The 50,178-nt window shown below is 63.0% G+C and carries 46 protein-coding genes, 3 pseudogenes and 1 riboswitch; of the genes and pseudogenes, 18 read left to right on the plus strand and 31 right to left on the minus strand.

Translation table 11 applies throughout. From position 1 onward, the window contains the following. Positions 1–54 precede the first annotated feature (54 nt). Complete coding sequence (locus tag AC0L3O_RS27140; RefSeq protein ID WP_473535489.1) at positions 55–744, plus strand: iron-containing redox enzyme family protein; 690 nt, start codon at positions 55–57, stop codon at positions 742–744. Positions 745–989: 245 nt separating this feature from the next. Here AC0L3O_RS27140 and AC0L3O_RS27145 read toward each other — a convergent pair whose 3' ends face one another. From AC0L3O_RS27145 to AC0L3O_RS27155, 3 genes and pseudogenes are all read right to left on the minus strand, one after another. Continuing rightward, complete coding sequence (locus tag AC0L3O_RS27145; protein ID WP_473535490.1) at positions 990–1,466, minus strand: ferredoxin reductase domain-containing protein; 477 nt, start codon at positions 1,464–1,466, stop codon at positions 990–992. Between the two features lie 242 nt (positions 1,467–1,708). Next, positions 1,709–1,961, minus strand: a pseudogene (locus AC0L3O_RS27150) (patatin-like phospholipase family protein); the annotation flags it as partial. 14 nt (positions 1,962–1,975) lie between these two features. Beyond that, the gene (locus tag AC0L3O_RS27155; protein WP_473535491.1) at positions 1,976–2,875 is read right to left on the minus strand and encodes an HNH endonuclease; all 900 of its coding nucleotides are present in this window, start codon (positions 2,873–2,875) and stop codon (positions 1,976–1,978) included. Positions 2,876–3,073: 198 nt separating this feature from the next. Between AC0L3O_RS27155 and AC0L3O_RS27160 the strand changes: the two genes are divergently transcribed. After that, a complete protein-coding gene (locus tag AC0L3O_RS27160; RefSeq protein WP_473480392.1) occupies positions 3,074–3,616 on the plus strand; it encodes a dihydrofolate reductase family protein in 543 nt (180 codons plus the stop codon). A gap of 243 nt (positions 3,617–3,859) precedes the next feature. Next, positions 3,860–3,965 (plus strand): annotated as a pseudogene (locus AC0L3O_RS27165) (GntR family transcriptional regulator); the annotation flags it as partial. A 130-nt stretch (positions 3,966–4,095) separates the two neighbouring features. Here the strand turns inward: AC0L3O_RS27165 and AC0L3O_RS27170 are convergent. The 7 genes from AC0L3O_RS27170 to AC0L3O_RS27200 all read right to left on the minus strand — a co-directional run bounded on the left by AC0L3O_RS27170 (position 4,096) and on the right by AC0L3O_RS27200 (position 11,996). Beyond that, positions 4,096–4,809 (minus strand): ABC transporter ATP-binding protein, encoded by a 714-nt coding sequence (locus AC0L3O_RS27170; protein ID WP_027156099.1) that lies wholly within the window; start codon positions 4,807–4,809, stop codon positions 4,096–4,098. Then, positions 4,806–5,546: an ABC transporter ATP-binding protein gene (locus tag AC0L3O_RS27175; protein WP_473480489.1), complete on the minus strand. Its 741-nt coding sequence runs from the start codon at positions 5,544–5,546 to the stop codon at positions 4,806–4,808. Before AC0L3O_RS27175 ends, AC0L3O_RS27170 begins: the two co-directional genes overlap by 4 nt. Positions 5,547–5,548: 2 nt before the next feature. Further along, positions 5,549–6,535, minus strand: coding sequence for a branched-chain amino acid ABC transporter permease (locus AC0L3O_RS27180; protein ID WP_128248390.1), 987 nt, complete (start codon positions 6,533–6,535; stop codon positions 5,549–5,551). 13 nt (positions 6,536–6,548) lie between these two features. Continuing rightward, positions 6,549–7,421 carry a branched-chain amino acid ABC transporter permease gene (locus tag AC0L3O_RS27185; protein WP_128176818.1) on the minus strand — a complete coding sequence of 291 codons (873 nt, stop codon included), beginning with the start codon at positions 7,419–7,421 and terminating at the stop codon, positions 6,549–6,551. Between the two features lie 181 nt (positions 7,422–7,602). Beyond that, positions 7,603–8,874 carry an amino acid ABC transporter substrate-binding protein gene (locus AC0L3O_RS27190; protein WP_128248389.1) on the minus strand — a complete coding sequence of 424 codons (1,272 nt, stop codon included), beginning with the start codon at positions 8,872–8,874 and terminating at the stop codon, positions 7,603–7,605. A 456-nt stretch (positions 8,875–9,330) separates the two neighbouring features. Continuing rightward, positions 9,331–10,689, minus strand: a complete 1,359-nt coding sequence (locus AC0L3O_RS27195) for a phosphatase PAP2 family protein (RefSeq protein WP_473535493.1) — start codon at positions 10,687–10,689, stop codon at positions 9,331–9,333. Positions 10,690–11,087: 398 nt separating this feature from the next. Next, positions 11,088–11,996 (minus strand): LysR family transcriptional regulator, encoded by a 909-nt coding sequence (locus AC0L3O_RS27200; RefSeq protein ID WP_473535494.1) that lies wholly within the window; start codon positions 11,994–11,996, stop codon positions 11,088–11,090. 166 nt (positions 11,997–12,162) lie between these two features. Here AC0L3O_RS27200 and AC0L3O_RS27205 point away from each other — a divergent pair, with 166 nt between their 5' ends. Together AC0L3O_RS27205 and AC0L3O_RS27210 are read left to right on the plus strand one after the other, a co-directional pair. After that, on the plus strand, positions 12,163–13,059 hold the full coding sequence (locus tag AC0L3O_RS27205; protein WP_288142302.1) for an MBL fold metallo-hydrolase: 897 nt from the start codon (positions 12,163–12,165) through the stop codon (positions 13,057–13,059). 261 nt (positions 13,060–13,320) lie between these two features. Further along, positions 13,321–14,466 (plus strand): CapA family protein, encoded by a 1,146-nt coding sequence (locus AC0L3O_RS27210; protein WP_473535495.1) that lies wholly within the window; start codon positions 13,321–13,323, stop codon positions 14,464–14,466. Positions 14,467–14,498: 32 nt separating this feature from the next. Here the strand turns inward: AC0L3O_RS27210 and AC0L3O_RS27215 are convergent, their stop codons facing one another. Both AC0L3O_RS27215 and AC0L3O_RS27220 read right to left on the minus strand, forming a co-directional pair. Then, positions 14,499–14,924, minus strand: coding sequence for a c-type cytochrome (locus AC0L3O_RS27215; protein ID WP_023802275.1), 426 nt, complete (start codon positions 14,922–14,924; stop codon positions 14,499–14,501). A gap of 65 nt (positions 14,925–14,989) precedes the next feature. Beyond that, a complete protein-coding gene (locus tag AC0L3O_RS27220; RefSeq protein ID WP_023802274.1) occupies positions 14,990–15,349 on the minus strand; it encodes a hypothetical protein in 360 nt (119 codons plus the stop codon). A 358-nt stretch (positions 15,350–15,707) separates the two neighbouring features. Between AC0L3O_RS27220 and AC0L3O_RS27225 the strand changes: the two genes are divergently transcribed. Continuing rightward, positions 15,708–16,859 carry a helix-turn-helix transcriptional regulator gene (locus tag AC0L3O_RS27225; protein WP_023802273.1) on the plus strand — a complete coding sequence of 384 codons (1,152 nt, stop codon included), beginning with the start codon at positions 15,708–15,710 and terminating at the stop codon, positions 16,857–16,859. A gap of 128 nt (positions 16,860–16,987) precedes the next feature. Here AC0L3O_RS27225 and AC0L3O_RS27230 read toward each other — a convergent pair whose 3' ends face one another. The 5 genes from AC0L3O_RS27230 to AC0L3O_RS27250 all read right to left on the minus strand — a co-directional run bounded on the left by AC0L3O_RS27230 (position 16,988) and on the right by AC0L3O_RS27250 (position 23,624). After that, complete coding sequence (locus AC0L3O_RS27230) at positions 16,988–17,872, minus strand: patatin-like phospholipase family protein (RefSeq protein ID WP_023802272.1); 885 nt, start codon at positions 17,870–17,872, stop codon at positions 16,988–16,990. A gap of 20 nt (positions 17,873–17,892) precedes the next feature. Further along, positions 17,893–19,233, minus strand: coding sequence for a M16 family metallopeptidase (locus AC0L3O_RS27235; protein WP_473617142.1), 1,341 nt, complete (start codon positions 19,231–19,233; stop codon positions 17,893–17,895). A gap of 262 nt (positions 19,234–19,495) precedes the next feature. Further along, the gene (locus AC0L3O_RS27240; protein WP_023802270.1) at positions 19,496–20,860 is read right to left on the minus strand and encodes a M16 family metallopeptidase; all 1,365 of its coding nucleotides are present in this window, start codon (positions 20,858–20,860) and stop codon (positions 19,496–19,498) included. A gap of 93 nt (positions 20,861–20,953) precedes the next feature. After that, a complete protein-coding gene (gene rsmD, locus AC0L3O_RS27245) occupies positions 20,954–21,508 on the minus strand; it encodes a 16S rRNA (guanine(966)-N(2))-methyltransferase RsmD (RefSeq protein WP_023802269.1) in 555 nt (184 codons plus the stop codon). Further along, on the minus strand, positions 21,489–23,624 hold the full coding sequence (locus AC0L3O_RS27250) for a pseudouridine synthase (protein WP_473617127.1): 2,136 nt from the start codon (positions 23,622–23,624) through the stop codon (positions 21,489–21,491). The genes rsmD and AC0L3O_RS27250 overlap by 20 nt, the downstream gene beginning before the upstream one ends. A 176-nt stretch (positions 23,625–23,800) precedes the next feature. On the opposite strand from AC0L3O_RS27250, the gene AC0L3O_RS27255 reads away from it, so the two are divergent. Next, a complete protein-coding gene (locus tag AC0L3O_RS27255; RefSeq protein ID WP_023802268.1) occupies positions 23,801–24,253 on the plus strand; it encodes a nucleoside deaminase in 453 nt (150 codons plus the stop codon). Between the two features lie 28 nt (positions 24,254–24,281). Here AC0L3O_RS27255 and AC0L3O_RS27260 read toward each other — a convergent pair whose 3' ends face one another. Together AC0L3O_RS27260 and ileS are read right to left on the minus strand one after the other, a co-directional pair. Beyond that, positions 24,282–24,956, minus strand: coding sequence for a hypothetical protein (locus AC0L3O_RS27260; RefSeq protein WP_023802267.1), 675 nt, complete (start codon positions 24,954–24,956; stop codon positions 24,282–24,284). A gap of 272 nt (positions 24,957–25,228) precedes the next feature. Beyond that, positions 25,229–28,213 carry an isoleucine--tRNA ligase gene (gene ileS / locus AC0L3O_RS27265; RefSeq protein WP_473480375.1) on the minus strand — a complete coding sequence of 995 codons (2,985 nt, stop codon included), beginning with the start codon at positions 28,211–28,213 and terminating at the stop codon, positions 25,229–25,231. A 54-nt stretch (positions 28,214–28,267) separates the two neighbouring features. On the opposite strand from ileS, the gene AC0L3O_RS27270 reads away from it, so the two are divergent. Together AC0L3O_RS27270 and AC0L3O_RS27275 are read left to right on the plus strand one after the other, a co-directional pair. After that, a complete protein-coding gene (locus AC0L3O_RS27270) occupies positions 28,268–28,453 on the plus strand; it encodes a hypothetical protein (RefSeq protein WP_023802265.1) in 186 nt (61 codons plus the stop codon). 37 nt (positions 28,454–28,490) lie between these two features. Next, entirely contained in the window at positions 28,491–28,784 is a 294-nt protein-coding gene (locus tag AC0L3O_RS27275) for an antitoxin Xre/MbcA/ParS toxin-binding domain-containing protein (RefSeq protein WP_280811185.1), read from the plus strand. A gap of 35 nt (positions 28,785–28,819) precedes the next feature. Here the strand turns inward: AC0L3O_RS27275 and AC0L3O_RS27280 are convergent, their stop codons facing one another. The 3 genes from AC0L3O_RS27280 to AC0L3O_RS27290 all read right to left on the minus strand — a co-directional run bounded on the left by AC0L3O_RS27280 (position 28,820) and on the right by AC0L3O_RS27290 (position 31,751). Then, a complete protein-coding gene (locus tag AC0L3O_RS27280; RefSeq protein ID WP_287241839.1) occupies positions 28,820–29,632 on the minus strand; it encodes a MipA/OmpV family protein in 813 nt (270 codons plus the stop codon). A 231-nt stretch (positions 29,633–29,863) separates the two neighbouring features. Then, complete coding sequence (locus AC0L3O_RS27285) at positions 29,864–30,847, minus strand: bifunctional riboflavin kinase/FAD synthetase (RefSeq protein ID WP_473617129.1); 984 nt, start codon at positions 30,845–30,847, stop codon at positions 29,864–29,866. A gap of 43 nt (positions 30,848–30,890) precedes the next feature. Then, entirely contained in the window at positions 30,891–31,751 is an 861-nt protein-coding gene (locus AC0L3O_RS27290) for a TIGR01459 family HAD-type hydrolase (protein ID WP_023802261.1), read from the minus strand. A 370-nt stretch (positions 31,752–32,121) separates the two neighbouring features. Between AC0L3O_RS27290 and AC0L3O_RS27295 the strand changes: the two genes are divergently transcribed. The 3 genes from AC0L3O_RS27295 to AC0L3O_RS27305 are packed head-to-tail and all read left to right on the plus strand — an operon-like array spanning position 32,122 to position 34,083. Next, positions 32,122–32,598: a TadE/TadG family type IV pilus assembly protein gene (locus AC0L3O_RS27295; RefSeq protein WP_473617130.1), complete on the plus strand. Its 477-nt coding sequence runs from the start codon at positions 32,122–32,124 to the stop codon at positions 32,596–32,598. Beyond that, positions 32,574–33,137: a hypothetical protein gene (locus tag AC0L3O_RS27300; RefSeq protein WP_473617132.1), complete on the plus strand. Its 564-nt coding sequence runs from the start codon at positions 32,574–32,576 to the stop codon at positions 33,135–33,137. Before AC0L3O_RS27295 ends, AC0L3O_RS27300 begins: the two co-directional genes overlap by 25 nt. Beyond that, a complete protein-coding gene (locus AC0L3O_RS27305; protein WP_287241836.1) occupies positions 33,112–34,083 on the plus strand; it encodes a vWA domain-containing protein in 972 nt (323 codons plus the stop codon). The genes AC0L3O_RS27300 and AC0L3O_RS27305 overlap by 26 nt, the downstream gene beginning before the upstream one ends. 276 nt (positions 34,084–34,359) lie before the next feature. Here the strand turns inward: AC0L3O_RS27305 and AC0L3O_RS27310 are convergent, their stop codons facing one another. After that, the gene (locus AC0L3O_RS27310) at positions 34,360–35,187 is read right to left on the minus strand and encodes a DUF2189 domain-containing protein (protein WP_128248347.1); all 828 of its coding nucleotides are present in this window, start codon (positions 35,185–35,187) and stop codon (positions 34,360–34,362) included. Positions 35,188–35,355: 168 nt separating this feature from the next. Then, entirely contained in the window at positions 35,356–36,060 is a 705-nt protein-coding gene (locus tag AC0L3O_RS27315; protein ID WP_128248346.1) for a glutathione S-transferase family protein, read from the minus strand. Between the two features lie 106 nt (positions 36,061–36,166). Here AC0L3O_RS27315 and AC0L3O_RS27320 point away from each other — a divergent pair, with 106 nt between their 5' ends. Beyond that, a complete protein-coding gene (locus tag AC0L3O_RS27320) occupies positions 36,167–36,526 on the plus strand; it encodes a winged helix-turn-helix transcriptional regulator (protein WP_128248345.1) in 360 nt (119 codons plus the stop codon). A 427-nt stretch (positions 36,527–36,953) separates the two neighbouring features. Next, on the plus strand, positions 36,954–37,373 hold the full coding sequence (locus AC0L3O_RS27325; RefSeq protein WP_473617133.1) for a hypothetical protein: 420 nt from the start codon (positions 36,954–36,956) through the stop codon (positions 37,371–37,373). A gap of 545 nt (positions 37,374–37,918) precedes the next feature. On the opposite strand, the gene AC0L3O_RS27330 is transcribed toward AC0L3O_RS27325, so the two are convergent. Together AC0L3O_RS27330 and AC0L3O_RS27335 are read right to left on the minus strand one after the other, a co-directional pair. Further along, complete coding sequence (locus AC0L3O_RS27330) at positions 37,919–39,013, minus strand: alkene reductase (protein ID WP_128248343.1); 1,095 nt, start codon at positions 39,011–39,013, stop codon at positions 37,919–37,921. Positions 39,014–39,073: 60 nt separating this feature from the next. Beyond that, positions 39,074–39,895 (minus strand): SDR family NAD(P)-dependent oxidoreductase, encoded by an 822-nt coding sequence (locus tag AC0L3O_RS27335; protein ID WP_287260902.1) that lies wholly within the window; start codon positions 39,893–39,895, stop codon positions 39,074–39,076. 74 nt (positions 39,896–39,969) lie between these two features. Between AC0L3O_RS27335 and AC0L3O_RS27340 the strand changes: the two genes are divergently transcribed. Then, complete coding sequence (locus AC0L3O_RS27340) at positions 39,970–40,533, plus strand: TetR/AcrR family transcriptional regulator (RefSeq protein ID WP_023802251.1); 564 nt, start codon at positions 39,970–39,972, stop codon at positions 40,531–40,533. Positions 40,534–40,760: 227 nt separating this feature from the next. After that, positions 40,761–41,246 (plus strand): CAP domain-containing protein, encoded by a 486-nt coding sequence (locus tag AC0L3O_RS27345; protein WP_128169800.1) that lies wholly within the window; start codon positions 40,761–40,763, stop codon positions 41,244–41,246. A 69-nt stretch (positions 41,247–41,315) separates the two neighbouring features. On the opposite strand, the gene AC0L3O_RS27350 is transcribed toward AC0L3O_RS27345, so the two are convergent. The 4 genes from AC0L3O_RS27350 to AC0L3O_RS27365 all read right to left on the minus strand — a co-directional run bounded on the left by AC0L3O_RS27350 (position 41,316) and on the right by AC0L3O_RS27365 (position 47,253). Then, positions 41,316–44,003 (minus strand): EAL domain-containing protein, encoded by a 2,688-nt coding sequence (locus tag AC0L3O_RS27350; RefSeq protein ID WP_128169751.1) that lies wholly within the window; start codon positions 44,001–44,003, stop codon positions 41,316–41,318. A gap of 447 nt (positions 44,004–44,450) precedes the next feature. Continuing rightward, entirely contained in the window at positions 44,451–45,467 is a 1,017-nt protein-coding gene (locus AC0L3O_RS27355; RefSeq protein ID WP_473617135.1) for a FecCD family ABC transporter permease, read from the minus strand. Positions 45,468–45,496: 29 nt separating this feature from the next. Further along, positions 45,497–46,444 carry an ABC transporter substrate-binding protein gene (locus tag AC0L3O_RS27360; protein WP_473617136.1) on the minus strand — a complete coding sequence of 316 codons (948 nt, stop codon included), beginning with the start codon at positions 46,442–46,444 and terminating at the stop codon, positions 45,497–45,499. Further along, positions 46,441–47,253: an ABC transporter ATP-binding protein gene (locus tag AC0L3O_RS27365; protein WP_473617138.1), complete on the minus strand. Its 813-nt coding sequence runs from the start codon at positions 47,251–47,253 to the stop codon at positions 46,441–46,443. The genes AC0L3O_RS27360 and AC0L3O_RS27365 overlap by 4 nt, the downstream gene beginning before the upstream one ends. 87 nt (positions 47,254–47,340) lie before the next feature. After that, positions 47,341–47,545, minus strand: a riboswitch (cobalamin riboswitch). Positions 47,546–47,809: 264 nt separating this feature from the next. On the opposite strand from AC0L3O_RS27365, the pseudogene AC0L3O_RS27370 reads away from it, so the two are divergent. Then, positions 47,810–48,642: pseudogene (locus tag AC0L3O_RS27370) on the plus strand (AraC family transcriptional regulator). A gap of 99 nt (positions 48,643–48,741) precedes the next feature. Here AC0L3O_RS27370 and AC0L3O_RS27375 read toward each other — a convergent pair. Further along, entirely contained in the window at positions 48,742–49,677 is a 936-nt protein-coding gene (locus AC0L3O_RS27375; RefSeq protein ID WP_473617139.1) for a bifunctional helix-turn-helix transcriptional regulator/GNAT family N-acetyltransferase, read from the minus strand. Between the two features lie 250 nt (positions 49,678–49,927). On the opposite strand from AC0L3O_RS27375, the gene AC0L3O_RS27380 reads away from it, so the two are divergent. Then, the coding region (locus tag AC0L3O_RS27380; RefSeq protein ID WP_473512915.1) for a co-chaperone GroES at positions 49,928–50,178 on the plus strand (251 nt) is incomplete at its 3' end.

The following is a 50,178-nucleotide window of genomic DNA, read 5'->3' on the forward strand; positions in this document are numbered from 1 at the left end:
CCCCTCGGCTCATGAGCGCTCAGCTCGTTATGTCCTCTCATGAAGGTTGTAGGTATGTCCATCGCCAACAGTGAAAGCGTCAGGACCAAAGTCGCTCTCTGTATCGGCCCGCTCGAGGCTGCGTTCGAGAAGCTGTGGGGCCACGATCCGCTGGAACAGGTCGTCCCACCCTACCTTGTCTTGCTTCACCAGCTGATGCGGGCCTCAGTCCCGTTGATGGGCCGTGGGGCTGAAGTCTGTGAAAAGCTGGCGGCAACGGATCCTTTGGCGAGAAGGTTGGGTGCTTATTATCTCGGCCATATCGAAGATGAGCGGGACCACGATGCTTGGGCGCTCGAGGATCTTGCTTCAGCAGGTTACGATGTGGACTGTGCGCTTTCGATTGTGCCCTCGCCCCAGTTGGCCAATCTCGTTGGCTCGCAATATTACTGGCTGAACCATCACCACCCGATCATGCTGATGGGATACATCACAGTTCTCGAAGCATTTCCTCCTTCCAAGCAGCGTGTCGATGAAATCCGAGATCGGTCGGGCGTTCCTGAAGCGGCATTCAGGACATTGAGAATTCATGGAGAGCTTGATCCGACACATAGTGCCGAGATCGACGACACATTGAATGAACTCCCGCTGGGCAAAACCCATCTCGAAATGATTGGCGTGAGCGTCCTTCATACTTGCGAGTGGCTCTCCAGGAGCGTCCAATCCTTGAGACCCGTCGAGTCTTTGGCGAGAAGGGTTCGCTGACATACAGCAACCGCGTTCGACAGATCGCATAGCCGACCTGCTCGTTCGCTGTGTGCAAGGTGTAGCCAGCTCACCGTCTGCACAATTTGGTGATGTAGAGGTGACAATTGTGCGCCGCATCGAGCAGGATCTCTCCGGGCGCACAAAGATGCTCCACGCCAGACCTGGCGAAGCGGACGCGCGTTGGGCCAGCGACAGCCGATTGCGGAGGCATGGAATTGCCCACCGCGCCCCCGAAACTTTCCTCATGATACTGCGAGAGTGCGTGCCGATCTCCGCGAAGCAGGCCCGAACCGTCTGCATAAACGGCTCGGGGCCGCAAACGTAAGACGTGCGTGGTGAAGGTCCGGAACCAGCCGCAAGAGCATGGGGCCGTCGATCCGACCCTTAGGGCCCTGCCACGCCGAACCTTCCTGGCTGCAGATGAAACTTACATCGACATTGGAGAATCGCGCGGCGAGCGCCTCCAACTCGGAGCGGAAGGCGATGTCGTCCGCCGTCCGAGCGCAGTGAATGAAACGGATGTCATGGCCAGATGCCCGGTCGGTTAGCGCCCGCAGCATCGACATAACGGGAGTGATGCCGCTGCCGCCCGAAAGGAAAAGCGGCTTCTCGCATGGTAGATCGTCGAAGTTGAAACCTCCGACAGGCCCTTCTATTTCAATGTCGTGGCCTGCCCGGAGATTATCGTGGAGCCAGTTTGAAACGAGGCCGCCCTTCACTCGCGTCGACGCGTGGGAGGATCACCCAAGCTTGGTAGCAACGGCTGGCTTCGGTAGCTCCAGCCGTAGCTCGAATGTCTGCAACGGAGAAGCCTGATCAACGTCCGGAATTGGCGCAACTACGATGTCCAGAGTAATCGCCGGCAACGTCTGCTATCGGGCAACAGCAAAGATCACCTCAATGGCCGACATTGGGCGCGTTGCTGCCATTCGCAACGCCGAGAATGAAGGTCTCGAACGGGTCAAAAGCGACAGTTCCAACTCTCCCCTTCGCGAGGCGCACCCCTGCACCGACCACCTTCCCGCTTTAGCTCGTCCATAATGTCAGCCGTTTCGGCCAGCAAGGCATCGATCTTCATGAAATGGAGCAAGCGGTATTTCGACACCGCCGGGCGGATCAAGATGATCGAGCTGACACTGCCTCACCTTGTTGGCAATGATCGACCGCATCATCAGTTGCGCGGCGCCGAACATCGGGTCGACTGAGGTCGGGTGTCCGGCGACGCGCCTCACTGCTTGAAGCAGTGGTCGCGGTGCCATTGCAGGAAATGAGCATGCGGGCGTTCAAACTGTCGGCGAGGCGGAAGCGCGCGACGGGCCTTGTTTATGAATGCCTGCACGCTGTCGAGGTCGTTGACCTGTCGCGAGATCAGAATTTCCAAGTCATCGGATAGGCTGATCAATCCGCGATCGAACATCCAGTGTGCTGTACCAGACAGTGCGATCCCATTGTTGATGACATCCGGGCCGTTCGCTTCGACCGGTCGAATATGGGCGGCGGAAACTTCGGCCCGGCCGCCGCCATTGATCAACTTCAGTCCCGTGATCGCGCACCGCTTATCATAGGCGCGCAAGACGATGCGACGAAAAATGCGATCCCGCACAATTCGCGATTCGATGTAGCTTACGCGATCACGGCTCTGCTCGAATTCGAATGGCGCCTGCTCATCCTGAAAGCCAGCAGATGTACCGGTCTCATCAACGCGCGGTAGCAACAACTCATTCGTCTCCAGGCCCAAATCGATAATGCGGTTGAAGTCGCTTGGACTGATCGGCCGGACGGCCGATTGGGCGCGACCGGAAATCCGCTCTTGGTCGTTGAGCAAGCCTCGTTCAACGAGACCGTCAGTTCCGTTGAACGGGACAGGATTGACGAAATCGAGATAGGTTCCGGGCTCAATCAGAGCGAGATACATATCAGGCGTCACAGGATCGGGAATGACCTGTTGGACTTTGGCTACCGCGTAATAGCCACGGGTATCGGTTACCTTGCTAGGCTCGTAGTAAATGATCCAGTCACCCACGCATGCTTCGACACGACGTAGATACGGGCGAGGAAACTGGTATTGCTCTGCGGGGCGGTCGTTGTAGATCGAATCTGGGCGGTGAATGAAGACCCCGAATCCCATGAGCTTCCTGCAATGCGTTCTTTGGGAATATCTGCGTCAGATGTAACACCAATCCGATCTTGGGAACTTAGTCCAGGTCGGAGAAGCTTTTCCCCATGGTATCGGTCCTTTGGAGGCGAATAGGGAAAGCCCCTAACAAGCGACCGCGCTATTTTCACGGAACGTGTCGCGAAAGGCCTGTGACAGAAGGAGAGCGCCATGCGAAAACTCATCGTCACCGAATTCATCAGCGTCGATGGCATCGCCGAGGTCGAGAGGCTGCCTGGCGTGACCTGGAACGATGAAATGCAAAGGTTCAAGGAGGATGAGCTTGCCGACAGCGGCGCCATGCTTTTGGGGCGCACGACCTATGAGATTTTTGCCGGCTCATGGCCCAAGGAAACCGGAGATTTCGCCGACCGGTTCAACGCGCTGCCGAAATATGTCGCGTCGACGAGCTTGAAGGCGCTCGACTGGAAACCGGCCGAGCTGCTGAAGGGCGCATTGCCGCAAGCGGTCAGGCAACTGAAGCAAGGCAGCGGCGGCAACATCTATGTGCATGGCAGCCTCAGCGTCGCGCAGGAATTGCTGCGCCATAACCTGGTCGACCGCGTCAGGTTGCTCAGCTACCCCAGCGCCGTCGGCCAGGGCAAGCCGCTGTTCCCGTCCGGCGAGCAGGTGCCGCTCGAGCTGATCTCGGCCACGCAATTCAGCAACGGCGTGGTGGCGCTCGAGTATGCGGCTGTGGTTGCGAAGTCGTGATGAGCGAGCGCCGATGTCGGCCAATCTCCCCACTCGTGGGGAACTCGTGGGGGAGATGCCCGGCAGGGCAGAGGGGGCGCGAAAGAACGCAAGCATTTGAGTTTTAGCTGCCGTAACGGCGCAGTTGCGATTTAGGTTGGCGGGACAGAGCCCCCTCTGGCCTGCCGGCCATTTCCCCCACAAGGGGGAGATCGGCAGCTTCAGCCTACGACGCGCTACTGGACGGCTCGCTGAAGCCCGGCGGAGCGCGAGCTTTCGCTGCGGCTAGGCGTGTCGCGACCGCTACTGCGAGAGGCGCTGCGCTCGCTTGCCATGCTCGGCTTTCCTGGACCTCCGCCACGGCAGGGGCCGCCGCCGTCGCGCTCGCGCGCGCCATCAGGGCCTGCCACAGCCTCGGTAGGCTACCGCGAGACTGTGACAGCGGCTCGGTTGGACAATTCACGACACAGTTTGCAGTACCTATAAAGTGCCAAGCGGCATCAGGCGCCGCCCATATAGATGTCCATGATCTGTCGGTCGTTGCGGACATCTCCGGGCGTGCCTTCGAAGCGCTTTTCTCCGGCGGCCAGGATATAGAGCCGGTCGGCGATCGGCATGGCCTCGCGAATATTCTGCTCGACCATGAGAATGCCGATGCCACGCGCGGTCAGCACCTTGATGCGCTCCAGCGTCTCGCTCACCATGGCCGGCGAAAGGCCGGCGGACGGTTCGTCGAGCAGAATGAAACGCGGTTCCGACACCAGCGCGCGCGCCAGCGCCAGCATCGCCTGTTCGCCGCCTGAAAGGGCTCCGGCCGTGGTCTTGCGCCGCCGCGCCAGCGATGGATATTGGTCGACCAGAGCCTCGATGCGCCTGTCCACCAGCTTCCGGTCGGCAATGGCGTAGCCGCCCATGCGCAGATTTTCCATCACCGTCAGCCGTGGAAACACGCCGCCGCCCTGCGGCATCAGCACCAGGCCCTGGCGCACGACTTCATGAACCGGCAAATTGCCGATCGTTTCGCCGCCAAGCCCGATTGTGCCGCCCCATACCGGCAGCGCGCCGGCGATCGCTTTCAGCAAGGTCGACTTCCCGCAGCCATTGGGGCCGAAGATGCAGGTGATCTTGCCGGCTTCCGCGACAAGGGAGACGCCATGGACGATCTCCTGCTTGCCGTAGCCCGCAACGACGCTGTCTGCGACCAACGTGCTCATTGCGGACGCCCTAGATAGGTCTGCATGACTTCGGAATTTTGCACGATGTCCTCGAACGCGCCGCTGGTCACCACCCGCCCTGAATCCATGACGATGATGCGGTCGCAGACATTGCGCACCATTTCCATGTCATGCTCGATGACGAAGAAGCTGGTTCCCTGCTCGCGCAGCCTGGCGATCGCTTCCAGGATGATCTTGCGGATGTTGGGGTGGACGCCGGCCGTCACCTCGTCGAGCAGGATGAGGGACGCCTGGCGCATGATCACGCGGCCGAATTCGAGCAGTTTCTGCTGGCCGCCGGACAAGTCGGACGCGCGGTTGTTGGCGACCGGTTCGAGATGCAACAGCGCCAGCGTCTCGTCCGCCCGCTGGTGCGCGCCATGCCAATTACCCTCAGCAGCCGCGGCCAGAAGGTTCCCACTGACTGTCATGTTCTCGAACAACGCCGGGATCTGAAAGGTGCGCGCGAGGCCGAGGCGGGCTATCGTATAGGCCTTTTTGCCACCGATCTCATGGCCGTCGAACAGGATCTGCCCGCGATCGGGCGTCTCCATGCCGGCCACGAGGTTGAACAGGGTCGATTTGCCCGAGCCGTTGGGGCCGATGAGGCCGGCGATCTCGCCGCGTCCGACCTCCAGGTCGACGCCGGCGGCTGCCTGGATGCCGCCGAAATGCTTGTGCACGTCGCGAACGAAGAGGATGGGCTGGTCGCCTGGCGCGGGCGCTTGCGCCGTCATGCTCACGAGCGTCCTCCCTGGCGGGAGCCGAGCAGGCGTCCGAGCACCGTGTCGAGCACGCTGCCTGATTTCCCGCTTCGCCGCGCAAACAGGCCGACGATGCCGTTGGGCAGGAACAGCACCACCAGGATGATGGCGGCGCCGAGAATGGCGATATAGAAGGCGGTATCGCCATAGTACATCCAGATAAGCCGGTTGACGAAGAACAGCGCGACGCCGCCGATGGCCGGCCCCCACAGGCTGCCGAGCCCGCCGAGCAGGACCATGACGACCATCTGGTCGGTGATGTCGCCGCCGAACACGCTCTTTGGATTGATGAAGGTCACCCAGTAGGCGAAAATACTGCCGAACACGGAGGCGACGACGGCGCTGAGCATGAAGGTCTGCAACTTGACCAGCGAGGTGTTGATGCCCATGGCTTCGGCCGCCGGTTCGTGATCCCGTAAGGCCTTGACCTTCAAGCCGAAGCGGGAGCGCTCGAACAGCGACCAGGTGAGGAAATAGGTCAGGACTGCGGCCGCGAACATGGCGAAGTAGAAGAAGCGCTCGTTGAGGAAGGGAGGCAGGCCGATACCGCCGGTTCCGCCGGTGAAATCGACGACGGTGGCGAACTGCATGAGCACTTCGGCGAAGGCCCAGGTGGCGATGGCGAAATAAGCGCCGCGCAGCCGCAATGTCGGCGCGCCGATGACGACCGCAAACAGGGCTGTGACGATCATGCCGATGGGAATGGTTGCGAGGAACGGCACAGCGAAATCCGCGCCCATCAGGATGGCGGTGGCGTAGGCGCCGATGCCGAAGAAGGCCGAATGGCCGAAATTGATGTAGCCGGCATAGCCGCCTAGCATGTTCCAGGAACAGGCGAGCCCCGCCCACATCAGCGCGCCGGTGGCGATGCGCAGCCAGTAATTGTTGACCAGCACCGGCAGCAACGCCAGCACGACGAGGATGACGACGAGGAGAAGCGGGCCGGCCCAACGATTTTTCATGATCTGGGCCATCTCACAGTCCGCGCCGCAGGATGCCGCGCGGGGAAATCAACAGGACAAGGAAGAGCGTTGCGAAGATCGCGAGATGCGAGTAGCTGGCTCCGCCATAAGTCGCGACAAAGGCTTCGATGACGCCCAGAAGCAGGGCCGCCACAAGCGCGCCGCCCAGCGAGCCCAGCCCTGCCAGCACGGCGACGAAGAAGGCGAACAGCGTATAGCGCAGGCCGATCTCCGGATTGACCGAATAGATGCCTCCCATCAGAACGCCCGACATCGCCGTGATCCCCGCGTAGAGCCCGTAAACATTGGCGCTGAGACGCCGGATGTTGACCCCCATCAAGGCGGCGTTCTGGCGATTTTCGGCCGTCGCCCGGATCGCCAGCCCGTAGCGCGTGCGAAAGAGAAAGAAAAACAGCCCGCCGGCGATGAGTACCGCGAACGCCGCCGCCGCCACCCGGATCAGGGGCACCGTGACCGGGCCGATCATGATGCTGTGACCGCTAAGCGCCGTCGGCACGCTATGCGTATTGAAACCCCAGACGGTCAGCATTCCGCCGCGCAGCAAGGTGAAGATGCCGAAGGTCAGCGCAAGCGCCATCAGTTCGGGTCGCGCCGTGCGGCTGTTTCGAACATTGTAGATCATCGGCCCCATGAGATAGCCGATCGCGCCGAACAGGACGAAGGCCATCGGCATGGCGAGGAACCCGTCTATGCCGAGAAAGGCCGCCATGTAATAGGCGAAGTAGCCGCCGAGCACGACCCATGCCCCGACCGCAAAGTCGATGACATGGAGCACGCCGAAGGTCAGTTGGAAGGCGATCGAAAACGTGGCGATGACACCGCCTATCAGTAGGCCGTTGAGCAGGGTTTGAAGAAAAAGATCCAATGGCAAACCTGTCCGTCAGTCCAAAAAGTCCGCAACATGCTTTTGGCGCGAGTGTGAATAGACGCCCGCAGTATAAAGCCCAACCTACATCCTGGCCTTTGGAAGAGCCGGCCGTCATCATGCTGCCCGCTGGCGTAGCAGGCGACGGCGAATAGCGACTCCGCCCGGCCTCAAATCGCGATTATTTCCAGGCCGGCAACGGGTAGATGAACTCGGCCGCGGCCGCTTCCTTCGGGCCGACAGCGACGGTCTTTCCATCCTGGATCTGGATCATGACCGGCACCGGCTGGATGTTGTCGTGATAGTGGTCGCCTTCCTTCTCGAACTTGATCGGTCCGTAGAAAGTCGTGATGTCGGTGCCGGCGATGGCGTCCTTGAGGGCGACGCGGTCCTCGGGGGTGAGCGAAGGCTTCTTGCCCAGTCGCTTGGCGGCGTCGGCGAAGACGAGGCCGCTGGCCGAGCAGGCGGCTTCCGTGTAGTCGGGCTCATGGCCGAACTTTGCCTGGGCCCGCGCGACATAGTCCTGTGCGGTGCCGAACAGGTCGTCCTTGTAGGGTACCGTAGGCAGCCATACGGCGACGCCGGAGGTGCCGTTCGCATCGGCGCCGAGCGCTTCGGCGAAGGCCGGATTGGTCACGCCGTAATGCATGATCAAGGCCTTCGGCCGATAATTCAGCGATTTCGACGTCTTGATCACATTTATCAGCGGCTCCTCATGCCCGCCCACCGCGACGATGTCAGGGTTGAGGGCGGCGATTTTGGACATTACGGGGGTGAGATCGCCGGAAGCTGGAACGAGCTCGTAGGCGACGACTTCGAGCCCCGCTTCCTTGGCGCCGCGCTGGAAGCCTTCGCCGGTCTCCTTCGAAAAGGGTTCGTTGACGCCGATCACCGCGATCGTCTTCGCCTTCGGGTTTGACAGCGCCACCAGCACGCCCAGCGACTGGCCGGATGTCGTGTCGACGGAAGGGATGATGCCGAAATTGAATTCGGGCTTGGCCAACCAGACATTGGGCGACTCGGCCGAGCCCGAAATCATCGGCACCTGGTATTTCTGGCAGATCGGCTGAACGGCGATTGTCGAGCCACTGGTGTAGGGGCCGAGCAGGAAATCAACCTCGTTCTGCACGATCAGCCGTTCGGCGGCGTCGGCGCCGGTGGCCGGATTGCTCTGGTCGTCGCCATAGAACATCTCGACCATGAAACGCTCGCCGCCGACCTCGACGCCGCCCTTCTCGTTGGCCGCTTCGGCCCAGAGATCGTAACCGTTCTTGGTCAAATTGCCGCCCGAAATATTCTCGCCCGACAGAGACGTGATGACGCCGGCCTTGAAAGTCGCCGCCTGGGCGCGCGCGGTCCGCACGAACGGCATCGAAATCGTGCCGCTGGCAAGCGCCAGGGCGCTGCCGCCGAGAAACGTGCGTCGAGAAAAGCTTACGTCCTTCTTTGGCATGATGGTCCTCCCGCATTCGTTCCTAAAGTTGCAGGATATGTCCGCACACCGCACAAATCTACTGGAAACGCTCGCTGCAGCTCTCTGAAAATCCATAGTTGCAGCGCACCACAGCACTTCGTGCTGGTCGTCCATGTGGCGACCCGCGCGCAGAAGCCATGTTCGGCCCTCCCTTTCCAATGCCGCTGAGCTTTTCGCCCGTCCGGTCATGGATTTCCGTGACCTCCGGCGTCAGAGTGTCATTGCAAATCAGCCATCTCGTACAGCGGCCGGATTTCGATCTTGCTCGGTCCCGGCATGGGATTGGGGCAGCGCTTCACCCAGGCGACCGCCTCGTCCATGTCCTTAAAATCCCAGAGTCAGAAGCCGGCGACAACTCGCGGGTCTCGGCCAACTGCCGTCTCAACCATTTGCGAATAGCACCCATGGCATCAAAAGGGGGCCTCCTTCCTTCCGCTAGTCCGCCCCGTCGGTTTTTGCCCGCTCGATAAATTTCCCCGCGACCGCTTTGCCGAGCGCGGCGCCGGCCCGGTTGTCCATCTCATAGTGGATGCCTGCCCAGACGCGGGAATCACCCGCCTCTTTGCCAGCCGCGCGGATGAACTCCGCATGGCCGGGAAACAGGTACGCCAGGACCTCGCATCGGGCAGTCGAGAGCGTGGAATGGTTCGACGGATAACTGGGATGAGCTGGCACCGCGAACAGGGGAGTGATGCTCGCGTCAAGCATGTTGGGCCGCAGATACCAATAGGCGTACTTCCCGTCGTTGCTTGCAATAAAGGCGTCGTAATAGACCGTTGCGAGCATAGCGTAAGCCCGCGCGGCACGCGGCGGGTTCGTATCCGTCTTGTCCTCGAACATCCACTTGCTGGCATAGTCATACCAGTCAGTGAACAGGCCGGATGGGCTTTGCCAGTAGAACGCTTTGTAGCTGTTAGGGAATTTTCTCTCAGACTGTCGGATTGCATCCATCTCGGCCTTTACGGCCGGGGACTGGCAGTCGGGCGGCGCCGGCGGCCTGAATTCATCGGGTGCAGCCAGCACGATCGGCTTCCAGTTTGGCATGGTTACATTGGCGGGTTTGTTCCCGACCCACATGCACGCCCCGGTCGGAACAGTGCCGCTCCACGCTGCATCGGAGCCATCGGCCTTTGCCCGCGCAATCACCTGCTCTGCGACCCTCTGCCCCAACTCCAGGCCGGCGGAAGAATCGCTTGGGAACTGGACACCGGCAAGGACACGCGACTGTGCCGCTTCTTCGGCCATTGCCTTGAACGACAATGTCTCTTCGGGAAAGAAATAAGAAAGAACGGTCGCGGCAGCTCCGGCGGCTGCGGCATGCTCGGATGGATAGGAGGGACTCCGCGGCGGCGGCAGCGCAGTCGCCAGTGTCGCATCCGCCTCGCTCGGGCGCGGCCGATTGTAGAAGTACTTCGCGTCCCAGGCAGCAATGGTGGCGTCGTACATCGCCATCGTCAAATAGGAGTAGACGCGGTGCGCATTTGGAATCTGCTGGTTTTCGAGAAGGCGATTGTTGACCAGATCGATCCATCGGTACCCAGGCGAGCCGGCGTCCCAGAAGGTGATTTTGTCGGCGGCAGCCGGATCCTTTTGCGCCAAGAGATCCCGCATCTGTGCCAATTCGGCTGCTGCGGCGGAGGCGTCAGGCGGCGGCGGGACTCGGAAGTCCTCGCCAGACGTGATTACCCACGTCTTCCACGTTCCAGCCTCTGGTTCTATCAAATCCGATTGGGCGAAAGCGCAGTTCCCTGAAAAAAGGATTACTGCGCAGGCCTTGCCAAAACCGCTAAGCATGCGAGCCTCCCATAGGTTGCCCCCGCCCAAAGACGGAGGGTTTTCCGTTTTCAAGCTTTTATTTTAGGAAAATCTAATTATACCGCGAGACGCTGCCGACTAAAAGGATAAAAGCTAGAGCCCGGAAGCATTGTGAAAGGGCACGTCCGAGGGCAAACTGTCTTCCTGATTTGCACCCACGTCCTACCCTGCCGGCCACATTGACTGGCACTTTGACCAAGGCGCAAGTCAGCACCGAGATCGTGTTCACGAAGTCAGCGTTCAAGCTGCAGTAGGGCAAACTATGATGGGCTGGGAACTTGCGCGGTTACGCTATGCAATCGACTGATAGGTTGGCGGGACAGCGCCCCCCTCTGGCCTGCCGGCCATCTCCCCCACAAGGGGGGAGATCGGCAGCTTCAGCCTCGGCGCCCCTGCCCGCCTGACGCCACGTTCTGCTCAGCCGCAACAAGGATCTCGACAAACCTGGTCACCTTGGGCGGCCGGAACCTCGCGGCGGGGTAGACTGTGTAGATGCCTCCGGAGGGCAGCTGCCACTCGGGCAGGACCTGGACGAGCCGGCCCGTGGCCAACTCATCCCGCACCAAAAAATCCGGCAGCACCGACAGGCCGGCACCGGCGCGGACGGCCGCCAGCACTGCCGGCGTCGCGTCGATGGCGATCGTTGCCTGCATGCGCACGGTCTGCTCGGCGTCGCCGCGCGAAAATTGCCATAGCAGCGGTTCGCGCAGCGCCATGTTGGCGACGAAGGGCAGCCCGGCCAGGTCTTGCGGTTCGCCGGCCTGGAAGCGCCCGGCGAACCCGGCGCCGCACACCATGAATTGCCTAAATGTGCCGATGCGTCGTGCCTGCAGGCTGGAATCGGCCAGCCAGCCGACGCGGATCGCCACGTCCATTCCACCGGACGCCAGGTCGATAGTGTCGTCGCCCAGCGTCAGCTCGACCCGGCAGGCGGCATAGCGGGTGCTGAATGCGGCGACCACCGGCACCACCGCCGAGGTGCCGTAATCGTTGGGCGCCGCGATGCGCAGCGTGCCGGTCGGCTCGGCGGCCGCCTGCGCGAGCTCGTCGAAGGCATCCTCGGCCTGCTGCAGAACCTGCAGGCAGCGGGCATGGAATGTCCGGCCGGCCTCGGTCGGATGGACGCGCCGCGTCGTGCGGATCAGCAGCGTCGTTCCGACATCACGCTCCAGCCGCGCCACCTGCTGGCTGACGACCGCCTTGGTTATGCCCAGCCGCTCGGCGGCCCGCGTGAACGAGCCGGCATCGACCACCGCGGCGAAATAGGCCAGCCGGTTCAGGTTCATGCGTGGTTCATGGCAGGGGCGATCCTATTGTCAGGCAATGGCATACATTACGTCTATTTTGTTGGCCTTCAATACGCATTCCGTCTTTGCCATCTTCCGGACATCGAGGCTGCGTGGGGGAGAAGCGCCCGCCTCGCCCGAATTCCGCATCTCCCAGGAGAGATCCATGTTCACACGGAGAGCCATCATGAAAACCACCCTCGCCGCCGGCGCCGCTGCCGTCTTCGCTCCCGCCGGGCTTGGCCATGCCGCCGCAGGGCTGTCCTGGAAGCATTTTCCGGCCGGCGAAAACGGCTTCTTTCGCGCCCCCGTGCTGATCACCGGCGCCTCCGAGGCGCTGCTGATCGACGGCGGTTTCACCTATTCCGACGGCCAGGCCGTGGCCGACGCGATCAAGGCGACCGGCAAGACGCTCACCACCATCTATGTCAGCCAGTCCGACCCGGACTATTATTTCGGCCTCAAGCCGATCAAGCAGGGTTTTCCGCAGGCACGGGTGATCGCCGCTGCCGAGACGGTGGCCTCCATCAATGGCAGCGTCGACAAGAAAATCGCCGTCTGGGGGCCGCAGCTCAAGGAGAATGGCCCACAGGCGCTCGCCGATGTTGTCATCCCCGAAGTCTTCGACGGCAAGACGCTCACCGTCGATGGCGAGACCATCGAGATCGTCGACGCCGAAGGCCTTGCCAACCGGCGCTATCTCTCGGTGCCGTCGCTGAATGCCGTGTTCGGCGGGGTGATGATTTTTTCGGGCGTGCATGTCTGGACCGCTGACACGTCGAGCAAGGAACAGCGCGCCGCCTGGCTCGCCAATCTCGAAAAGATCGCGGCCAGCAAGCCTGAAATCGTCGTGCCCGGCCACATGACGCCGGAGGCCGCCACCGACCTTTCGGGCGTCGAGCACACCAAAACCTATCTCATCGCCTTCGAGGAAGAACTGGCCAAGGCCAAGGACGCGGCCGCGCTCAAGACCGCCATGGAAGCCCGCTTCCCCGGCCTCGGCATGGGGGTCGCGCTCGACATCGGCTCCAAGGTCGCCACCGGCGAGATGAAGTGGGGTTGAGAGCGCCTCGATCTGATCCGCACTATTTACGAAGGATTATCATCGGAGGAGAATGGCGGCAAATTGTCGACGTCGCGCTGCCCCTCATCCGCCTGCCGGCACCTTCTCCCCGTATAGGGACGGGAAAAGAAGCCCCCCGCCCCAGGTGCTCTTGGTTCCCAGATGCCGGAGCGATGCGCGCGGCGCGCGATGCGATCCGCGCAAATTGGCTGGGAACCCCTTGGGGTCACCGGGTGTTGGCACGCAGGAGATTCGACAGCGATGCCGCAGATCGCGAACAACGCCGCCGCAGGATCTGAACGGTCCGTCCGAAGCAGCGCAAAACTGTTCCTATGCGGCGACGTGATGCTCGGGCGCGGCATCGACCAGATCCTCGCCAGTCCCGGCGATCCGCACCTTGGCGAGCGCTATGTCAAAACGGCAACGACCTATGTCGAGCTTGCCGAACGCATCAATGGACCGATCCCGAGAAAGGTCGACGACAAGTATGTCTGGGGCGATGCGCTTAGCGAATTGGATCGTGAAGCGCCCGATGCGCGGATCATCAATCTCGAGACCAGCATCACCACCAGCCTGTCCTTGGCGCCGAAGGGGATCAATTACAAGATGAACCCGGCAAACATCGGCTGCCTGGCGGCGGCACGGATAGACTGCTGCGTGCTCGCCAACAACCATGTGCTCGACTGGGATGAGCCTGGCCTCGTCGAGACCCTCGATACGGTGCGACTTGCCGGCCTCGCCCATGCCGGGGCCGGGCTTGACGCGGACGAGGCGGCGGCGCCTGCCGTCATTGAACCGGCCGGCGGGGGCCGCGTGCTCGTCTTCGGCTTCGCGCTGCAGTCGAGCGGCGTTCCAGCTTCATGGGCAGCCGGAGCTTACAAGCCAGGCGTCAATTTGCTGGCGGATCTCTCGGAGCTCAAGCAGATCGCCCGATCCGTGCAGGCCATAAAACAGCCTGGCGACCTCGCGGTGGCCTCGATCCACTGGGGCGGCAACTGGGGCTACCAAGTCCCGGCGGAAGAACGCGCGCTTGCCCATGCTCTCATCGATGTTGCAGGTTTCGATGTCGTGCATGGGCACTCCTCCCATCATCCCAAGCCGATCGAAATCCATCACGGCCGGCTGATCTTCTACGGATGCGGCGACTTCCTCACCGACTATGAGGGAATCACCGGCAACGAAACGTTTCGTGGTGAGCTTGCGCTGATGTACCTGCCGCGGCTCGCCATACCGGACGGTACGCTTGTTTCGCTCGAGCTGGTGCCGTTCCAGCTCGCCAGGTTCCAGCTAAACCGCGCCCTGCGCGAAGATGCCGCCTGGCTCGCAGCCATGCTTGAGCGCGAGTGCTCATTTTTCGGCACGCATGTGGCGCTCGGCGACGACAATCGTCTCACCGTCGTCTGGTGAAGCCGGCAACCTGCGATCAGCAGCCAGCCGCTCTAGCGTTCAAGCCGCTCAGGCCGTCCTCGGCCAAGCGCACCGTCGGCGCGGGCCTGCAGGTAGGCGTAGATGTCGTCGATGTAAGGAGCGACGTTGGGGTCGTCGGCGAAGCCCTTCATCACCGAAGGGCCGCTGCGCACACCGTCGCGAACGTTGCGCCGAAAGACCTCGAGATCGGGCAGCCGGTCGACAAGGGCCGAGGCGAAGGTCGAGCCCATGCCGTCGGGACCATGGCAGTGATTGCAGCTGCCATGATAGCGACGGAAGCCGTTATAGGTCCGCGCATCGACCTTGCCGCCGACAATTTCGTAAAACTTGCCCGGGGCCAGCTCAGCCTGGGCGCCGAAGCCGGCGCCGACGGTAAAGACGACAACACACAGGACGAGCCATGCAGACGTCGTCTGTCGCCGACGTTGCAGGCTCATCCGGCGCCGCCGCAAGGCACCCGCCTCTGAATCACCAACCTTGGATCGCCTCACTCGACCTTGGATCAGTCAACGGCGAGCTTCGGGGAAGATACCACGATTCCGTCTATAGCCTGCGGACTGACGACGAGCTTGCCGCCGACACGCGATATCTCGATGATCTGGTCCGACTCTCCCAGCTTGCCCGGCACGGAGACCGCGACTATCTGGTTCTCGGTCAGTGTCGCCACGAAACGCACGGGCAAGCCAGCCTCGCCCTGCGCGATCGTGGTGACCACCCGATAGCCGTCCTCCTGCGGCGTGTAATAGACGACACCAAGGAAACCGGCGAGATCGATGCTTTCGGCCTTCATGGCTCCAAGCTCGCCGGCATGCGCGGGCATCGCCGCGATGCAAAGTGCTGCAAAAGCAATGTACTTGTACATAATGCTGCTCCATTCCGAATTGTCCGGGTCGAGCCCGGCTCAAGGTTTCAGCAATAGACGGTCGCGCCGTGATAATCGGCGCACGCAGGCAGAATTCTGGATTAGTCCCCCCGGCTGCATCACAGTGGCGAAGGTCCGCGAGCCGAGAACGCGCTGAACCCACTGGTTGTCACAGTTAAGTGTGACCTTATCTTCTGGGGCGAGAGTATTTCACCGCCCGGGTGCTTGCGCATCCCCTGTTTGGGGGAGATAATCGGAATTTAAGCGATCGCTAAAGTTGGAGAAGCGAGAGCACCTGTGAGAGGGCGCGGCTTTCCGCCCGCATCGGACGCGCTGTCGACATGCGAGGGGGCCGTCGATGGCCAAGGCATTGTCGCATCATGAGCTGTCGAAGCTGATCGGCTCGATCTACGATTGCGCACTCGACCCGGAGCGATGGGAGCACGCGCTTGCCGGAATCAGGGATGCGCTCGACGCCCAGACTGCGGTCCTGCAGCTTGACGACCTCGCCAACGACCGGCTGCTGATCTACAGGACCGTGGGCATAGAGCCGTACTGGCTGGAGCAACAGGCGAAATATATCCCCGAGATCCACGCCCGGCTGCTCGAGGATCTCTCGACATGGCCTTCGCTCGATATGCCGCATGTGGTCTCACGCCATATCCCTCAAACCTACCTGGAGACCTCCCGGTATTTTCAGGAGTGCCTGAAGCCGCAAGGCCTGGTCGACGTCATGTCGTTCTTCCTGATCCACACCCCTACCCGCCTTGCCGGCTTCGCCGTTGCTCGGCATAAGCGGCAAGGCATTATCACCGAGCGCGAAATCAAGCTTGGCAGACTGTTGCAGCCGCATGTGCGCCGTTCGGTGATAATCAGCAACATGCTGGACATCGGCACTGTCGAGCGCGCAGGAATGGCCGAGGCACTCGATGCGCTCACATGCGCCGTGGTCCTCACCAATGAACGTGGCGCCGTCCTGCACGCCAACCGCTCGGCCAAGCACATGCTGCGGAGCGGCGGCCCGATCCAGGATGTCCGGGGCATTCTGCAAGCGAAGATCCCGTCGGCTTCCAGGGAACTTCACAGCGCCATCATGCTTGCGGCTCAGGATGAGGTCAGCATCGGCAAGACAGGGCTTGCCGTCCTCCTCAGCGAATCCGGCCTGCCGCCCGTCTTCGCCCGCGTGCTGCCGATGGCCGGCGGCGACCTGCGCGCCGACATGGAACCCGCGGCGGTAGCCGCGGTGTTCATCGGCAATGCACCGGACGAGCATGACGCCGCCGGAATGCTGGCGAGAGCCTTTGGGCTTACGCTGGCCGAAACCCGCGTGCTCGCCAGCCTTGTCGCCGGGCACACCTTGGCCGAGACCGCCGCCAGCCTTCACATTGCCAACGCGACCGCCAAGACGCATCTCGACAATATCTTCCAGAAGACCGGCGCCTCCCGCCAGGCCGATCTGATGCGCCTCGTCATGCAGATCGTTCCGCCCGCCTGGCAGCCTGGTCCCTGAACCACACTCGTTCACCGCTTTGGATACAGGTATCCAACGCCGCGGATGGTCTTGATCAGTTCCGGCTTGGCAGTCAGTGCGTTTCTAATGTTCAGCGCTTGCGCTTGTTTCGATGAGGCAACCGAGCATCAGGCTTTCCGCGCCACGCCCCCCACCTGCTTGGTGCGCCTGCTCGTGTCGACCTTGGCCCGCATCTCCACCGCCTTCTCGATCTCCCGCTTCAGCTCGTCTTTGATATCAGCCGTTTCGGCCATCAAGGCGTCGATTTTCATGAAATCGAGCACGCGGTATTTCGACACCGCCGGCCTGACCAGTATGTCCGGCTGGCATTGCCTCAGCTTGGCGGCGATGATCGACTGCATCATCAATTGCGTGGCACCGAACATCAGGTCGACGGAGGTCGGGTATTTGCGCCCGCCTTTGGCCGGCGCGCCAACGACGTCGACGGCGATGATGATGTCGGCGTCGTCCTCGATCAGGTCGAACGGCACCGGATTGTAGATGCCGCCGTCGATCAGCAGCCTGCCGTCGCGCATCACCGGGCGAAATACCGCGGGAATAGCCGCCGAGGCGGCAAGCGCTGAATGCAGGTCGCCGTCGCTCAGCACGGCGAGCTTATGGCCGAAGAAATCCGTGGCCGTCACCTTCAGCGGTATTTTCAGATCGGCGAAGCTTTCGGGTATGGCGTCGGGCATGAATGCCTTGAGGATGCGCTCGACATTGAACTGGGTGACACCCAGCCCGCCCTGCAGCGCCTCGGCAAAGGTGCCTGGCCGCGCCCGCCACATGCGCGCCGCCACCTCGGCGCGGCGGCCGAGGATCGAGCGCATGTAGTGGTGAATGTCGCTGCCGGCCATGCCCGAAGCCATGCCGGCGCCCATGATGGCGCCGATCGATGAGCCTGATATGGCGACCGGCCTTATACCCAGCTCGTCCAGCACCTCGATGACATGGATATGCGCCAGCCCGCGCGCGCCGCCGCCGCCGAAGGCGATGCCGAAGCTCGGGCTCATCCCCTGCCCCCCATTTGGGCTCATTCCTCCTTGGCCTCGCCGTGCTTCGGCCCGACGACCATGATGGCCGGCTCGGCGGAAAGCAGCTTTTTCGCCGCCGCCTTGACCTGATCCAGCGTCACCGCGTCGATGAGGGCGGCGCGGCGCTGCATATAGTCGCTGCCGAGCTTGTCGAGCTGCAGCTCGAGCAGCGTCGCGGCGATGGCGCCGGAGGAGTTCAGATTGTTGATGGCGTAGGCGCCGATCAAGTATTTCTTGGTCGCCGCCAGTTCCGCTTCGGTCGGCCCTTCCTGGGCCATGCGCTTCACCACCTCGCGCACCACAGCCAAAGTCTCGGCCGCCCGGTCCGCGCGGGTCGCCGTGGTGATGGCCAGGGCGTCGGCGTGCTGGTGGTCGACCAGGTCGGAACTGACGCTGTAGGCCAGGCCGCGTTTTTCACGCACCTCTTCGAACAGCCGCGAGGTGAAGGCGCTGCCGCCGAGGATCTCGTTCATCAGAACCGCGGCGAAGAAATCCGGCGCACTCCGCTCGACGCCGGGATAGGCGAGTTGCAGCGACGTCTGGGGCTGGTCGTAATTGACCTCGAGCTGCTGGTTGAGTTTCGGATCGACATCGGCGACGGGCGCGAGCGCCTGATGCTGCGGCAGGCCGCCGAAGACCATATCGAGCTTTTTCTTCAACGTCTCGGCATCGATGGCACCGACCACCGCCACATGCAGGCCATCACGAGCGAAATTCGCCTTGTGAAAGGCGATGAGATTGTCCGGCGTGATGGTGGCGATGCTTTGCCTGTTGCCCTCTTCGGGCCGCGCATAGGGATGGGTGCCGTATAGTGCCTCCAGCCATTTGCGCTGGGCGAGTGTGTCCGGGTCAAGCTCGTTGGCGATGATGCCGGACAGCACTTGCGCGCGAATGCGGTCGATTGGCGCCTGGTCGAAACGCGGCTCGGTGACCGCCAGCCGCAACAGGTCGAACGCCGCGTCGCGCTGCTCGGCAAGCATGCGCATCGAGCCATAGATGCCGTCGCGCGCCGCTTCGAAGCTCATCTCGGCGCCGACGTCGTCGAGCTTGATCTGGAAGGACTCGCTGTCGAGATTGCCGGCGCCCTCGTCGAACAGGCCGCTCATCAGATTGGCAAGGCCCACCTTTCCAGCGGGATCCTGCGTCGTGCCGCCGTCGAAGGCGAAGCGGATGGCGACGAGCGGCACGGAATAGTCCTCCACCAGCCAGGCGGTGATGCCCTTTGACGACGTCACCTCCTGGATGCTCATGGCCGCACGAGCGGAAAGCGCCGGCAGGACGAGGAAGACGAGGGAGAGGAGCAGGGTGACTAAAGGGATGGCAATACGCTTCGGCGCAATCGCTTCGGATAAATGGTAGCTTCCGACTGATTTTCGAGACGAATAGCTGTCGGAGTCAGCGCCGCCCCTCATCGCCCTGCCGGGCACTTCTCCCCGTATAGTGACGGGGAGAAGGGGCTGGCCGCAATGCCCGCGCCCTTCTTCCGAACGCTGGTGATTGGCGAAACCGTCGATGACAGCGCCCCTCTCCCCGTCACTATACGGGGAGAGGATGCCGGCAGGCAGGTGAGGGGCAGCGCAAACGCTCAAGCTCGTCATCACATCAATTCCCTGCCTGTGTCTGCGGCAAGAGATAGCCTGATGTCGAATGGTTGAGATTGAGATAGCGCGCCGCAACCTGCCTGACTTCGTCGGCGGTGACCTTGCGGATGCGGCCCGGCCATTCCTCTACATCCCTGACGTTGCCGCCGGTGGCGAGCGTCGCGCCGTAGATGTTGGCCATCGAATCCTGCTTGTCGCGGGCAAAGATCATCGAGCGGACGAAACGATCCTTGGCCTTCTCCAGCTCGCCCGATGTGACGCCCTCGCTGGCGATGCGGGCGACCTCGGCCTCGACCGCCGCCTGGACATCGGCCAGCTTGGCGTCGCCGCGCGGCGCGCCATAGACGGTGAAGGTGGTAGCATCGAGCATGGTGCCCTGGAAAAAGGCGCCGGCCTCGGCGGCAATGCCTTGCTTGACGACAAGCTGCTGGTACAGCCGGCTGCGGCTGCCGCCGCCGAGGATCTCCGCCAGCAGGTCCAGCGCTTCCGCTTCGCCCGGCTTCGCAGTGTGATAGGAGGGAACCACCCATTGCGTCGAAAAATTCGGCACGCTGACACGCGCGTCAGCGAGCGTCACCGTGCGCCTGGTGTTCTGTTCGGGTTCGACCGGACGGATGCGCGGCGGCAGGTCTGGACCACGCGCGACCTTGCCATAGGTCTTTTCGGCCAGCGCCTTGACCGCCTGCGGCTCGACGTCGCCGGCCACCACCAGCACGGCGTTGTTGGGCGTATAATATTTGTCGTAGAAAGCCTTGGCGTCGGCGCGGTTCAGCTTTTCCATCTCCTGCATCCAGCCGATCACCGGAATGCGATAGGGCTGGTTCTGCCAGAGCGTGGCGTCGACCTCCTCGCCGAGCACTGCCTGCGGATTGCTGTCGATGCGCGAGCGGCGTTCCTCGAGGATGACGTCGCGCTCGGTGGCGATGACGTCGTCGTTGAGGATGAGGTTGCGCATGCGATCGGCCTCGAAATCCATCATCTGCTCGAGCGCCTGCGGCACCACCGTCTCGTAAAAGGCGGTGTAGTCATAGGAGGTGAAAGCGTTGTTCGAACCGCCGATGGCGGAGACGGCGCGGTCGAACGCGCCGGCCGCATGGTTGGTCGTCGCCTTGAACATCAGATGCTCGAAGAAATGGGCGATGCCGGACTTGCCCGGCGGCTCATCGGCGCTGCCGAACTTGTACCACACCATATGAGTGACGATCGGCGCGCGGCGATCGGGGATGACAACGACCTCCATGCCGTTGTCGAGCAGGAAATTCGTCACCTTACCGTCGTCCGGCTTGTTGTCGGCCAGAACCGGCCCGGTCATCACAAGAGCCAGCGCAAAAAGCGTACCGCGCAGCCAATCAGCCTGAGATGTCATCAATGACTCCGGTGTCATGGGGTGGGACGATAGGCGGGGGTGTTGCCACAGGCAAATTGATTTGTTCGTCATTTTGAAGGCGCTGCGCTCCCTTCATCCAACCTCGATAAAGCGGATAACCGTCTCGCCATAGCTGCGCTCGTCGACAACCGAAAAGCCCGGCCCTGCCTCGAACGGCGCCGCTGCCGCCTCCTCGACGACGCAGAGCGCGCCGGGGGCGAGCCAGCCGCCGGCCTTGGCCGAGCGCAAGGCACGCTCGCCCAGGCCCTTGCCATAGGGCGGGTCGGCGAACACCAGGCCGAACGCGGCCATCGTGCCCGCCTCGCCCAGAGCCGTAGCGTCGCGACGGAATATCTTGGTACGCCCGGTGAGGCTGAAGGCCTCGACATTGGTGCGGATCAGGCCGCGCCCTTCCGCCGATTCTTCGATGAAGACGCCATAAGATGCGCCGCGCGACAGCGCCTCGAGGCCGAACGCGCCGGTGCCGGCGAACAGGTCGAGCACCCGCGCGCCGACCAGCCTATCGGGGAAACGATGCGCCAGCACGTTGAAGACAGCCTCGCGGGTGCGGTCGGTGGTCGGGCGGATGGCGCTTGAGCGGGGCGTCGCCAGCGGACGCCCGCGAAACTCACCGCCGACGATCCGCATTGCCTCCCCTGGATCCCTTGGGGCCGCTGCGCGGCCGGTCGCCGCCTTTGCCGCCATCATTTGGGCGTTCGCCACGCGGCTTGCCGAACGGCTTTGCGCCTCCGGGTTTTCCCCCTCCATGGGCGGGCTTGCCGTAAGACGGCTTGAACGAGGCCTTGCGTTCCTTGGCTTCGGCCGCCCTGGCGGCATCGGCGTCCGCCCTGCCCTTGCCGATCGGCCGCGCGCCGGGCGCCATCCAGACATTGGCCTTGCGCTGGCCCGGCGGCTCGATCGGGCGCTGCTCGCGTTCGGACTTTTTCCCGCCGCCCGGTTTGCCGCCGAAGCCGCCCGGCCCGCTACGTTCAGATTTGGGGCCGCGATCGGCAAAGCCGCCGCGTTCGGGTCCGCTGCGTTCAGATTTGGGGCCACGCTCAGCAAAGCTCTTTTCCGGCCCGAAGCTTCTGCCGGGACTTGTCGACAGCTTGCCCAACGCCTCGTCGCGGCTGCCTTCGCGGCGCTTGCGGTTCTTGATCAATCCGCCTTCGCCGATCGGACGGCGTTCGCCATCGCGGGTGAATTTCGGCCGCTCAGGTTCCTCTTCCCGCACCGCTTCGCGCCGCACCGGCCTGTTGGAAAACGGCTTGGTGATGTCAGCGTCGAAATTGGCGCCGGACTCCTCGACCAGGCGTTCGCCGAGCTGGTCGCGCAGCACCCGGCCCTTGATCTCCAGCACATGGCCCTCGGGCAGGTCGTCGAGCTGGAACGGTCCGTAGGAAATGCGGATCAGTCGCGTTACGTCGAGACCAAGCGAGCCCAGTATGTTCCTGACCTCGCGGTTCTTGCCTTCGCGCAGGCCAAGCGTCAGCCAGGCGTTAGTGCCTTGCTCACGGTCGAGCGTCGCCTCGATGGCGCCATAGAAGACGCCGTCGACGGCGATGCCTTCGCGCAAGCCGGCGAGCGCACTTTCCTCGACCTTGCCGTGGACGCGCACGCGGTAGCGCCTGAGCCAGCCGGTCGCCGGCAGTTCGAGCACGCGCGCCAGCCCGCCGTCATTGGTGAGCAGCAGCAGGCCTTCGGTGTTGATATCGAGCCGGCCGATGGTCATCAGCCGCGGCAGGTCGGCCGGCAGCACGTCGAAGACGGTCTTGCGGCCCTCGGGATCACGATTGGTGGTGACGACGCCGGCCGGCTTGTGGAACAGGAACAGCCGGGTGCGCTCGATCGGCGGGATCTCCATGCCGTCGAGATGGATGATGTCGCCAGGCATCACATTGAAGGCCGGCGAGGACAGCACCCTTCCATTGACCTTGACGCGGCCGGCCGCGATCAGCTCCTCGGCATCGCGACGCGAGGCAAGACCGGCGCGGGCCAGCCGCTTGGCAATGCGCTCACCAGCCTCTTCCGTCGCTTCGGCGGGACGCGGGCGCGGTTTGAAGCCGCCCGATGCCCCTTGGGGCCGATCACCGGCAAAATCGCGCTTGGGCCGATCGCCGAAGTCGCGTTTTGGGCGATCGCTGAAGTCTCCCTTGGGAGGGTCGAAGCGCCTTTCGCTGCGCTCGCCTTCGGCAGCCGCCGGCCGGTCGCCGCGCGGCGCGTATGGCTTGCGCGGCCCCTCGCGCTTTTCATAAGGCTTGCCTTCCGGACGCGGCCCCTTGCTGAACGGCCGGTCGCCGCTTTTGAAGTCGCGCTTCGGCCGCTCGCCGTCAGCCGCCATCGGCCGGTCGCCGCGCGGCGCGTACGGTTTTCGCGGCCCTTCGCGCTTCTCGTAAGGCTTGCCTTCCGGACGCGGCCCCTTGCTGAACGGCCGGTCGCCAGCCTTGAAATCGCGCTTCGGCCGCTCGCTGTCAGCCGCCAGCGGGCGGTCGCCACGCGGGGCGTATGGCTTGCGCGGCCCCTCGCGCTTCTCGTAAGGCTTGCCTTCAGGGCGCGGCCCCTTGCTGAACGGCCGGTCGCCGCTTTTGAAGTCGCGCTTCGGCCGCTCGCCGTCAGCTGCCGGCGGGCGGTCGCCGCGCGGCGCGTAAGGTTTTTTCACGCCGAAGGACGGCTTGCCGCCCTTGCCGGCAGCGACATCGCGACCACGCGGGCCCGACGGTTTCGAGCCGTTCTTGCGCGGGAATTTCTTGTTTTTGTCGTCCATGTAGCTTTGCTCGTTTGCACTACAGCGCCGCGCGTCCGTACGGACGCGCAAAGGACGCTGTAGGACTTTGATTTGGTGCATGATCCCTTCCGAAAACCGATTCCGGTTTTCGGGATCATGCGCTAGATAACAGGATCACGCCGGAGTAGCGAGGAGATAATCGGAATGGAAACCGCTTGAAGCGGCCGGATTTCATGGCGCTGGCACTGAAGGAGGCCGAAGCCGCCGTCCTGCGCGGCGAAGTGCCGGTCGGCGCGGTCATCGCCAGCGGCGATACGGTCGTTGCCAGTGCCGGCAACCGCACCCGCGAGCTTGCCGACCCTACCGCCCATGCCGAGATGCTGGCGATCCGCGAAGCCTGCCGCAAGCTGTCAAGCGAGCGGCTCACCGGCCACGATCTCTATGTGACGCTGGAGCCCTGCGCCATGTGCGCCGGCGCCATTTCCTTCGCCAGGCTGCGCCGGCTTTATTTCGGCGCCGCCGACGAGAAGGGCGGCGCTGTGGTCAACGGCGTGCGCTTCTTCGCCTCACCGACCTGCCACCATGCACCGGACATCTATCCAGGCATGGCCGAGAGCGACGCAGCCCTGCTGCTGAAGGATTTTTTCAGGGAGCGACGCGAACCCTAACGTCGCAGGATTTCTTAGCGCCGGCAGCTTACCACGGCAGCCAGTCGAACATGCCGCCGCTCTTGTTCTTGGCGGCCGCTTCCCGCTTGAGGCGGCGTGCTTTCTTGTACTCGTCCTCGCCGAGGTCATCGACCGGCGCGGTGGCGGAAGCGGCGCGATACTGCACCGGCGGCTCGCTCAGATATCGGCGGGTGTTCGGGTCGCCCTGCTTTTGTTCGGCAAGGCGGCGCTTGACTTCGGCGGCGCGGCCCTTGTCCGAATCCGCCGGCTTCCAGGCCGGCGGATGACTGGAACCCGAGTCCTTCATCGCAGCCTTGATCGCGGTTGGATCCGTCTGGACGTCATCGACGATCTGCGCCTGGTAGGACGGATCGTCCTGGTTGAGCGTGGCCTCGGCGCGCAGGCGAGCGCGGCGCTGCTCGGGCGATTCCGGCCAATCGGCGCTTGCCGTGGCGCTGTCCTGCGGCGGCGGCAGTTGCTTCTGGCCCGGCGCCGGCTTCACCAATTCGGGGCGCGGCTTGTAGTCGATCTTTTCCTTGTTCTTCGGCATGACTGAAAAAGCGCTGGTGAGATCGCCGGCAAGCTGGGCGGAGGCGGTCTTGTCGGTCCCGTAGGTCGGCGAGCCCATGCAGCCGGACAGGGCCAGGCCGGACACGACAAGCGGCGCCAGCAGCGCAACGCGCGCGCAAGTTCTTTCGGTCATGCCAAAAAGTCCCACTCTAGACAGCCTCTCGATCGCCACCGGCCAAAGGTCCGGTCCCCATCGCCCATGCTCTTCCGACGGAAATCCGGCGACAATTTGTCGTCCGGAGTTTCGCGTGTTTATCTCAACCACTCGTTAAGGGCAACGAGTGGGGGCCGATCAATCGCCTGCCGTGGCATTTGTGCACCGATATGGTCTTGTGCCTGTCGTTATCCCAAAACCGCTACACACCCCCGGGTCAGGCCCGGGGGCATGCTTTTGGGCGACATGCATTAAAGTCGACCAAGCGCCTTCAATTCATGCAGCACCGCTGCGTCCCGCGCCGAAACGTCGGGGAATTCCTTGTCCTGCCCGACATCGGCCGTGTAGCGCCATGAGCGCGCGCATTTGAGAAGGCCCCGGTCCTCGGCCTTCTCGACCACCACGGCGACGCCCTTGACGTCGTCCAGCGTGAAGGCGCCAGAAGGCGCGTTGCCATGCGCAATGACCAGATCGCTGGTGATCGCCATTTCGGCCATGTCGACATCTGATATCGCCGCTTCGAGCGCCGCATCATCGAGCGTGACGACCGGCACCGCTTCCAGCGACGAGCCGATGACCTTCTGGGCGCGCGCAATCTCCAGCGCGCCGGTGACGACACGGCGAACCTGCCGCACCTTGCGCCATTTTTCCGCCAGCGCCTCGTTCTTCCAGTCGGCCGGGATTGGCGGAAACTGGTCGAGATGCACCGAGACGGCGTCCGGATGACGGTCGAGCCAGGCCTCCTCCATGGTGAAGGGCAGCATCGGCGCCAGCCATTTCACCAGGCAGTCGAACAGATGGCGCACCACCTGCACGGACGCCTTGCGCTTCACGCTGGACGGCGCCTCGCAGTAGAGCGCGTCCTTGCGGATGTCGAAATAGAAGGCCGACAGCTCGACCACCATGAAGTCGAGCAGCGTGCGGGTGATGCGCTTGAACTCGAAGGCGTCGTAGCCCGCCCGCACGACTTCATCGAGTTCGGCGAGCCGGTGCAGCATCAGCCGCTCCAGCTCCGGCATCTTGTCCAGCGGCACGTCCTCGCCATCGTCATGGGCAAGCGTGCCCAGCATCCAGCGGATGGTGTTGCGCAGCTTGCGGTAGGCGTCGATGTTGGTCTGCAGCACGTTCTTGCCGAGCCGCTGGTCTTCCCAGTAGTCGGTGGTCACCACCCATAGCCGCAGGATATCGGCGCCCGACTGTTTGATGACGTCTTGCGGCACGACGGTATTGCCGAGCGACTTCGACATTTTCCGCCCCTCCTCGTCCATGGTGAAACCATGGGTGACGACGGTGTCGTAAGGCGCCCTGCCCCTGGTGCCGCAGCTTTCGAGCAGCGAGGAGTGGAACCAGCCGCGATGCTGGTCGGAACCTTCGAGATAGACGTCGGCCGGCCATTTCAGATCCGGACGATCCTCCAGGGTGAAGACATGGGTCGAGCCGGAATCGAACCAGACGTCGAGGATGTCCATCACCTGCTGCCATTTCGAGGCATCGTGATTGCCGAGGAAACGCTCCTTGGCGCCGGCCGCAAACCAGGCGTCCGCGCCTTCCTTCTCGAAGGCGACGATGATGCGCTGGTTGACCGCCTCGTCGCGCAGGACGTTGCCGTCGGCATCGGCGAAGACGGCGATCGGCACGCCCCAGGCGCGCTGGCGCGACAGCACCCAATCGGGGCGCTCCTCGATCATGGCGCGGATGCGGTTCTGGCCGGCGGCCGGCACGAAGCGGGTGTCGTCGATCGCCTTCAGGGCACGGCTGCGCAGTGTCGTCCCGTCGCCGAGCTCCTTGTCCATAAAGACGAACCATTGCGGCGTGTTGCGGAAGATGATCGGCTTCTTCGACCGCCACGAATGCGGATAGGAATGCTTCAGCCGCCCGCGCGCGAACAGCGCATTGCGCTTGATCAGCTCGTCGATGACCGCCTGGTTGGCATTGCCCTTCTTGCCGTTGTCGTCGATGACGCGCGTCGCACCGCCCTCGCGGTCCGCGCCGAAGCCTGGCGCATCCTTGGTGAAGAAGCCGGCATCGTCGACGGTGAACGGGATCGCTGTGTCGATGCCGCGCTGGCGAAGATCCGAAGCTGCATCCATCCAGGCGTCAAAATCCTCGCGGCCATGGCCCGGCGCCGTGTGGACGAAACCGGTACCGGCTTCGTCGGTGACATGCTCGCCGGCGAGCATTGGGACGTCGAATTCATAGCCGCCATTCAAACCTTTGAAGGGATGAGAAAGCGTAAGGCTTCCAAGCTCTTCGGCCGAAATGCTACGGAGGCGGTCTATCGTCACCTTGGCTTTGGTCGCAGCCTCTTCCGCCAGCGCTTCGGCAAAGATCAGCCTTTCGCCAGGCTGCGGGCCGAAAGCATTCTCGGCCGCAGTGACCTCGTAGAGGCCATAATTGATGCGTGGCGAATAGTTGACGGCACGGTTGCCGGGGATGGTCCATGGCGTGGTCGTCCAGATAACGACATCGGCCTCCAGCAAGTCCAGTGACGTCTGCGTCAGCCTCGGATCCAAGGCTGGCTGCCCATCTTCGACGTTGGTGACCTGACGAGCGAGGCTGACGACCGGAAACTTCGCCCAGATCGTATCGCTCTCGTAGTCCTGGTACTCGACCTCGGCCTCGGCCAGCGCGGTGCGCTCGACAACGCTCCACATCACCGGCTTGGAGCCGCGATACAGTTGGCCCGACATGGCGAATTTCAACAGCTCGCCGGCGATGCGCGCCTCGGCATGGAACGCCATCGTCGTATAGGGATTGTCGAAGTCGCCGACGACGCCGAGCCTCTGGAACTCGCCGCCCTGCACCTTGATCCAGTGTGCGGCGAACTCGCGGCATTCCTTGCGGAACTCGTTGACCGGCACCTCGTCCTTGTTCTTGCCCTTGGCGCGGTATTGCTCCTCGATCTTCCATTCGATCGGCAGGCCGTGGCAATCCCAGCCGGGCACGTAGTTCGAGTCGTAGCCGCGCATCTGGAACGAGCGGGTGATGACGTCCTTGAGGATCTTGTTCAGCGCATGTCCGATATGGATGCTGCCGTTGGCGTAGGGCGGGCCGTCGTGCAGCACGTATTTTTCGCGGCCGGCGGCGTTTTCGCGCAGCTTGCGGTAAAGCTCCATGTCCTGCCAGCGCTTGACCAGCAGCGGCTCCTTCTCGGGCAAGCCGGCGCGCATCGGAAAATCCGTCTGCGGCAGATAAAGCGTCTTGGAATAGTCGATCGTTTCAACAGTGTCGGTCATCGGCGTATCGGTCATTGGTCTGCCATATGCATTGCCCGGCAAAGAGCCCGGGCGTTGAACTATCATGATCTGGAAAAAGCGCGAGAGGCCGCGCGCAAAATTCCCGGCGGCTCCGGCGGCGCTCAGGCCGCCCGGAACACCGGGCTTGTAATTCGTATCGCAATCGCGAGCGCGCGAGGAAACTGCGTCATGACCGGGCTTTTAGACGAGGCCGGCCCCATTGAAAAGCCCGAACTCTGATGCTTACCCTAGGAGCGTTTACCAATTGCGCCTATGTTTGTCGGCAGATGGTATTGGAAGACCAACATCTACGGTTGTATTTCACAGTTTAGCGCACCGGAAGGAACGAAATGTGACCCTGACGATTGCCGAGTCCGGCCGCGCTCTGCGACTTGAACGCATTTCAGCGATGGCGGATCGCGTTTTCGGCAACCATGAAAAGGCGCAGCGGTGGCTGCGCAAGCCAAGTCGGGTGCTCAACCAAGTGCCCATCGATCTCCTGCAATCGGAAGCAGGTGCCACGCTTGTGGAAGACGAACTCAACCGCATCGCCTACGGCATAGTCGCCTGAGCCATGCGGCTGCGCGCAATACACAACCTGCGACATCACATCGAGAAATCGAAGCGATAGGTCGTCGACACGCCGATCGTGAACTGATCCCTTGAGCCGCGCTCCTTGACCAGGCTGGAATCGGCCGCCGGGCCCATCAGCCGCGAATATTCGGCGAACAGGCTGGCCGTCATCGGCTCGGTCACTTTCCACGTCACCGCGCCGCCGAGGCCCGCCGACTTCACGCCACCGTCCGGTCGGTACCGGCTGAGGCCCGACGCTATGGCTTCCCCGGCGTCGACGCCGTAATAGGCGTCGAAATAATCCGACGAGGCGAACGAAACGCGCGGCCCGCCCGAGATCCTGACCTCCGGCGTCACATCGTGGAATGCGTCGGCGGCGATGTCGGCGACGAAGCCGTTATGGGCGCGAATGCCGTGCCGCAATTCGGCGCGGGCGCGCAACCAGTCCAAAGGATAGAATTCGAAGAAGCCGCCGGCCTCGCCGCCCCAGCGCACCGGGTCGAGGCCTCTCAGTTCGTCGGCGTCGTCGCCATCGCGCGAAAACAGGATTTTTCCGGCCAGGCCGGCGCGGAAGCCGCCTTCGTCGATCAACCCCAGCGAGATGTTGTCGTTGCGCGAAGTGAAGCGGGCCGCAGGACCGGCCTTGCCGAGCGAGATGATCGGCTGGGCGCTGAGTATATAGTTCTTGCTGCCTTCGAAATCGGGGGCGACCAGGCCGGTGGCGCCGACTGTCAGATACCAGTCGCCGGACAGCCAGCCCAAGGCGCCATCGGCGGCTTCGGCGGCACCGGGCGCGCCCAGCAGGAAGGTGGCCAAGACCACCTGATATACCTTGATAAAACGCATCGTCACTCCATACGCGCGAAACACCGGCGGGAACAACCTGCCTGCAAAGAGCCATGGCGCCGGTTCAGTAAACTTTGATTTAAACTCGACACGCTAACTCACTTTTTTGGCGTGCATCCAGCGCAAGCTGCTCGCTGGACGGGCATGACCCTCGGCGATACCCGCCAAATTGGCAAGATGCCAAGTGACGACAAATGTCAGGCGACGCTGCGATCGGCCTGGCGAATTCGCTCAAAAAGCAATGGCCGTGTCGAGCTCGGACAGCGGGCTGACGCCGGCAAGCAGCGCCCTCGCCTCGGCCTCGTCGCGTTTCATCTGCGCGACTAGCGCGTCGAGCCCGTCGAACTTCACCTCGGCGCGCAGGAAACCGAAGAAGGACACCGCGCATAGCTCGCCGTAGAGATCGCCGGAGAAGTCGAAGACGTAGGTTTCCAGAAGCGGCGCGCCGTTGTCGTCGACGGTCGGGCGGCGGCCGAAGCTGGCAACACCATCATGAAGCGTGCCGTCGGCGCGGCGGAAGCGGACGGCGTAAATCCCTTCCTTCAGAGTGGCTTCCGGCGAAAGCCTCATATTGGCGGTTGGAAAGCCGAGCGTCCGGCCAAGCTGCTGGCCGCCGATCACCTCGCTCTCGACCGTGAAGCGGTAGCCGAGCAGGCCGGCGGCCTCGGCCACCGCCCCTTCGCACAGCAGCGCCCGGATTCGGCTCGACGACACCACCTCGGCGCCTTCGTCGCGAAAGGCGTCAACCAGGGTGACGCCGAAGCCGTGGCGTTCGCCAGCCGCCATCAGATAGGCCGGTCCGCCTTGCCTGTCCTTGCCGAAGTGGAAGTCGAAGCCGGTCACGGCGTGGATGATGCCGAGATTGCTGTCGAGCACATCGGTCACGAACGCTTCCGCCGACAGTGCGGCGAAGGCGCGCGTGAACGGCTGCTCGACGAGTGCGGCAAAGCCCAGATGCGACAGCAGCATTGCCTTCATCGGCGGCGGTGTCAGCACGAACAGCGGTATCTCGGGCCGGAACACCTTTCTCGGATGCGGCTCGAAGGTCAGCACCAGCGCCGGCGCGCCGCGCCGGCGACCCTCGGCCAGCGCGCGTTCGAGCACGGCCTGGTGGCCGCGGTGGACGCCGTCGAAATTGCCGATCGCCACCACGCCACCCCGCAAATGGGCCGGCAGCGGCGAGATGGCAGAAACGCGTTCGAAGGCTTCCGTCATTTCGGGGCTTGCGTCATTTCGAGGCTTCCATCATCGAGCGAGCCTACTGCAGTCTCGGAATGACCGCGACCGGCCGGTAGCCGTGCCTTTCCAGAAAGGCGATCAGCCTGGCCGGATCCGGTTGTAGCGGATCGCCGTAGTCGCGGGCATGGATGCCGCCCGACACGTAGAGCACGTCGAAGCCATTGTCGGCAGCACCCTTGATGTCGGTCATCATGCCGTCGCCGATAGCCAGTACGTCCGAGCGCTCGACCGGGCGGCCGAGCAGGTCGGCGATCTCCTTCATCGCGACGTCATAGACCGGGGCATAAGGTTTTCCGGCGATCAGCGTGCGCCCGCCGAGTTGGGCATAGTCGCGGGCCAGGGCCCCGGCGCACCAGATCATCCGCTCGCCGCGCTCGACCACGATATCGGGATTGGCGCAGATGAAGGGCAGGTTCCTGGCGCGCAGCCGCCGCAGAAGATCGGCGTAGTCCTCCGGCTTCTCGACCTCGTCGTCGAACAGCCCGGTGCAGACCACGCCGGACGCCTCGAACTCCTCGACCAGCTCGACATCAAGCCCGTCATAGAGCGTGAAATCGCGATCGGCGCCAATGTGGAAGATCTTTCGCGGCCCCTCCATGATCAGGTCGCGGGTCACGTCACCGGAGGTGACGACGCGGTCATAGGCCGCAGAGGGAACGCCGATCGCATTCATCTGCGCCACCACATCGGCGCTGCGCCGCGGCGAATTGGTGATCAGCACGACAGGTATCTTCGCCTCGCGCGCGGTGCCCAGCGCCAGAGCCGCGGCCGGAAAATGCCGTTCGCCATTGTGGACCACACCCCAGACGTCGCACAGGATGGCACAATAGGCTCCCGACAAATCCGCGAGCGAGCCGATGATATCGGGCGAGTCCGCCATATCGTTTCCCAAATCATGATGGTTGCGAGCGTCGCCGCCGACGTCCGCCGCGGCAGGGGTCCACCGCGGCAGGTTCGCATTAACCGAAGCACTTGACCCTGTCACCAGCTTTCACATTTTTCAGGATTGCCCTGGTTTCAGGATTGCCTTGGCACTGACGAAGGCAAGCGCGCAAGCCGCTCTTGCCGAGACTTCCCCATTCTGAAGGCTTCGGCGGCCGGTCCAGCCGCGCGCAGCAATGCCGGCATCGGCGGCGTGGTTAACGAGCCTTGAAAAAGCAAGCCGATCTTGGGTGTTTTTCAGCAATCTGAAATTTAAGGATTGATGGCATCTCTCGCCGACTAGGGGTTTTGGCGAGGGGCTGAAGACAATGATCCGAAAATTCGGTAGGGACCGGCGTGGTAACTATACGCTGATGACGGTCATCACGATGGTGCCACTGATGGGCGGAGTGGCGCTCAGCGTCGATTACTCGGAACTGCTGCGCCAGAAGCACGCCACGTTGAACGCTTTGGACGCCGCCGGCCTCGCCACGGCTCAGCAGGTCGTCTCCGGCGCAACCGACGACGCCGCCAGGGCCTACGCCAAGACTTTCTTCGAAACCAATCTCGGCCCCGTCGATCCGGCCAACACGTCGCTTACCGTCACCCTGCCCAACAGCAATGCGGGTGGCGGCACGTTGAAGCTCTGCAGCGCCCTTACCTATCACCCCTATTTCTGCCGGCCGCCGCCATGCTGCTGGGCGGCGGGACCACCAGCGGCGCTACAACTTTCACGGATTGCTCGGAAATCCGTCTCAAGAACACGCTGGAAGTCGCTCTGGTGCTCGACAATCCCGGCTCGATGAACGAGCTCGGTTCCGGCACCGGCGCGAGGCGAATAGACCTGCTGAAGACTGCCGCCAAACAGCTTGTCGATACGCTGGCGCTGCAGGCACAGCAGATGAAGCAGGTCAGCAAACCGGTGCAGTTCTCCCTGGTGCCGTTCGCTGCTTCGGTCAATGTCGGTCCCACCCATGACCAGGACAGCTGGATGGACCAGGATGGCATCTCCCCGATCCAGCATGAGGATTTCGACTGGACGAAGATGACCGCCGCCAACGATCCGGACAGATACGCCGAGAAGCTCAACGGCGTCTGGTACAAACGCGGCACCGGCTGGGGCGACACCGAGGATCAGCCACTGACCCGCTTCAGCCTCTACGCCGACATCACCGTCGAGTCCGGCCGCGAAGAAGTGCCTAACACGAAACAGTATATCTGCGACACCTATAACAAGAAAGGTAACTGCAGCAGCGGGCCACTGGACCACCCCGGAATATATCTACACCACCAGCCGCTATGCGAGTTGGCAGGGTTGCGTGGAGGCGAGGCCGCACCCGTATAACAACGACGACACGACGCCTGATACCGCCACACCTGCCACGCTGTTCGTGCCGATGTTTGCGCCCGACGAGGCCGGCACGCTCTGGCTCGATTTCAACCGCGACGGCGCTAACGACGTGATCTATCTGAACTATGGTTACGGCAACAACTGGTGGGCCGACTGGCCTTTCACCGACAGCCCAACCGCTTCGCAGCGGCAGTCGGACATGCGCAAATATTTCCTGGTCAAGCCTTACGGCTCGAAGTCGGCGACCTCGGGCGACGGCCCGAATTCGTCCTGCACGACCAACCCGATCACACCGCTCAAAGACGTGACCCAGCTTGCCCAGAAAGAGGAGATCGACAACGCCATCGACGCCATGGCGCCGAACGGCAACACCAACGTGCCGGAAGGCCTTGCCTGGGGCTGGCGGACGGTGTCGAGCAACGAACCTTTCACCGAGGGCCGGCCGAACGCTGAAAGAGGCAACGACAAGGTGGTCATCGTGCTGACCGACGGCGCCAATACCTACAGCGCCGTCAGCGATAGCGGCTATGCCAATAACAGGTCGACCTACGCCGCCTACGGTTACACCGGCCTGACTTATCCGGGGTCTGGAAGCGTGACGCGCCTGTTCATGAACACAAGCACCGACATCGGCAAGACGACCTACACCGGCGCCAACTACACCGCCGCGCTGGACGAGCAGATGCAGACCCTTTGCGGCAACGCGAAGAATTCGAACGTTCTCGTCATGACCGTTGCGCTCGACCTGTCGACCACCGATGCCGGCGACAAGAAAGCACTCGACGCGCTGAAGGCCTGCTCCTCGGACTCGCGCTTCCGCAAGGATCCCACCGATCCGACCAAGCCGGCCAAGCTGTTCTGGAACGCGACCGGGGCGACGCTGTCGGACAATTTCAGGGAAATCGCCAACGAATTGTCGAACCTGCGCATCGTCGGCTGAAGGGGGCGCAAGCGCCCGGAAATGATAGGCTGGCGGAACAGCGCCCCCCTCTGTCCTGCCGGACATCTCCCCCACAAGGGGGGAGATCGGATGTCGCCACGGCTTTCGCTAAACTCCAACGCCGCAGAAGAGGCGAGGCGCACAAGCTGCCGATCTCCCCCTCGTGAGGAGATGCCAAGTTGTGGCAAACACGGCAGGACAGAGGGGGGCGAAGGATCGCGACCGAACAGCTTTGTTTGGGCCGCTGCATTCTTCCGCTGTTAACGCCGCTTCAGCCTACATCGGCCGCCGGTCCGGCTGCGCCCGCTCCGGTTCGACCAGCCTGCGATAGAGATGCCAGGTCGCATGGCCAAGCACGGGCATGACGACGGCGAGCCCGGCAAACAGCGGGATCGAGCCGATGACCAGCAGCACGGCGACCATCAGGCCCCACAGCGCCATCTGCAGCGGGTTTGTCATCACCGCCCGTGCCGAGGTCTCGATCGCCGAGACCGCGCCGACATCACGGTCGAGCAGCAGCGGGAAAGCGACGACGGTCGTCGCCAGCACAATCGCGGCGAAGACGAAGCCGGCCGCATTGCCGAGCAGGATCAGCGTCCAGCCTTTGGGCGTTGTCAGCACCTCGCGCACAAAGCCACCGATCGAGGCCGGCGGCTGAGCGCCGAACAGGCTGGAGTAGATCGATTGCGCGGTGAACAGCCAGAGCAGGAACAGTGCCACCAGCATGATGCCGATGACCGCGATCGCCGGCAGCGCTGGCGAGTGGCGCACCTCGAGCGCGTGCCACCAGGACGTGTCCATGCCGAGCTCGCGGCGGCGGCTGATCTCGTACAGGCCGATCGCGGCGAACGGTCCAAGCAGGGCGAAGCCGGACATCAGCGGGTAAAGCAGCTGGATGGCGTAGGCGCCGGATGTCGTCCACTGCGCCAGGATCAATCCGACCACCGGATAGATCAGGCACAGGAAGACGTAATGCGATGGCTTTGCCCAAAAATCCTCGACGCCGAGCCGCAGCACATCGATCAGGTCCGCCGTGGTGATGCGGCGCACCCTGGGCTGCAGGTGCATCCCACGCGCGTCCGACATGACATGAAAGCTGGCCATACCCATTCTCCCGTATTCAGGGGGCGGCCACCGCCAGGATGGCCGCCCGTAGCTGCCACTTCAAGAGCGATGGCATGATAGCCGAATTCGATGTGCTTGTCGCGAATCGGGTGGGATTGAGCATGCGGCGCGGCACAGGCCGTGTTCGTGCCGCGCCGCTGGCGTGTGCTAGACACCAAATCGTTCAATCACCTCGGCCAGCGGAACGTGGCCAAGGCAGGCACCCGAACCCGCCGGCGTTTCGCCGTCCTCGATGGCCTGCGCGTATCGCACGTCCGGATCGCTTTCGATCCGGCGGCGCAGCGCTGCCAGCCTGGGATAGGCGGCCCCGTCGACCGCCTGGTGGAACTCCGCCCAACGTGCCACGCCGATCAGCGTGGTATCGGCCAGCGTCAGGCGGTCGCCGACCAGAAAGTCGGTGTCGCCGATCATCGCCTCAAGCCGGTCGTGGCGTTCGGCAACGGCCTGGCGGCCGAAGTCACGCAAGGTCGCCAGCAGGGCCGGTTCGGCCGATTCCATTTCATAGGCAGCCCAGAGCGGGGTGAAAGCGGCGGTGAAACCGGTATTCACGAAAGCCGTCAGCTGATGCATCCGGTCGGCTTCCGGCGAGCGCGGGTCGAAGCTGATGCGACGTTGCGTGTCGCGGGCTTCGAGCCAAGCGGCAATCGCCATGGTCTCGGTGAGGACTCTGCCTTCGTCGGTGATCATCACCGGCGTTTCCTGACGGCCGTTGATGCGGGCATAGGCGTCGTTCTTCATTTCGGTGAGCATGTCGACGCGGCACAGGCGGTAGGGCTGTCCGAGGCGTTCAAAAGCAGCGACGAGCCCCATCGAACTTCCCGCCGGGACGCCGTAAAGGAGGATAGGTTCCATTTCTTTGTCTCTTCCATGTTCAGGGATCACGCTGCGCAGCGAAGCTTGACCCTAAACGCTGGTCGCCCCATGTAAATTACGCACTATTTTGTAACCAGGGTCCGCCATGAAAGATGTCGTCTCAAGCTGCCCGATCGAAGAGGCCATGCGTGTGCTCAGCGGTCGCTGGCCGACCTTGCTGCTCTACTATCTGAAGGACGGGACCAAGCGCTTCAGCGACCTGAGGCGTGACAACCCGACCGTGTCGCACCGCATTCTGGCGCTGGAACTGCGCAAGCTGGAGGAAACCGGGATCGTGCGGCGAACGGCGCATGCCGGCTATCCGCTACGCGTCGACTATGATCTCACGGCAGCGGGTCTCAAGCTTGTGCCGCTCATCGACGCCTTGGGCGACTGGTGGGAAGATACCGAGGACGATCGGGCCGGCCGGGTCTCATCGGCGCCAAGGCTGGTGGCGGCGGAGTAAGCAGTGGGGGAAATTTGGCGATTGCTTCCCGAGGCTCGACAACCGCTTTGGGTGGGATCTGCCGTCCGGGCCGGATACCGGAGGGAGCGCCGGAGACGACCAGTCGAGTGGTGTCCGCAATGGGCCGAATGCCGACCGACGCTATGGGGTGGGCATTTGGTTGAAGCGGCCATTCGCAGAAGCCCCTATCCTCCGATGTGTCCGCCCATTGCTTCACCTCGGCGCGAACCTCGGAAACCGGCCACCGGACCGCGATTGGACCAACCGGCATCGCCATACGACGCTATAGATGCCGCGGTATTGCTCGGCGACAACCGACCGCAGGTGCTTGGCATGCTTCCTGTCGCAATACCTGGTGGGCTGTCGACTGGGGGCTTGTGGGGCCTGAGCGATGGTGCTTACCTCGCGACGACGGTGGGAGAGACACATGCCGAAGAAATACACGCACACTGCGGCCTTTGCGCATTTCGGTACAGCTCCGGTTAACGTGCAGTGGAGTTGGTCGGCTCGAAATGAGGGGACCAAGACCGTTGCGGGTACCCTTTGGCAGGACGAGTTCAAAAAATCGCCAGACGGTCGTCTTGTTTATGAACGCGGGCCTATTTGGACTGATAGCAAAACCAGTCGTGGCCATTACGAGTTGATGGAAAACCTCAGGTGGGCGCTCGATCACTGCGACGGATGGGTAAAGGTGATCATCGCTATCGCGAAGGACAAGAATGCCAAACAGAGATCAATTAAGGAATGCGCTCCGACAAAGATGCAGACGAAAGCAGTGGCGAGTTCTCACTGGAAGCTTTCGGCCTCTAGACAGGAGCACGCCATGAACGGTTACTCTCCGGGGTGAGCGGTGCCTGGTAGCGGATTGGCGGCTTCTGGCGCTGAAGAGGTTTTGAGCCGATGCTGAGGTCACAGGGCTTGATGGCTGAGCTGCCCCAAGGCGGCATGTGCCCTCATCCGCTGTTACCTTGGCCAAAAAGTTCGACTCTTCAGATGTCGAAAGTCTCTCGTCGCTCTGCTGAAGTTCACCGGCAACAAGTCTCTGATCGACGCGCTCCTGAAGGAAGCTGGCATCGCCGGCGCCGGTGGCTCTCTGAAGGATCTGGTCTCGACGCGGCCGCGGGAAACGGATGCTGACGGGGCCGGTCTGTTCGAGGAGGCAGACGGGGAGGACGACGAGCTGGTCGCCCCCCTGCCGGGGATACCGAGGGCCTGAACTGCCCGAGCGCTGATCTCGATCGGGCCTGGAACAATCCACGCCCGATCTATTTGCCAGCCAGGATCGCGTTTATGTCAGGCAGGCCGCCTTGCCGCCACCGTGCTGCCCACCGGCGAAGGCGGCGGCGCTGCTATCGACGTGGGATGGCCGCGCGGGCGCGGCACCCTGATGGCTCATGGCTGGCTTGAAGCGGCGATCGCGGGATAGTCGGTATAGCCGGCGGAGCCGCCGCCATAGAGCGTCGCCTGATCGAACACGGCCAGCGGCGCGCGCGTCTGCAGCCGTTCCACAAGGTCGGGATTGGCGATGAACGGGCGCCCGAAGGCGAACAGATCCGCCTTGCCCTCGGCGAGCCGCGACCCCGCGAGCTCAAGGTCATAGCCGTTATTGGCGATATAGGTGTTGTTGAAGCGCCGGCGGAGTGATCCGAAGTCGAACGGCGCGACATCGCGCGATCCGCCCGTGGCGCCCTCGACGACATGGATGTAGACGATGCCCAAAGCATCGAGTTGATCGACGATATAGTCAAACTGCGCCTGGGGAGCGCTGCTCGAGACGCCGTTGGCGGGCGAGATGGGCGAAATCCGGATGCCGGTGCGCTCAGCGCCGATCTCCTCGACCACCGCAGTCGCAACCTCCAGCATCAGCCGGGCGCGGTTCTCGACCGATCCGCCATAAGCATCCGTGCGGAGGTTCGCGCCGTCCTTGGCGAATTGGTCCAGCAGATAGCCGTTGGCGCCGTGAATCTCGACGCCATCGAAGCCGGCCTCGATGGCGTTCGCAGCTGCTTTGCGGAAATCCTCCACGATGCCCGGCAATTCATCCAGTTCGAGTGCGCGGGGCTCCGAAACGTCGACAAAGCCGTTGCCGACGAAGGTCTTGGTCGCGGCCCGGATCGCCGAGGGCGCGACGGGGGCGGCGCCGTTCTCCTGCAGATCGACGTGCGAGACGCGACCGACATGCCAGAGCTGCAGGAAAATCCGCCCGCCCTTGGCGTGCACGGCGGTCGTGACCTTGCGCCAGCCGCCGATCTGCGCCTGGGTGTAGATGCCGGGCGTGTCCTGGTAGCCCTGTCCCTGCTGCGAGATCTGCGTGGCCTCGGAAATCAGCAGGCCGGCCGACGCGCGCTGGCCGTAGTACTGCGCGGCGAGATCGCCTGGAACGAAGCCCGGGCCAGCGCGATTGCGCGTCAGCGGCGCCATGACGATACGATTGGAGAGGGTCAGCGAGCCGAGAGTATAGGGCTCAAACAGCGTTGTGCTTGTCATAGGTCACCTTTGTTTGTCCCCGCCGCGGCGGGTCGTCTATCGAAACGGGATCGTTGGTGCTCAGGCGACCGTGCGGTACCGCTCGGCGGGATGTTCGTTCCGATAGTTCGGAAGCATGGCCTGGCGTGCGGCCTGAAGCGCGTCCCACTGCCCGGCATCAGGTAGCGGCGGGATGGTCACCAGCTCGCGGCGGTCGAAGCCGACCAGCGCCGCATCCACCAGATCGTCGACCTCCATCACGTTGGAAAGCGTGTTGACGTCGGCGCCGACATGTCCCCAGATCTCCGTTCGCGTCGTGGCGGGAAGCACGGCCTGGACGTAGACACCCTTCGGCGCGAGCTCGAGGCTGAGTCCCTGCGACAAAAACAGCACGAAGGCTTTTGTTGCGCCGTAGACCGTCATGCCGAACTCCGGCGCCAGGCCGACCACGGAGCCGATGTTGACGATCGCACCTTCGCCGGCCGCCGCAAGACGCGGGGCAATGGCGCTGGCAAGCCGCAGAAGCGCGGTCGTATTGAGCGCAACCAGCCGCGCTACGTCATCGGTGCTCTGCTCGATAAAACTTCCGCCGATGGCCGTTCCGGCATTGTTGAGGAGAATTCCGATGCTGGCGTCCTCGCGCAGCCTCGTCTCCACCGCTGCAAGCTCGGCAGGCTGCGTAAGATCCGCCTGGATGATATCGATCGCCACGCCGTTTTCCTGACTTAGACGGGCCGCCAAGGCCTCCATTCGTGCGTTGTCACGGGCAACCAGCACGAGGTCGTGCCCGCGGCGCGCAAAGCGCTCGGCATAGGCGGCTCCGATGCCGGTGGAGGCGCCGGTTATGAGGACTGACGGAATGGTCATGGCATTGCTCTTTTCGCTGATGGACTCTATATTCATGACGATCATCATGAATGCAGGTAAATATGATACCCATCATGTAAATGTCAACGGCGCCGGCGGAGGATTTTGAAATGAAGGTCAGTCGGGAACAGATGGCGGAGAACCGCCGCCGAATTCTGGATGTTGCCAGCCGGCTGTTTCGCGACAAGGGGTTCGACGCGGTCAGCGTGGCGGAGGTGATGAAAGCCGCTGGGCTCACCCATGGCGGCTTCTATGGCCATTTCAGCTCGAAGGACGACCTGATCGCCCAAACCCTTGCCCATGTCATCGCCGCAGACTCAAGCGGAGGGGGCGACCTTCGCGCCTATGCAGATGCCTATCTTTCGCCCCGGCATCGCGACAATGCCGCCGGTGGTTGCCCGACAGCGGGCCTTGTTGCGGACATCCGCCATCAGACCCCGGCTGCACGCTCGGCCATGACCGAAGGCCTTCGCTCGCAGATCGACCGTATCGGCAAGACGCTGCCGGAGTTGGATCCGGCAGACAGACGCCGCACAGCGATCGGATGCTGGGCAGCGATGGTGGGGGCAGTGATCCTCGCCCGGGCTATCGACGATCCCGCGCTTTCGGATGAAGTTCTGGAACAGACGCGTGCCTGGATCGATACCGGGATCAGCCAGGTGTCTGCCAGATAGCCGCCAGGAGCGCCCTTGAGCAATGCGGCTACCGGGGTGGTTGGGCGGCAAGCTTGGAGAATATCGCGCCGCAGCGCGCATCAGCGGGGTTCGCGGACGGCTAAGGCGGCAGCGAACGAGATTTCTGAACGCCTGCCCGGCAAAAGCCACTATTGCCGCTATGTCAGGCAGGCATGACGCTCACCGACACCGCCAATCAACCATCCCTAGAACCCCGCTCTGACGAAATGCGCCCGACGCCAAACAGGCGAATGCTGCTTAGAGCTGCCGGCCTTGCCGCACTGGCCGGGCTTGCCGCTTGCGCCACTGTGCTGCCCACCGGCGAAGGCGCCGGGGTCTCCGCCTCCGCCGTCGGCACGCTGGCGGGCATCCGCGCCTCAGCCGGCCTCGAACCGCTTGTTCCCGACCGTCAGCTCGAACAGGCAGCCCTGCAGCAGTCCGGCTATATGGCGCGCGGCGGCCGCATGACCCACTCGACCGGCTGGGGCAAGGGATTTGCTTTGCGCGTCAAGGGCAACGGCATTGCCGGTGCTGCCGCCGAAAACATCGCCGAGGGCCGTTTCGATCAGCAGAAGCTGTTCGACATCTGGATGCATTCGGCCGGCCACCGCCGCAACATGCTCGACCCGCGCTTCACCCGCTTCGGCCTGGCCTATGTGCGGGACGGCCGCGACAGCTCGCGGCGTTACTGGAGCCTTGTCCTGGGCAAATAGCAACGCGGGCACAGGGCAATCCGCGCTGGCGGCAATGCCGCCTTGGCTGAGGAGATCATGGTCGACCCGTCAATCCATGGGTTCGCCACTGAGCATTTTCTCGATGTCAGGGGCCGAAACCGGCTCGCTGAAATGATAGCCCTGCATTTCATCGCAGTTGTTCTTGCGCAAGAAGGCCACCTGATCGTCCGTCTCGACGCCCTCGGCAATGACCCTCAGATTCAAATTTTGACCCAATGATATTACGGCGCTGGCGACAGCCTGGTCGTTTTCGTCAGCAGCGATATCGTTGATGAACGACTTGTCGATTTTCAGCCGCGCCACTGGAAAGGTCTTGAGCGCACTGAGGCTGGAGTAGCCTGTTCCGAAATCGTCGATCGAGATCTGAACGCCCAGGTTTTGCAGTTGGTTCATCGTTGCGACCGCCAGGTCGATATCCTGCATGATCAGGCTTTCGGTCACCTCCAGCTCGAGATATCTGGCCTCCAGACCGCTGACTTTCAGGGCATCGGCGACGCGGCCGATCAGGTTCTTTTCCCTGAATTGCCGCGTCGACACATTCACGCAGACGGTCATCGGCGGCAGGCCGGCATCCTGCCATGCCTTGTTCTGCCGACAGGCCTCGTGCAGGACCCAATCGCCGATCGGCACGATCAGACTTGTCTCCTCGGCCGTCGGAATGAAGGCGTTCGGTGCCATCATGCCCCGCGTCGGATGGTTCCAGCGAAGCAACGCTTCGACGGCAAAGACGAGGCCCGACCGAAGGTCGACCTGCGGCTGATAAAACAGCGCGAATTCCGAACGGGCCAGGGCGTTACGCAAGTCCTCCTGAAGCACGAATTTCTCATGCGCTCTGGTGTTGAATTCGGGAGCGTAGAACTGGAAATTGTCGCGGCCGAATTCCTTGGCGCGATACATGGCCGCATCGGCATTGGCCAGCAGCGTGTCGGGGTTGGTCCCATCCTTAGGGTAGCTGGCGATGCCGATACTGGCCGTCGCCCTCAGCCGATGTGCTCCGAGCTGAACCGGCTCTGCAATCGCCGCCCGAATTGTTTGCAGGGTCTCGGAGATGAGATCGACATTCGTCGGTTGATCGAACAGAACGACGACGAATTCGTCGCCACCAAGCCGCACGACCGTATCGGTCGCCCTTACGCGCTCGACGATACGGCCGGCTACGGTCTTCAACAGCTCGTCCCCGGCATTGTGGCCAAGCGTGTCATTGACGAGTTTGAAATTGTCCAGATCGATGAACACCACCGTCACCCAGCGATCGTATCGCTGCGCGTAGAGGATCGCCTGCGAAAGCCGGTCCTCGAGCAGAGCGCGATTGGGCAGTCCGGTCAGCACATCATGGTTGGCCATGAAGTGGATCCGATCTTCGGCCAGCTTGCGCTCGATGGCGATCCCGGCAATACGCGTCGTGAAATCGATGAGCCGGGTCTCGGCCGCGGTCGGCTCGCGCACGGTCATCGAGTACATGGCAAAGGCGCCCAGCACAGCGCCCTGGTGCGACAGGATCGGGGTCGACCAGCACGAACGGTAGCCATAGGCCGCCGCCAATTCGCAGTGATCGTGCCAAAGCGGGTCGTGCATGATGTCCGCGACAATGACTGGCTCGCGCCGGTAGGCAGCGGTTCCGCAGGATCCCATTTTGGGGCCGACGGCGATCCCGTCGATGGCGCTCGTATAGGCCTTTGCCAAGCTCGGCGCGGCGCCGTGCCGCAAGTGGCTGCCATCCTTGTCGAGCAACAGGACGGAACCGAATATCCCAGTCAACTGAGACTCGGCGAGGCGCATGAGGCAGTCGAGCACATCTTCAAGCGGGGCGCTCGTCGCGATCATTTCCAGTATCTGCGCCTGCCCGTCTCGAAGGGTGTCCGCTTGCTTGCGGGCGGTGATGTCGTGGGCGATGCCGACCAGACCGAAGATATCGTTTTGAACATTGCGCAACGGCACCTTCGTCGACGAAAACCATTTGCCGGCGCCTGACGCATCGACAACGAACTCTTCCTCATCGATCATCGGCTGTCCGCTGCGCAGCACGCCTTGCTCGATGGCGCGAAACTTCTGCGCAAGGTCGGGGGCATGAAGATCGGAATCGGTCAAACCGATCATGTCACTGGTTTTGGCCTTGCCGCTGTCGGAAGCAATGGCCCTGTTGGCGACGACGAAGCGGCTTTCGGTGTCCTTCACCCACAGGTAGTCGGGCACCCAGTCGATCAGCGTTTGCAGCGAGATGCGCTCGTCGACGATCAGGCGATTGGCGGTGAGTTCCGTTATGTCCTCATGCGTGGCCACCCATCCGCCGTCAGGCATCGGCTGATGGCAGATCTGAATTGTCCGGCCGTCGGTGAGATTGGCGGTCCAGTTTCTCAGGGTCGTGCCCGAATTGACCGCTCGGGCGAATGCGAGATAAGCGTCGCTGGCCATCGCGGATGTCCCGGCAGCGATGCGGCGTTCGACGATTTCGCCCAGCGTCCGGCCGGGGCGCAAGTGTTCGGGCGCGATGCGGTAAATTTCCGCATAGCGGCGGTTGCACAGGATCAGCCGTTCAGCGGCGTCGAAAAAGCAGATGCCTTGCGAGATGTTGTCGATCGCCGTCTCGAATCGCAGCGCCTGTTGCTCGAGTGTTGCGATCGTAGCCCTGAGTTCGCGCTCGAGCGTCTCGTACGAGGAGCCCGCCAGTTTCGCCAGCGTGGCAAGCTCGGTCGATTCGGGCGCCTGGGCGGCTTGCCTCGATGATTTCGTGACCAAACACAGTTCCTCCGGTTCGGCGCCTGGCGCAAAGCAAGGAAAGCTCGCTGCAAGCTAAGCGACCGCATAGTGGTCCAGATATACTAATGGCATGTGAACCGGGTCGATGCCGGGGCATGGCGCAGTTCTTGCCTTCTCCCCTTGTGGGAGAAGGTGGATCGGCGCGCAGCGCCGAGACGGTTGAGGGTGCTGGCCGGAGCGCTGTCGGTTCCAAGCTGGAGCACCCCTCATCCGGCCGCTTCGCGGCCACCTTCTCCCACAAGGGGGCCCACAAGGGGGCCCACAAGGGGAGAAGGTGGAGCCAATCTCGTGCAGGCCCATCGCACATGATGGCCGATCCTGCCGGTGAAAATCTCGACGGGCGGTTCGGCGCGCTGCGCCGGTCCCAGAGGTCAGTCCAAAGACTCGGCATTGTGCCAGAAGCCGGCAAGTGTGCATGGCAGCCCATCATGAACGATTGCGAATGAGCATGGTGACCACGAAGAAAGCGCCGACCGAACTGGTGATGATGCCGATCGGCAGTTCCTGCGGCGGCAGCAGCGTGCGCGCCAGAAGGTCGCTTGCCAGCAGCAGCACCGCTCCGAAGAGGGCGCAGCTTGCAATCAGGCGCAGATGCAACGGGCCGGCCAGGGGCCGGGACAGATGCGGGATCATCAGCCCGACGAAACCGATGACACCTGCGACCGAGACCAGGATCGCCGTCGAGAAGGCAGCGACGAGAAACGCCGCCCTGCGCATCCGCACAACCGGCACGCCGAGGCTTTCGGCAGCATTCTCGCCGGCCAGGAAGGCGTCGAGCTTGCGATGGTTCCACAGGCCATAGGCAAGAATGGTGCCCGCGCCAAGAGCAGCCAGCCCGACATTGTCCCATCGCGCCAGGCCGAGCCCGCCCATCGTCCAGAACAACACCGAGTGAGCGGCGCGTTGGTCTCCGGCGAAGACGAGATAGTTGGTCAGGGCGATGAACATGAAAGAGACGGCAAGCCCGGCCAGTATCAGCCGTTCGGGGCCTTGCCCCCTCACCCGCGTAACCAGCAAAAGCACGATGCCGGCGGCCAATATGCCGCCGGTGAAGGCGGCAACCGGCAACGTCCAGATGCCGAAACGGTCGCCAAAAATGGTGATGACGGAAACAGCACCCGCCGCCGCACCGGAGGACAGGCCGAACAGGAACGGATCGGCGAGGTCGTTTCGGGTTACCGTCTGCAGCAGCGCGCCGATGACGCCCAGCCCGGCGCCGACACAGATCGCCATGATCGTGCGCGGCAGCCTGAGATCGACGACAATCTTGGCAACCGGGATCTTGGCGACCGGGATATTGGCGACCGAGCCGGGCACGAGGTCTCCGTCCAGCCCGGCCGCATGTCCGAGCGCAGCAATCACGTCGCTCAACGCTATGACTGTCGATCCATAGGCGATCGACAGCAGAGCAAGAGCGGCGATTGCTGCCGCTCCTGCTGCCATGGCCAATTCGAACGCCCTGTGGCGCAAGCTCAGAAGGCTTCCGGGTGCATCGCGCTGGCGATCTTGCCGATCGCCTCGATGTTGGCGGGTCCGGGGGTCAATTCGGCATAGCGCAGCGCGACGAAGCGCTCGTTCCTGACCGCATCGGTCTCCTTCATTGCCGGATGGACTTTGAGGAAGTCGAGCAGTTTCCTGTAACCGCCGCCGTCCTGGTAGTCGAGCAGGATCAGGAACTGCGGATTGCGGGAAGCGACCGTTTCCCAGTCCGTATTGCCCCAGCTCGTCTGCATGTCGGCCATGATGTTGTCGCCGCCGGCAGCGGCGATCATGGCGCTGGGGATCGCGAACTTGCCTGATGTGAAGGGTTTGTCTTCGCCGGAGTCGTAGAGAAACACCCGCGTCCGCTCGCGGTCGCCGACCTTTGCCGTGATATCGGCGAGTTGCGCTTTCCAGCCTGAAACGAGTTTTTTCGCCTCGGCCTCCTTGCCGAAAATCCTGCCCAGCTTTTCGATGTCGCCGTAGAGCAGGTCCATCGAGGCGGCGGGGCGGTTGTTGTCGAGATGGACGCAGCTTTCCGTCAGCACCAGCGTCTTGACGCCGTGCGGCGCCAGCGTATCGGGCGTTACCTCGCCGCCCGGCTTCATGCCGTAATACCAGCCGGCGAAGAAGAAATCGGGCTCGACCGCGACCAGGTTTTCGAGCGTCGGGTATTTCGGCGCGAGTTCCGGGATCGCGCCCTGCCCGGCCTTGAATTCCGGACCGACCTTGTACCATCCGGTGATGCCGGTCAGGCCGACGATCGACGGTTGCAGCCCCAGCGCGAAGGCCATCTCGGCCATGTTCATATCCTGGATGACGGCGCGCTTCGGCGCGGCGTCGAACGTCAGCGTTGTGCCGCAGCTGTCGACTGTTACCGGGAAAGCGAAGGCGGCCTGGGCAAGCAGCAGAGAGGCAAAAGACAGTGCGAGGCGTTTCACGGGTGTTGCTCCTTGGTTAGATCAGAAGAGGCACGGTTCGGGACTTCGAACACCGTGAGTTCGCGGTCTTCGGTGGGATGGCGCAGCCGAAGCACCTCGACGCCGAAAATCTCGCGGATCAACTGCTTGGTCAGCGCCTCGCGCGGACCGGCGAGTGCCTGCAGGCGGGCCTCGTTCATCACCGCGACCCTGGTGGCAAATGGCGTGACCAGCGACAGATCATGCAGCACCGCCACGACGGTCATGCCAAGCTGCGATACGAGTTCGAGAAGTTCGCTGCGGGCGCGCGGATCGAGATGATTGGTCGGTTCATCGAGGAACAGGATTTTCGGCTCCTGGGCGATGGCGCGCGCCAGCTGGGCGCGTTGCCGCTCACCACCCGACAGCGAGCCGATCGTGCGGCCGAGCAGCGGCAGCAGGCGGGTTCTGCGAAGCGCTTCGACGACAACGTCGCGTTGCTCGCTCCTGCGTCGCAAGCCGGCATGCGGGACCCGCCCAAGTCCGACGTAGTCGATCACGGCAAGCCGCGGATCGGGTTGATCGGTCTGGCCGACGACCGCCATGTGCAGCGCCCGCTCGGCGGCCGAAAATGTCTCCAGCCGGCGTCCGGAAAATCTCACATCTCCCGCGCTCGGACGCAGCGTGCCGCATAGCATGCGCAGCAGCGTCGTCTTGCCGGCGCCGTTGGGACCGATGATGGCGAGGCGGTCTCCCGCCGCGACCGAAAGGCTGACCGCACTGACCAGTCGCTGGCCATTCGCCGTGGCGCTCAGTTCACGCGCTTCAAGAAGAGGCTGGCAGGCGTCCAACTTACCGTCACTTTCTCAATGGCGACGGAAGGAAGCTGGACCGGCCGACAAGACCGATGTCCACGTCTCCTCCCGGCACACCCCGTCCGGTCAACTCGTGCGATGGCAGGTCTCCTGGCTCGCGGGTCCTTGCGCCATCCTGCCTTCCCAGCCTTGCCGGCCAGTGGCATTTTCGGATTTTGCTCGCCGCTTACAGTTGCGGGGGCAGCCACGGCCTCGATCCGAAGGTCTCACCGTGTTCCCTTTTCACCCCTCGCCTTTCGGCTTGGGGACCATCAGTCAGCCACCCTAGTTTTCCGCCAATCCCAGCGCAATAAGCTTCCGGGGTTCGGAGTGCCCCGCGAGCAATGGTCTTGTCAGAGAGGATACTGAATTTCGTAATGTAATAACGTTACTAATTAAAAGACAACGCCTGCTCCTGTCAAGCCCTTCGCCCGACGCGTTCGACTTGCCGACCAGCGTCGCTTTGCGCGGTGCGCAATTTCGATCAAACTGCCTCCATCAGGACGCGGCACTATGAGCCGGCCAAATGCACAGTCCCACAGCAAGGAGCCATATGAACCCGACCGAGAGAGCGCTGTGGTTCGTCGAAAGCCATCTGCCGGAAGCCATCTCGCTCGACGATATCGCCAAAAGCAGCGGCGTGTCGCGCTTTCACGTGACGCGGGCTTTCGGCGCGGCGACCGGCCGTTCGGTGATGGGCTACCTGCGTTCTCGCCGCCTGACCGAGGCGGCGCGCAGGCTCGCCGCCGGCGCACCGGACATCCTCTCGGTCGCGCTCGAGGCCGGCTATGCCTCGCATGAGGCTTTCACCCGCGCCTTCCGCGACCAGTTCGGCACCACGCCGGAACTGGTGCGCGCGCAAGGCTCACTCAAAAACGTCGATCTCGTGGAGCCGATCCTGATGGACCAGTCCTTCCTCACCAATCTCGAGCCGCCGCGTTTCGAAACCAGCCGGCCGTTCCTCATCGCCGGTCTTGGCGAGCGCTACAGTTGCGAAACCAGCGCCGGCATCCCGATGCAATGGCAAAGGTTCGGCCCCTATGTCGGCAACATTCCAGGCGAGGTCGGCGACGTCGCCTATGGCGTCTGCGTCAACGGCGACGATGCAGGCAATTCGACTATATCGCCGGCGTCGAGGTGTCCGATTTCTCGGACCTGCCGAAGGAGTTTTCGCGCGTACGCGTGCCGGCGCAGAAATACGCCGTGTTCGCCCATCGCGACCACATCTCGACCATCCGCCGCACGGTCAACACGATCTGGAACAAATGGCTGCCGGCCTCCGGGCACAAGATTGCCGACGCGCCCGAATTCGAGCGCTACGGCCCCGAATTCGATCCGCGCAGCGGCAATGGCGGGCTGGAAATCTGGATACCGGTCAAAGGGTGAGGAAGGGCCAGTTTTCAACTTGTGTTGGAGACTAGTGTCGAGGCGCTCCGCCTTATCTTGCCTTCTCCCCTTGTCCCACAAGGGGAGAGTGGAAAGACGCTACAACTCCAGGTTCCAGTTCTGGCCGACCAGATCCTTGCCGAAGGCATGGTGGCGCTCCTGATTGGCCAGCTTGAACCCGGCCGCCTCGTAGATGCGGCGCGCTGAAGTGAGCACGTCGTTGGTCCACAGCGTCAATTTCTTGTAGCCCTTGGCACGGGCAAAGCCGATGCATTCCTCGACCAGCCGCCTGCCGATGCCGAGACCGCGCGCCGAGCGCTCGACATAGAGCAGGCGCAGCTTCGCCACCGCGTCCGACTGGCGCACGACGAAGACCGAGCCGACGACTTCCCCTTCCCGCTCGGCGATCCAGCTGCGTTCCCATTTCGGATCGTAGGATTTGACGAAAGCGCCGAGGATTTCGGCGACCAGCGCCTCATAAGTTTCGTCCCAGCCATATTCCTGCGCATAGAGCAGGCCCTGGCGATGGATGATCCAGCCGATGTCGCCGACCTGCAAAGACCGCAGCATGTAAGGGACCCTGGGCTCTGCACTCTCGCCCAGCAGGCGCTGCACCGTCTGCATCGCCTTGACCAGCCTGTCCTGTTCCGGTGCGGCGAGCCGGTCGAGCAGGGCCGCGACCTGATCGTGCGAACCCTGGTTCAGCGGCGCGAACGCCGCTCTTCCCGCCGGCGTCAGCGCAATCGACGAGCGCCGAGCATCGGCTTGCGTCGCCACGCGCTCGACCAGGCCACGCTCCTCGAACTTCTTCAGCAACCGGCTGAGATAGCCGGGGTCGAGACCGAGATCGCGCGCAAGATCGGTGGCGGTCAGGCCATCGCGATGCGCCAGTTCATAGAGCACCCGAGCCTCGGTCAGCGAGAAGGCGCTTTTCAGCAGCCCTTCGTCGAGCAACCCGATCTGGCGGGTGTAGAAGCGGTTGAAGCCCCGCACCGCATCGATCCGCTCCCTGCCGGGTTGATGATGAATCGTCATGGCATCCTCCTGCCCGCACAAGATCAACCATTTAGTTGACTCAGTCAAGTATCAGTTCGAAGCAGGCTGCGGCTGTCGATCAGCTCACTCAGCGCCTTGACTCTCGCCAGCCACCGGCTTATCTCACCGCCACGTTAGCACTCGCCATTGGTGAGTGCTAAGCGTAGGTCCGGCGCCGCCGGGCTTATAGGTTTGTCCGGCGCCGCCGGACGGAGGAACTATTCTCACCATTCTCACCGAGGAATAAAAAATGGCAAAGTCGAAGTTCCGCCCGCTTCATGACCGCGTGGTCGTACGCCGGGTTGAATCCGAATCCAAGACTGCCGGCGGGATCATCATCCCCGACACGGCGAAGGAAAAGCCGCAGGAAGGCGAGATCATCGCCGTTGGTTCCGGCGCCCGCGACGAAGCCGGCAAGCTCGTCCCGCTGGACGTCAAGGCCGGCGATCGCATCCTGTTCGGCAAGTGGTCGGGCACCGAAGTCAAGCTCAATGGCGAAGA

It is taken from the genome of Mesorhizobium sp. WSM4810 (genome assembly GCF_055811235.1).

What these genes read in the sequence shown, in the direction of transcription:
- AC0L3O_RS27140 (WP_473535489.1), top strand. Translation starts at nt 55, where the DNA reads ATGTCCATCGCCAACAGTGAAAGCGTCAGGACCAAAGTCGCTCTCTGT.
- AC0L3O_RS27155 (WP_473535491.1), bottom strand. Translation starts at nt 2,875, where the DNA reads ATGGGATTCGGGGTCTTCATTCACCGCCCAGATTCGATCTACAACGAC.
- AC0L3O_RS27160 (WP_473480392.1), top strand. Translation starts at nt 3,074, where the DNA reads ATGCGAAAACTCATCGTCACCGAATTCATCAGCGTCGATGGCATCGCC.
- AC0L3O_RS27170 (WP_027156099.1), bottom strand. Translation starts at nt 4,809, where the DNA reads ATGAGCACGTTGGTCGCAGACAGCGTCGTTGCGGGCTACGGCAAGCAG.
- AC0L3O_RS27175 (WP_473480489.1), bottom strand. Translation starts at nt 5,546, where the DNA reads ATGACGGCGCAAGCGCCCGCGCCAGGCGACCAGCCCATCCTCTTCGTT.
- AC0L3O_RS27180 (WP_128248390.1), bottom strand. Translation starts at nt 6,535, where the DNA reads ATGAAAAATCGTTGGGCCGGCCCGCTTCTCCTCGTCGTCATCCTCGTC.
- AC0L3O_RS27190 (WP_128248389.1), bottom strand. Translation starts at nt 8,874, where the DNA reads ATGCCAAAGAAGGACGTAAGCTTTTCTCGACGCACGTTTCTCGGCGGC.
- AC0L3O_RS27195 (WP_473535493.1), bottom strand. Translation starts at nt 10,689, where the DNA reads ATGCTTAGCGGTTTTGGCAAGGCCTGCGCAGTAATCCTTTTTTCAGGG.
- AC0L3O_RS27200 (WP_473535494.1), bottom strand. Translation starts at nt 11,996, where the DNA reads ATGAACCTGAACCGGCTGGCCTATTTCGCCGCGGTGGTCGATGCCGGC.
- AC0L3O_RS27205 (WP_288142302.1), top strand. Translation starts at nt 12,163, where the DNA reads ATGTTCACACGGAGAGCCATCATGAAAACCACCCTCGCCGCCGGCGCC.
- AC0L3O_RS27210 (WP_473535495.1), top strand. Translation starts at nt 13,321, where the DNA reads ATGCCGCAGATCGCGAACAACGCCGCCGCAGGATCTGAACGGTCCGTC.
- AC0L3O_RS27215 (WP_023802275.1), bottom strand. Translation starts at nt 14,924, where the DNA reads ATGAGCCTGCAACGTCGGCGACAGACGACGTCTGCATGGCTCGTCCTG.
- AC0L3O_RS27220 (WP_023802274.1), bottom strand. Translation starts at nt 15,349, where the DNA reads ATGTACAAGTACATTGCTTTTGCAGCACTTTGCATCGCGGCGATGCCC.
- AC0L3O_RS27225 (WP_023802273.1), top strand. Translation starts at nt 15,708, where the DNA reads ATGGCCAAGGCATTGTCGCATCATGAGCTGTCGAAGCTGATCGGCTCG.
- AC0L3O_RS27230 (WP_023802272.1), bottom strand. Translation starts at nt 17,872, where the DNA reads ATGAGCCCGAGCTTCGGCATCGCCTTCGGCGGCGGCGGCGCGCGCGGG.
- AC0L3O_RS27240 (WP_023802270.1), bottom strand. Translation starts at nt 20,860, where the DNA reads ATGACATCTCAGGCTGATTGGCTGCGCGGTACGCTTTTTGCGCTGGCT.
- rsmD (WP_023802269.1), bottom strand. Translation starts at nt 21,508, where the DNA reads ATGCGGATCGTCGGCGGTGAGTTTCGCGGGCGTCCGCTGGCGACGCCC.
- AC0L3O_RS27250 (WP_473617127.1), bottom strand. Translation starts at nt 23,624, where the DNA reads ATGGACGACAAAAACAAGAAATTCCCGCGCAAGAACGGCTCGAAACCG.
- AC0L3O_RS27260 (WP_023802267.1), bottom strand. Translation starts at nt 24,956, where the DNA reads ATGACCGAAAGAACTTGCGCGCGCGTTGCGCTGCTGGCGCCGCTTGTC.
- ileS (WP_473480375.1), bottom strand. Translation starts at nt 28,213, where the DNA reads ATGACCGACACTGTTGAAACGATCGACTATTCCAAGACGCTTTATCTG.
- AC0L3O_RS27280 (WP_287241839.1), bottom strand. Translation starts at nt 29,632, where the DNA reads ATGCGTTTTATCAAGGTATATCAGGTGGTCTTGGCCACCTTCCTGCTG.
- AC0L3O_RS27285 (WP_473617129.1), bottom strand. Translation starts at nt 30,847, where the DNA reads ATGACGGAAGCCTTCGAACGCGTTTCTGCCATCTCGCCGCTGCCGGCC.
- AC0L3O_RS27290 (WP_023802261.1), bottom strand. Translation starts at nt 31,751, where the DNA reads ATGGCGGACTCGCCCGATATCATCGGCTCGCTCGCGGATTTGTCGGGA.
- AC0L3O_RS27295 (WP_473617130.1), top strand. Translation starts at nt 32,122, where the DNA reads ATGATCCGAAAATTCGGTAGGGACCGGCGTGGTAACTATACGCTGATG.
- AC0L3O_RS27310 (WP_128248347.1), bottom strand. Translation starts at nt 35,187, where the DNA reads ATGGCCAGCTTTCATGTCATGTCGGACGCGCGTGGGATGCACCTGCAG.
- AC0L3O_RS27315 (WP_128248346.1), bottom strand. Translation starts at nt 36,060, where the DNA reads ATGGAACCTATCCTCCTTTACGGCGTCCCGGCGGGAAGTTCGATGGGG.
- AC0L3O_RS27320 (WP_128248345.1), top strand. Translation starts at nt 36,167, where the DNA reads ATGAAAGATGTCGTCTCAAGCTGCCCGATCGAAGAGGCCATGCGTGTG.
- AC0L3O_RS27325 (WP_473617133.1), top strand. Translation starts at nt 36,954, where the DNA reads ATGCCGAAGAAATACACGCACACTGCGGCCTTTGCGCATTTCGGTACA.
- AC0L3O_RS27330 (WP_128248343.1), bottom strand. Translation starts at nt 39,013, where the DNA reads ATGACAAGCACAACGCTGTTTGAGCCCTATACTCTCGGCTCGCTGACC.
- AC0L3O_RS27335 (WP_287260902.1), bottom strand. Translation starts at nt 39,895, where the DNA reads ATGAATATAGAGTCCATCAGCGAAAAGAGCAATGCCATGACCATTCCG.
- AC0L3O_RS27340 (WP_023802251.1), top strand. Translation starts at nt 39,970, where the DNA reads ATGAAGGTCAGTCGGGAACAGATGGCGGAGAACCGCCGCCGAATTCTG.
- AC0L3O_RS27345 (WP_128169800.1), top strand. Translation starts at nt 40,761, where the DNA reads ATGCGCCCGACGCCAAACAGGCGAATGCTGCTTAGAGCTGCCGGCCTT.
- AC0L3O_RS27355 (WP_473617135.1), bottom strand. Translation starts at nt 45,467, where the DNA reads ATGGCAGCAGGAGCGGCAGCAATCGCCGCTCTTGCTCTGCTGTCGATC.
- AC0L3O_RS27375 (WP_473617139.1), bottom strand. Translation starts at nt 49,677, where the DNA reads ATGACGATTCATCATCAACCCGGCAGGGAGCGGATCGATGCGGTGCGG.